This window comes from Laedolimicola ammoniilytica (genome assembly GCF_025567165.1).
Classification (GTDB): Bacteria; Bacillota; Clostridia; order Lachnospirales; family Lachnospiraceae; genus Laedolimicola; species Laedolimicola ammoniilytica.
Map to the genome: position 1 here is coordinate 1 of NZ_JAOQKC010000010.1, position 57,671 is coordinate 57,671.

The following is a 57,671-nucleotide window of genomic DNA, read 5'->3' on the forward strand; positions in this document are numbered from 1 at the left end:
ATATATTCCAAAACTTTACTGTCTTTCTTCGAAAGGTTCTTCCTTCTCCAGGCATCATTGCTTGAAATTCTTTTCCAAACAACCAATTTAAAAAGAACTGCAATTCCTTAGATTCATTATTTATTTTATGTGTCGACGATGTTTTGCAGCTCTTACAAAGCCAACGTTGCGAACCTGCTTTTGTCTTTCCTGATTTAACACATTTTTTACCACAAATAGGACAATTTACTTGATTCATTTAACCTTCCCTCCATGATTCTAATTTTAAGGAAGATTAAATGCCTGCAAACCCTTTATTTTCAAGAGCTCACAGTACTTTCTATCAACACGTTTTGTCCACCCTCAAAGTTGTTCAGAAAAAGATTAAACCGCCTTCAGCCCTTTATTTATTGGGGCTAAAGACGGTTTTTATCAACACGTTTTGTCCTATAAGTCGCCATTTTAGAGCCACTAAGCCATTTACCATCAAATTTGGGTAGATGGCTTTTTCATTTGTTCGTTATTCCTTTTTGATGTATAAAAAAACACAACCCTTGATTTCTCAAGGGTTGTGGAAAGATTCACTCTTTATTTGGCTCTACAATTAGAGATTACTCGACGATTGTAGCAACACGTCCAGATCCTACTGTACGGCCACCCTCGCGGTGCTTTTGAGAAGGAATCTATTTGCTTTGGATTGATTTTGCTTGCTTTATTGATTCGTATTATCTAGGTTTTCATGTAATATCTGTGGTTTTTGAAATTTTTAGAACCATATTAGAACCAACCTATATATTATATCTCCCCTCACCAAAAAATTTTCTTATTATTTCACAATATATTCAACTTTCTAACATTGCGATAGTATCGCCATCAAGAGATAGGGAACCTAATATTAAAATATATAGTAAAAATGTCTCCTCTCTTACTATATTAATCTTTTCTCTATCCTTTAAAACATCTTTATGAAAATATCCATTTCGATTTTTTATTCTCCACATCGATAACTGTTTTTTCAAATATCGCATTACAAAATGTGTGCTCGTCCCTAATATCTCATCAAACAAATCATCATTTTCATAATTCGCAATAAAAAACTCTAAAGATCCCAATGTCGTGTCAATTTCTTGTGTATTATTACTTTCAATTGTCATACCACGAATTTGACGTCCTTGGCCAACATAAAAAACTATTTTCCACAACAATTGTTCAATAGATTTCAAATATCCTGTAATTATAAAAGTATTATCCAATTCCGGTAACGAAAAATACTTTTTTACCAACCATTCCGAAGTAAGAAATGCAGTAGCAAAGTTACTATTTCCTAGCAATACTCTATATCGTTTCTGTTCCAAAAAGAGATTTTTAATTTTTTCCCAATTAACCCTATTCAAATCTTGAAATTTATTGCTAATTACACGATCATATTCAAAATTAAGAAATTCTTGCTCTAGCTCATTCTTCAATATCTTCAAGTTATGCGAATTAAGAATTTCTGTCACTTGATATCCCACAGCCTGATGCATTTCATCTTTATATGATATCATGGCTTTCTTAAATAATTCAAACTCAATATTTCCAAATTGCTCTAAGAGAAATTCTTCGAATATTTTAACATTAAGTCTATCTGTATTGTATTTTTCATGTGCTGTACGTTCATACCTTGCAATTATATTTCTACTCTGATAATTATCTTTTATTAAATATATAAGATACACTGGGCAAGAACACCTTTGAACATTATATATAAACTTATGATAAGAATCTGCATTCATCACACTTGGAGATGTTTTTAATTCAACATAACTCATTTCTCCTTTAACAGACATTTTTAAATCAAATGGCTCGTCTGCGCTTGTTCTTTTTACATCTATCTCATACTTTTTACACAGATCATATATTAACTTTTCAACATGCTGAATTGCAATTAAATTAAATTCATCCAGTATCTTTTGATACAATTTATCATTCAAATCCTTCACTTCAAAAATAGACTCTATTGATGGTTTTGAATTTCGTATAACCAAAATGTCTCTTCTTTTTTCCATTTCAGCCAATAATTCTTTTTTAAATCTTTGATACATATTTTCCCCTATTTTGCCGTTATGGCATTCCTCGTTCAGCTCTTAATTCAATTACTCTGTCGCGTAACTCCTCCAAACTTGTCTCCAGACAACAATATTCATCCCCATATTCTATTAAAGAAACATTATATGTATCTTTCCAATGTTTAATAAGCTGCGGCTTATTTCCCGATTTATCTATCATATAATGTGGGCATGCTGAATTAGCCGTGTTATGTAAAAATTGCAAAAGCAAATTTATATCTGGATCATTTAAACTATATCCAATAAAAACAACTGTATGTGTTAAAAATAATGCCGTCATTAAATGATAAAATTCCGGATATTTTTCTTGAGCCTGGTAATATTGTTTTGCTGTAAATATTAATTTTTCAGTGTCATCAATATTCCCATGCGCTTTTATGATAAGATTTTCGGGAGCTTTTATACTTCCTATTATCGAACGTGTATTTGTATAATCAAATGTTACGTATTCGGGTTCATGACACAATCCCTCATATAGCCTATCAAAATTCGTTGTTATAACAATTTTACTGTCTAATTCTTTAATCAAACTATGCACCTTCGAAGGTTTGTAATTTCCCCTCAAATACTGCTTTTTCAGATAATTACTATATTCCCCAGAATCACATCTATCAGCAATGGCTTGTAGCGCCAATAAATAATTCTGCTTTTTTAACATTTCATCAACAAAATCGATATCATCTTCTGTAGGATTTTTCATTTTTGTTTTAATATTATTTAAAAAATTTTCCCATGTATCTGGTGATTCACCTTTATCATTTTTAGCCGTTGCCGATACACCTGCGCCCAAAAAAATCAAACATCTTCTGTATGCAAGTTCCTCTATCAAGTTATCTGGCCATATATTACTCATTTTTTATTCCTCTGTATTTTTTATAAAATTTTCTGCAATTGTATCTAAATACTTTTTATAATTTTCAACACTACTTGTTTGATTCCCTCGTACACCGTCTGCATATAACAATTTAAAAATAGGAGTATTCGATGTCTGTGACAAAGGAATTATGCTATAAACATACGGAACATCTCCTAGTTTTAAATCATCACTTAAAATTCCTTTTTTCACAAATTTTCCAAGTGCCTTTTCTATCTCTGCATGAAAAGCTTTGATAACATTTTCATATGCCTGTGTTGGGCGTTCTCCAGACTTAAATTTTCTCTTTGAATACTGTTGAATTGAATATCCAATATAACGTGTACTTTTATTTACATCTGTATTTATTAAATATCTTTCAAAAAACTTTTTACTCTCCTCCTCTCCAAATTTTCCAATAAATGTTTTAATTGCACCTTCATATAATTTCATCCATCTATCAATCCAATCCCCAATATTTGATATTCCTAATAAACTAAAAATATCCGAAGCCATCGGGGTTAAAAAATAATCTGAATTAAGTAATGCACTTCTATTTAACGCTCCCAAAGATGGACCTACATCTATTAATATGTAGTCAAACCCCATATTTTCTTTTTTTAATTGATTAAGCCAGTTTAATTTTCTAATTGCTCCTTTATCCCCTGATAAGGTTTCTGACCAACTTTTGCTCATGGTATCATCAATGATTGACAATTTAGGATGACCTGGTATTAATGAAATACCAAATTTATTTTGTTCTTCTTTAACTGGAATCGGAATATTATTAAAATTAGCATCTCCCTCTTCCATGTCTCTAAAATAATCATATATTGTTTTCCTAGTATTTTCATTTGTTGGATCATAAAATTCTAACCATATCTCTTCTGGCAGAATTGCCTGAGTAGAGTTAGATTGAGGATCCAAATCTACAACTAATACTTTTTTGTCTTTATAAAAAGATAAATAACTTGCCAAATTAATAATCGTCGTTGTTTTACCAACGCCGCCTTTATTATTAAAAAATGTTATTACTTTCATTCCTTCACCTCCGGAAGCCAAAATCCATTTTTTTTTCGCAATTTTATACTTTTTTTTGTAAATAAAACATTTTTATCCCTTCTTATTCTCTCTAAAATTTCTTCATCTTTATCAGGAGCTGTTAATCTATTCTTTATTACTCCACAATCTCCTAATTCTATACCAATCCAATTTCTATTCATTAATTCTGCAACTGCAAACGTTGTTCCACTCCCACCAAATGGATCTAAGATCAAGTCTCCTTCATTGCTACTAAAAGAAATTACTCTATCTAACAATTTTACAGAAAGCTCGTTATATATTCTATTTTTTCCTTTCCTGACAGGGAAAATATCATACCATACATCCGAAATATTAACTCCCAGTGGATTCATCTTATCTTTGTATCCACCATAATCTTTGTATTCACCGCCACAATGTCTGCATGTTTGAATTGGTAATCTTTGTTTATTAAAAATCCTAGGTTTTTTCCCTTTTGTAAAATACAGCAATCCATAATGTGATGGTGTATATTTATCCTTTATTGGAAAACTATTTTTCATATCAATAGCTATCCAATTCTGAAAGCAAAGTTTTGAGCTTAAATATTCCGCATAATAAATACACCACTTTGGAATATTATATATATATATCGCACCGCCTGGTTTCAATACTCTTACACATTCATCTAACCATTTCTTGCTCCACTCCATATATTGACTAACAGACAAATTATCACTTCTTCCATTTGCATACTCCTTTTTCAAATTAAATGGGGGGTCTGCAAAAATCAAATCGACTGTCTCACTCTTAATTCCCGGTAATATTTCTAAACAATCTGCATGATATAATTTTCCTTTTTGTGTTTTAAACTCCTCTTTTAATTTTTTTACTTTTTCTTCTTTCTTTTCTTTTTCTAATAAACTCGCTATTACAGATACTTTTTCATAATAACTTTCTTCATACTCTGAGGGTGCGGACAAAATTCTGGACTACTATAGGGCTTTGAAAGGAGCCTTTTTATGTATTCAAAAGAACAAAAGGATATTGCACTACGGATATATCATCAAACAGAGTCTGTAACTGAAACTATTAGGATTCTAGGGTATCCAACACGTAGAAATCTGTACACATGGATTGCTGAGGAAAATACCCCACCCAAAACAAGGAAAGAATACCCTGTAATTGATAATCCTCCTGATCATCCTCGCAATCCTCCATTAGAAGTAAAATTAGATGCAATTCACCGTTGCTATGAGCTCGGAGAAAATATAAAATATGTTTCAGAAGACATTGGGTATAGTAGAGCCAGTATTTATCAATGGCGAAAACGTTATTTAAAAGAAGGTACATTAGGTCTTATGAATCACAAAAACATTACTCCGGGAACATTAGTAGAAGGTTCTGTTTCAAGTACAGATATTTCTTCTGATGAAATAAATCAGTTGAAGGCTCAAATGCAAGATATGCAATTAGAAATAGACATTCTTAAAGAAACGATAAATGTATTAAAAAAAGACCCAGACATCGATCAGAGTGCTCTCAGCAACAGAGAGAAGGCGGTGATAATCGATGTCTTGAAAAATAGATACTCACTGCCATTATTATTACAGAAATTACAATTATCAAAAAGCAGTTATTATTATCAGGAACAATCCCTACAAAAAGAAGATAAATATACACTTTTACGTGTTAGAGTCATTGAATTATTTACAGAGAATAAAGGTCGATATGGTTACAGACGAATTCACGCCCTACTTAAGCGTGAAAATATAATTGTCTCAGAAAAAGTTATTCGTAGGATTATGAAAGAAGAACAACTTGTAGTAAAAATCAAACGAACTCGTAAATATAATTCCTATCAAGGTGAAATATCTCCAGCAGTAGATAATCTAATTAACAGAAATTTTTCTGCATCTAAACCTAACGAAAAGTGGTTAACAGATATAACCGAGTTTGCAATTCCGGCAGGAAAGGTTTATTTATCGCCTATAGTAGATTGTTTTGATGGCTTACTTGTCAATTGGAATATAAGCACTTCTCCAGATGCATTACTTGTCAATTCTATGCTTGACGATGCAGCTAAATTACTATCTGTAGGAGAAAAACCAATCATACATTCAGACAGAGGCGTACACTACCGCTGGCCAGGCTGGATTGACAGGATGGAGAAAAATGGTTTCATACGATCAATGTCAAAGAAAGGCTGTTCACCTGATAATTCTGCCTGTGAGGGCGTATTTGGAAGAATTAAAAATGAGATGTTCTATAATGCAGATTGGTCTGGGGTAAACATCTCAGAATTTATTGGTATTTTAAATGATTATCTTTATTGGTATAATGAAAAAAGAATAAAAAAATCATTAGGATATTTGAGTCCTATAGAGTACAGACATAGACTTGGATTGGTCACTTAGATAGTCCAAGAAAATGTCCGCACCCTCGCCTCCTCTTATTTTTAAGTCCATTCATCTTCATCAAAATCCAATGATACATATCGATCTCCAATGAGATCTACCTGTAATTCACGTTCAAAACGCTCCTTCCCCAATTCTTTATGCATAAAGTCTACTTCATTTATTAAATCAATAGATACAGTCTTGTTACATAAATCAGCGACATATCCCTGTATTGCGTCACTGTCAAAAGGAAGAGGAGTTATCGTGCCGATGTGTTCTAAGAGTTTATTTCCATAATCCTGATTTCGCAAATAAATCAGGAGTTCTTTTATTGCTCGCTTTTCCTTTTTCATTATTTTTTGGTAAGAACATCTTTCATCGTCCCAAACAAATATTCTTTCAGCGGCAGAGTCAGGCCTTAATTCGTATGCGAAAATGCCTTTGGAAGGAGCAATATCTTTTATAACGTTATAGTATTTTTGACATAGGCGGCCAATAGTCTTACCTAGAAAATCTTTTATATCATCAGTATTAATTAAAACCGGATGCCCGGGATTATAAGTTTCGGGTACATCGGGGCAATATTTTTTGATATAGTTTGTAAGCAGTTTTTCATCATTATAATTATATGCAAAAAAATCAAAACGACCATAACGCTCTACAGTATAGAATTCAGCTAATACAGCTAACAGGGCGTTTTGCGCTGAAGAGAACGATATTTCAATATGATTACTTATTTGGTTGTGCAGCTTTTTGTGGCTGTGGATTTTTATATTTTCCAGAAAATCCTGGATTTTATCCAGCTCTACATCATTTAGTACAACTAGCAGAATTTTTTGCAGGCGTTCAATGCCGACAGATAAATGATATAAAATAAAGAAAATATCCGAGACCTCTTCATAGGTATCAATTTTATTTATTTTTTCCAGGGCGGCATAGACGAATTCACCGGCTACATCCAGTTCCTTGGCCATGACAATACTTTCTCGCATTTGCTTGGTATTCATAAACGTAATTCCTCCGTATATATTTTTGAGATATCCTAGTTTAGGTTTTGCTATTATTTAATAGTATACTTGATAGAAATGGTTTTGAATAGATCTATAACGAAAAAACATAGAATAAAATAGACGAAATAGATTGACGAAAAGCGAAAGAATTGATAGAATAAAGAAGAAATAAAACAAAACGGCGAGGAGAAGAACAAAATGGGGAAGAAGACAGATACGAGCAGCAGGTTGAGAGCTGCAATTGAGGAAATAATGAAAGATGAAAAAAAACGGAAAATATCAGATATACAGGATGAATTGAGTAAACGTGGTTTTATATTAGGGGAAGACTATAATACAAACCATATTTCGGGAGTGTTGCGTACACTCAGAGAAGCTGGATGTCTGGAAAATCCGGATCGGGGCGTTTATCAAAAAAAAAATGCGGATGTGAAAGAAAAGTATGAAGAAAAAAGCACAGACACGCCGAAGAGACAGGAAGAATCCGAGGCTCACATAAAAGAAGTGAGCAAAATAGAGGAAGAGTTTATCTGCTCTATCCGGCAGGGAATTCAGTATTTAAATGCGGAAACAGAACACATTAATTATTCTGAGCTTGCTGCAAAAGATGGAAAAAGGCTGATACACCTTATAGAAGTGAAAGAAGAAATAGAAAAAATACTGAAAAGCGTATATGAGTAGACAGGGAGTAAAGAAGTATGAAGGGATATCGGTTTTTCTTGAATCGTAACAATGCGACAGATGGGTTCCATGAGTCCGTCAGCGGGCGTTATTATGTAGATAAATCAAAGATTATAACGTTTATAAATTCAAAAATTTCCACGAAAGAAAAATGGATATGTGTGACACATCCCAGACGTTTTGGTAAAAGTATGGTAGTTGAGATGCTGGCCTCCTATTATACAAAAGGCTGCAAGGCAGAAGAACTTTTTCGGGGATTAAAAGTAAAGGAGGATCCCTCTTTTTATCAGCACTTAAATAAGCATAATGTGATATATATGAATTTCAGCGGGTATTTTGAAAATACCATTGGATCCGACGGAGGAATTGAAAAGCTCAGTAAGAATCTTCTGCATGATTTGAAAGAAGAATATCCGGGTCTGTTGGACGAAAAAATGGAGCTTCCATTGGCTTTGGATATGGTGCAGCAGGTTACAGGTTCCAAATTCATCTTCCTGATTGACGAATGGGATACTATTTTCCGGTTTCAGAAAAATGAGAAGGCAAAACAGGAGCAGTTTCTGGGATTTCTGAAACTTTTATTTAAGGATCGAACCTATGTGGAGCTGGTATATATGACGGGAATTTTGCCCATAAAAAAGTATAATACAGGTTCTGCGCTGAATATGTTCCGGGAGTACACAATGCTGGAACCGAAGCAGATGGATCCATATTTTGGATTTAGTAAAGAGGAAGTAAAAGAGCTATGTCAGACTGCATCTGAGGATATGTTTGAAGAACTTACGGAATGGTACGATGGCTATTGTGGTCTGGGAGGAGTAGAAAAATATAATCCGCGTTCCGTGATAGAAGCATTAGAATCAGGAATATGCAGTGATTACTGGGCAAATACGGGTGGTTTTTCCGAGCTGGAAGATTATATTACCATGGATTTTGACGGCTTGGGGCAGGCCGTCACAAGACTTCTCGGAGGGGAAGAAATCCCGGTAAATGTTCTTGGCTTTTCCAATGATTTGGACAGCTTTCGTGATAAGGATGAAGTGATTACAGCTCTGATACATTTGGGGTATCTGACAATTCGAAATGGGAAAGCAAGAATTCCAAATCGGGAAATGCAGGAAGAGTTTGGCAATACGATAAAAAAGCTTTCCTGGGGCGAGGTATCCCGGTTACTGAATCAATCAAAACGCCTTTTAGAGGCAACACAGCAGATGGATGCGGAAACGGTAGCACAGATTCTGGAGGGAGTTCATGATGGGATGCATGAATTTAAAGAGTATAACAACGAACATACCTTGAAATGTGTGATACATCTTGCGTATTATGCTGCAATTGACGAATATGAGCTGAAATTTGAAGAAAATGCAGGAAAGGGTATTGCAGATTGTATTATGATTCCAAGAAAGCAGTCAAATCCTGGAATTATTTTAGAGTTAAAATATGATGGAAATGTAGACGAAGCATTGACGCAGATAAAGACGAAAAATTATATCACCGGAATCCCGGACAGAGTAAAACAAGTGATTTTAGTAGGAATCAACTATGATAAGAAAACGAAGAGACATGAATGTAAGATGGAGCGTATAAAAAGATAATACAGTAGAAAATATCCATGAACAGAGGGCGAGGCCCGCGAATTCGCGGCCTCGCCCTCACTTTATCATGACTGCGCCCAGGACAAATTACCCGAACCTAAATATCAATTCTATGACTCCCGGCCAGCTGCAGATTCTCCTCAGCCTCGGCTTCCAGAAGATCGAAATCATGCAGAATATCCGCATTTTTCTCAAAGGCATGAGCTACGTCTTTTTCGCCCTCCAGGGTGTAGAGAACCCAGTCGGCAAAATGACCGGTCTTCATGACGAGCTCCTGGTGCTCGGACAGCTTGGCCTGCATCTGTGAGACCAGGGCGGTCAGAACCGGACGGGTCAGATGATGATAGTCCCGATACATCTGCGCGATGGAATAGATGAAATTGCGCATCAGATTATAGTGCTCCAACCGTTTGGGATTGGATACGGTTTCGGGAAGCTCCTGGTAAAGCTTAAAGAATTCATCTAAATTCGTATCCTTTTCTGCTCGTATCATGCGGCGGATTCTGGGTAAGTGGTAGAAGTATCCGTCTTTATCGTGTTCCAGAAGGGAATAGCCCTTGCTGTTTAAAACATTTATCACACGCATAAAGCAGTAGCTGATATTTTCGTGCATATAAGCATCCCGAAATGGTTGGTCAGCAGGGGTAAGCTGAAAGACAGCTGTAAAATCTTCCAGCTTTTCGGCCAAATCAGTTCCGGTTCTTACTACAGCGGAGGAGAGCTCATTGACGGAAAGAGTATCCGTCAGGGTGGGTCTGGCGTTCGGTGCAGTGTTCTGCATATCCCATGCGATCCACTTGGTCAGCTGTTCCTGATAAATCAGATATTTCTGGTGAATCTCCAGAATATCGTGGGTCATTCGAACATAGCGGAGAAAAAGCCCGGAGTCTTCCGTGGAAATCTGAGCGATGTGGGCGGGATTCAGTTCATCAGCAAACTCGGAAAAGGGAACGCGTAGGGTGAGCGCCCGGTTCGTCGCGGTCTCCTGGCTCAGTTCAAAGTCCACAAGAATGGCGATTCCTCCATTTTCAAAATCAGATTCCCATGCGCTTTTTTGCTTATTCCAGCGAAATTCTCCGGCGGCGATATATTGCGCCGTGGGGTGAAAATAGTATCCGAAAAGCTGGAGATCCGGCAGATCTGCGCCGTCGTTGTACCAGATGTCGGTCTCCTGCGTAAATTTTTTGCGCAAACCGGGATGCGGCATTTTGGCGGCAGGCAGGTGACGGACAGATTTTCCACTAAGGGCGTCGCTGAGTAGCTCAATGGTCAGATAATCGGTCTCATCGGCCTGTTCGGGCAGCTGAAATTTGATGTGAAAATGATTTTCAATCCGGGCAATGCGCTCCATCTGCTCCAGCCAGAAATCGGTCTCCTGGCAGAGCTCTTTCCAGGATTTCTGATTAGAGTGGACGGAAAAATGCAGGTTGTATGCTTCGTTCCCGGTCACCTTGACAAAGGCCTTCCGGGCACTGAGATATTCCTTTATCCGTCGGAACCGGTAAAGACGCTCGTCCACATCCTGATAACAGCTCAGCCGGTAACAGAAAGAGATTTCCGGTAAAGCGGATCGGGATTCTGTCAGGGTAATCTGAAATCCGTCGGCGCGGATATGGAGGCAGCTTCCATAAGGAAAAGAAAGCCGCAGTATCTGCACCGGACAGAAGGGAGTGATGCTGCCGTCCAGATAGAGAAATCCCGAATATTCTTCCCGGGCGTCGAATTGCTCCTTCCAGCTTTGATAGGTGCCTTCGGACATCTGGTAGAGCTGTTCAGGAAGACAGGCGGCGGACCTGGGGACGGGAAAGGCTTCCGTGGAAGTAGCAGGCGTCTGTCCGGCCGCATTTACAATCTGGTTGATCTTATAGCCGGACGTCTGCAGTGCAAACGGATAGACGCTCTTATCTGCTCCGCTGGGGTAGATGTAGGGATAGGGAGCCCAGCCGTCCGGGGAGTTCCAGAGGTACACGCGGATAGCGCCGGTACAGCTGGAAGGGTCGTATTCGCCCAGGATGATGCTGCTCTTGGTGCCTTCGTCTTCGTGAAGCAGGTTGCCGCATTGGAATTCGAAAAAATAATCCCGTTGTTGCCGCAGCAGATCCGAATGTTCGTGTCCGGCAAACCAGAGCTGGACATTGTAGTCCCGCATGAGGCTGAGGAGCATTTGCTGCTCCGCCCGGGACAGGTAATCGAAGGAGTAATGGGTCAGCAAAATCGTAGGCTTTTGCTGATTGAGCTGCTCCAGCAGGTTCAGAAAAAGCTCAGAACCGATGATCAGATCGCGCTCCCGACCGTGCATATAGGAGAGCGTGGTGTCAATGTGGAGCAGGTTAAAGTCGTCGGTCTCGATGCAGAAATGGGGATGAACCGGGTCGCGGTAACAGGCCAGACGGGGATCGTTTTTGGGGTATAATTGTTCCATAAGGGCGGTGAAATCCTGCTTTCCGTCCGAGATACGGGTCAGAGCTTCCGGTGAAATCGTTCCCGCCTTAGGATGATAGGACTCCATCATTTCCTCGATGGCGGCCTCGCGTGTTCCTGCTTTCCGATCGATGTCGTGATTTCCCGGAACGATATAAAGATGGTTTATATCGGTGCCGACAGCGTCGCAGAGAGCGGCCAGAAAGGAAAGGGTATCCTCCGCGAAATCACCGGATGGCGCATAGCGCAGATCGCCGGTAAAGAAGATGTAATCGCAGAGAATATGATTTTCCCGCAGATATTCCGGCAGCTTTTTGCGCATGAGCCGGGTGTCTACGTCCTGTTTGTTCAGATGGATATCGGACAAATGCAGCCATTTGATCTTTTTCATAAGTAGTCCCCCTTCATTAATCGTCGGAAGAATCCTTATGGGTTTCGTCGATGGCGGTGGACAGGACAGCGCCCCACTGATTGCGGAGCTGTTCCAACAGAGCTTCATTTTCACGTTCGAACATGGTTTCCGCCTTGGCGTAGGCGAAAAGCATCATAAGAAGGGCGTCCCAGGTCTTGCGACTGGAGCCGGAATCGTCCGTGATACGGGCGGTTCGGAGGGGCTTCATGATCGCGTCATAAAAAGGATGATTTACATTCAGCTTGATAATGACGGAACCCGGAGTGTGAACGGTTTCAAAGAAGAAGGATTTCGGATAAGAAACCAGCTCGACCGAGTAGGGTTTGCTGCGCAGTTCTTCCTTTTTCTTTTCCTGAGCAGCTTTTTGCTCCTGGGGATCAGGCCGCTTGGTAGACAGGGCCTCCTGGACGGTCAGATTCAGTTTGTTGTCCGCTTCTTCCGGCGTCACCTGTGTGGTGCCGGGCCCCTGCGGCAGATTGTGGGAGATTTCAGCCATGGTATTTTCCGCGGCAGCGAAATCGCTTTGTTCTTCGTCGGCAGCGGCTTCATTTTTGGAGAAAAACTCCCGGATAATTTTCCGGGCGCCCGGTATATATTTCATCAATTCATTTCGAATCTGCTCTTTCAGGCTTTCGATGGGCTCTGCGCCACGTTTGATATAGCGGACCTGAAAATAGCTGTCCAGTTCAGGCGGGAAAGAGATTTCGCAACCCCAGAAACGGTCAATATCAAGGGATTTGGCTTCGCCCTTTTTTCCGGTGATATAGGGGACATGTCCATACAGGACCTCGCGATCAGCCCGGAGAATAGATATGCCTTCGTTTTCGTGGATTTTTCGTTTTCGAGCTTCCTGAGAACCTCCATCGCCTCGGATTTTTCGCCACTCCTCGGGAAGCAGAGTCAGGTGGATGATGACGTCTGCCGTCTTTCCGGGCTGATTTTCGATTTCCTTGGGAATGCGGATGGTTCCCCAATCGGTAGCTTTCGGCTCCATGGGAAGCCCTTTTTCCCGGTTCTCTGCGTCAAATTTCGTCGGACCCGCGATGTAGAGCGGATCATGAAGATAAATCGGCTCCGTCTGAAAGCCGGGCTCCCCGTCCATACGGAGATGCATGAACAGTTTCAAGCCCCGTTCAATAAATTTGCGGTAGGTCCGTCCCAGATAATGGGCCAGTCCCTCCAGATCGCCGTCGATACGGTCGCAGTTTTTCAGAAGGACGATGGTTCCGGCCTGGCCTTTCAGAAGAGCGGCGTACTCTTCCGCAGGTGTTTTGGGAACGGGAACCGGCAGCTTCTTCAGCTTGCGGGCGTTGACCTCGTCCAGGTCGATGTAAGAATAGAGAAAATCCTCTTCCGGATTCATGCGGGAATAGACTTCTACACGCCGGGCCAGGGAGATACTGCCCAGGGTCATGCCCACGCCGAAGCGTCCGATTCCCGGCCGTTCCCGGTTGGCGGGACGGATGGATTCGCCCAGAGCCAGGCATTTGCTGATGGTGGTGAAATCCATGCCACAGCCGTTATCGGCCACGGCGATCTCGGTAATTCTGGTTTTGGGCCGTCCTTTCCCTTTTTGTTTGCTTCTGGTAATGCAGAGATCGATGCGGGCAGCGCCGGCTTCCACAGAGTTGTCGACGATTTCGCCCATTCCGTTTTCCGGGGAATACTCGTTATAGCGCAAGGACTCATAGAGCTTGTCCACGCGGATTAAGGGCATCTGTTCTTTTAAAGTCATAAATTGACCCTCCTTAAAATGATTTACCGAGTCCCATAAAAAAAGCGCCATGCAGTTTTGCAAGGCGCAACAGAACATCATTGTCGGATAAAGTCATATAAAAACAGACCGCCCCTTCACGGGCCGGAATAAAATAACATTCATATGGAAAACTTTATCATCGATCATCCTGCATTTCTGTCCCCACGATACGATGCCGCAGAGCTCTTACAAAACTCGATTACTTATTAATTAGCATAATCTTCCATAGATGTCAAGTGTTTCCGCAATGCGGGGCCTTCTGCTACTTGTAGCGTCCATAAAAACTTGTTATAATAAAAAAAGATTTTTGTATTGTAACGAAGGGAGTATTCCAATGAACTGGTTGAAGGAGCATGAGGCGGATTCCTGGATTTTGAAAGGCGCGATCGTCTTTTTCCTGTTGTTTCCGGCGTTTTACAGCCCTTATACGGATGTGTACCAGAGCGCCTATTACGCGGGCTTTTCCTGGGCATACTTTATGATGGCGCTATATATGGCGATACAGGTATGGAAGAAGAAGGAGAAGATCTGGCCGCTTTCGGGCGCGGCGCTGGTTTATTTTGCCGGACTGCTGGTGTATAATCTATTGTCACTGTATTTTAATCACAAGTATCTGCACTGGTACTGGGAGCAGGTAAATAATACCGTAGCCTTTGTGCTGTTTGCGGTGCTCGCCATCTTTCAGGTGCGGCCGGATGAGGGAAAGCAGGATAATGTCCGGTTCCTGCTTCATTGTATCGTGATATCGAATGCGGTCAGCCTGGTTTATTATCTGATGGGCTACACCAAGTTTATGGTCTGCAACAATCAGTTTATTTTCTTTGAACTGCCAGGGGATTTCTATGAATCCCGCCATTACTGGATTTACAGCCATAAAAGCGAATATGCGCTGATGCTGGTGGCCTTTATCGCCCTGTTTATCGCGTATCGGAAGAAGTTCCGGAGCACAGTGACCTTTGCGCTCAGCACGGCGCTGCTGCTTGTCTGCCTGTATTTGACCCATTCCTGGACGGGAATTGCGGGCGTGTTCCTGATTATTATTGGAAGCGTGCTGGATCAGGTGGACTGGAAGCATTTTAAGATGAAAAAATGGTATTATCCTGCAGCAGGAGGATTTTTGGTTGTGGCCGGAGCAACGGCCTATAAGCTTATGGCGGAGCGCAACATTATGAACCTGGGTAACCGGGTTCCCATCTGGAAATCTGTATGGCAGATCATTCTGAAGCATCCGGAGGGCTGGGGTCTGCGCTTTGGCGAGTCGGTCATTTCCGTGGACGAGCTGGGCGGTTTCCTGGTAAATAATGCCCACAATGTATTTTTTAACCAGATGCTCCGGTTTTCCATCCCGGTGGGTATCGTATTTACCCTGTTGTTCCTGGGGATCGTCATTTATACCCTGGTAAAAGGCAGGAGCTTCCTGCTGGCGGGCACCTGGGCAGCGCTGCTGGTTTTGCTGGATATGGACTATGCGCTGATGAGTTCCCAGATGGCGCTTCTGTTTCTGGTGGTATGGTTGATTACCATTTACAAAGCCCCTATTTTTAATAGGAAATAAGGCTTCGGCGCTGTGATTTTAAATGTTAAAAAAACATAAAAAAATTGACTTGCGCCCCCGAAAATAGTAATATCAGAAGTGTGTATACAAAGAAAAACGGAAACGACGAGGCAGGAGAGAACGCGGAAATGAAAGAGATGAAATGGTGGATGGATATCGTGAAAAATCTGACCATGCTGACCCAGTTCAGCTTCACTCTGGTGACGCCGCTTCTGATGTGTCTGGGTATTTGCTGGCTGCTGTGCGCGAAGGCGGGACTTGGCGGCTGGATTTATATCCCGGGATTTTTCTTTGGCATGGGAGGCTCCGGAATGGTGGCCTGGAAACTGTATGTATCCGTGACCGGCAGACAGAAAAAGGAGGAGACGAAAAAGCATATCTCCTTCAACCGGCACGAGTAGAAAAGGTGGAATGTATGAGCAAGCTTTTGGACAATATGCAGCCTGCGATTAAAGAGGAGACGAAGCATGTGGCGATTTATACGGCCACAGGCGTGGCGCTCATGTGGCTGGTATTTCTGGTACTTCACTTCACAATGCCGGAAAAGGTGCCGTTTAATTACACGGTGATTCTCGGCGGACTCGGCGGCGGAGCTGTCGCCGTGCTGAATTTCCTGTGGATGGGTCTCATGGTGCAGAAGGCGGCCGCGAAGGCAGGCGACCAGGACGCGGTGAAGACCCTGGTAAAAGGAAGCTATTCCCAGAGAATGTTGTTTCAGATGCTCTGGGTGATCATAGCGATTATCGCCCCCTGCTTTCACTATGCGGCGGGTATTCTTCCGCTTCTGTTCCCGGGAACGGGAATCAAGATCATGGGAATTTTGAAGAAATAGGAACTGTTGGAATATGTGAAGTTAGGAGGTGAAGATGCATGGAAGTGGATATTTCAGGTGCGCGAGTCTTTTTCACGATACCGACGAATATTCCGATACTGGGCGATCTTCAGATTAGTGAAACCCTGGTGGTGAGCTGGATTGTCATGGCGCTGATCACAGGCCTTTGTATCTGGCTGACCCACGACCTGAAGGTGGAGAAGATCTCCAAGCGTCAGGCGGTGGCCGAGATGTTGGTGGAAATGGCCAATAAATTTGTCATTGGAAATGCAGGCGAGAAGTTCCGGAAGCTGATTCCTTTTGTGGCGGCTCTGTTTGCCACAAGCGTGGTTTCGAACCTTATCAGCTTAATCGGTCTTCGGAGTCCGACCGCGGATCTTTCGACCGAGGCTGCCTGGGCGATTGTGGTATTTATTATGATCACAGCCCAGAAGATTAAGACCAGTGGATTCGGCGGTTATCTGAAGGGATTTACCACTCCGATTGCCGTTATGACGCCGTTCAACGTATTGTCTGAGCTGGCTACGCCTATCAGTCTGGCCTGCCGTCATTTCGGTAATATCCTTTCGGGCGTAGTTATCAACGCACTGATTTACGGAGCCCTGGCTCTGGCCAGCAGCAAGCTGCTGGGACTGCTTCCGGGTGTGCTCGGAGGCGTGCTGTCGCAGATCCCGATCCTGTCGGTAGGCCTTCCGGCGATTACGTCGGTCTACTTCGACTGGTTCTCTGGCGTAATGCAGGCATTTATTTTCTGTATGCTGACGGTGATGTATATCGCCAACGCGGCAGAGGAATAAGCTTAGTTAAACTATTAAAAAACTAAAAACCATTTTAGGAGGAAATCAATATGGAATTTCAGTTACTTGCAAAAGGTATCGCATTAGCAGGATGTGCAATTGGAGCAGGACTGGCGCTGATCGCCGGTATCGGACCTGGTATTGGAGAGGGTAATGCCGTATCCAAGGCCTGCGAGGCTATCGGACGTCAGCCGGAGTGCAAGGGCGATGTTACATCTACCATGCTGCTTGGCTGCGCTATCGCAGAGACCACCGGTATCTACGGTTTCGTAACCGGTCTGCTTCTGATCTTCGTTGCGCCGGGTATGTTCATGAACTTCCTGGGATAATCCGCGTTACGTTGCCGGATCATTAGAAAATCAGGAGGTTACAGATATGGATGTACAGGAATTAGTTGGTCTTGTGCCGTGGACGTTTGTCGCGCAGATTTGTAACCTGTTTATTCAGGTATATCTGATCAAGCGATTTCTGTTTAAGCCTGTAAATGAGATGCTCGAAAAAAGAAAGGCTCTGGCGGACGCCCAGATTCGTGAAGCCGAGAAGGCCAAGGCGGACGCGGACGCGATTAAGACGGAGTACGAGCAGAACATGAAGGAAGCGAAGGAGAAGGCAAATGAGATCCTTACCACCGCCCAGAGAACGGCGGCGCTTCAGAGCGAAGAGGTGCTGAAGGAGGCTGCTTCGCAGGCGGCTGCCCTGAAGTCCAAGGCAGAGAGCGACATCGCCCAGGAGAAGAGAAAAGCGGTCAATGAAATCAAGGATGAAATTGGCGGCATGGCCGTGGAGATTGCCGGAAAGGTAATCGAGCGGGAGATTAGTGAAGAGGATCACACGAAACTCATTGACGAATTTATCGCGAATGTAGGTGAGGCATCATGACACAGTACGCCAGATTGTATGGCGGCAGTCTCTATGACCTCGCTGCCGAAGAAAATCTTACGGACGCCATCGGGGAGCAGATGAAGGAGATCCGGGTGATCTTCCGGGAAAATCCCGATTATGTGAAGCTGCTTTGCGAGCCCTCAGTTCCGAAGACGGAACGGACCAAGCTCATTGAGGACGCTTTTGGCGGACAGGCAGAGCGTTATCTGGTGAATTTTATGAAGCTGCTGTGTGAGCGGAATCTCCTCGGAGAGTTCGCGGGCTGCTGTGAAGAATTTATACGGCGCTATCACGCGGATCACGGAATCGCCGAGGCGGTAGTGACCAGCGCAGTGGCTTTAAGCGACGCGCAGCTGTCGGCCCTGAAGGCGAAGCTGGAAAAAATCAGTGGAAAAACCGTGGAGCTGGTACAGAAGCTGGATGCTTCTGTGGTGGCAGGCTTACGTGTGGAACTGGAAGGAAAGCAGCTTGACGGAACGGTTCAGGCCAGAATGTCAGGAATTTCCAAAAAACTGAACGAAGTAATCGTGTAACTGAAAAAATAACTGTTTAAAGGATGGAATGGAAACATGCAATTAAAACCAGAAGAAATCTCCAAAGTCATCCGCAGCCAGATCAAATATTATGACAATGCCATTCAGCAGAACGAGACCGGTACGGTCCTGATGGTCGGCGACGGTATTGCCAGAGCCAGCGGCCTTGTCAACTGTATGGCAGGCGAACTGCTGGAGTTTGAGGACGGCAGCTTTGGTATGGCCCAGAACCTGGAAGAGAACAGCGTGTCCATCGTATTGTTTGGTTCCGATGAGAACATCAGCGAGGGACAGACTGTAAAACGTACCGGCAAGGTCGTATCCGTTCCGGTCGGAGAAGCGATGATTGGACGTGTCGTAAACGCCCTGGGACAGCCGATCGACGGCGCAGGCCCTATCGTTACGGATACTTTCCGGCCGATCGAGAGTCCGGCTCCCGGTATCTGCGAGAGAAAGAGCGTATCCGAGCCGCTGCAGACCGGTATTAAGGCCATTGACTCCATGGTTCCCATCGGACGTGGACAGCGTGAGCTGATCATCGGTGACCGTCAGACCGGTAAGACTGCCATTGCGGTAGACACCATTATTAACCAGAAGGGACAGGACGTAATCTGTATCTATGTAGCCATCGGTCAGAAGCGTTCCACCGTAGCCAATCTGGTAGAGACTTTGACGAAGAACGGCGCCATGGATTACACCATGGTCGTAGCTGCGACTGCATCCGAGGCAAGCCCGCTGCAGTATATCGCGCCCTATTCCGGCTGTGCCATGGGCGAGTACTTTATGAATCAGGGAAAGCATGTGCTGATTATCTATGATGATTTGACCAAGCACGCGGTAGCTTACCGTGCACTCTCCCTGCTGATTCGCCGTCCGCCCGGCCGTGAGGCTTATCCGGGTGACGTATTCTATCTGCATTCCAGACTTCTGGAGCGTGCGGCGAAGCTGGACGATGAGCATGGCGGCGGTTCCATGACGGCGCTGCCCATCATCGAGACTCAGGCAGGCGACGTATCTGCCTACATCCCGACCAACGTCATCTCCATCACAGACGGACAGATCTTCCTGGAGACTGAGCTGTTCCACTCCGGCGTTATGCCGGCGGTAAACCCGGGTATCTCCGTATCCCGAGTAGGTGGTAACGCACAGATCAAGGCTATGAAGAAGGTAGCCGGTACCCTGAAGCTTCTGTATTCCCAGTACCGCGAGCTGCAGAGCTTCGCCCAGTTCGGTTCCGATCTGGATGCCGATACCAAGGCCCGTCTGGAGCAGGGAGCACGTATCGTGGAAGTCCTGAAGCAGAACCAGAACGCGCCGGTAGCGGTAGAGAAGCAGGTAGCGATTCTCTATGCGGTTACTAAGGGCATCCTGACAAAGATTGCCACAGAGGACGTAAAGGCATACGAGGCAGGTCTCTATACCTATCTCGACACCGACGCCACAGGCGCTGCGGCTATGCAGGAGATCCGCTCCACAGGCAAGCTGGAAGCTGATACCGAGCAGAAGCTGAAAGAGGCCCTGGATGCGTATACCGAGCAGTTTCTGAATACAAAGCCTGAAAAATAAGTGATAGAGGAGGAAGCATATGGCTGCAAATATGAAAGCGGTGAAGCTGCGTATCCGAAGTGTGCAGAGCACCATGCAGATCACCAAGGCGATGGAACTTGTAGCATCCTCCAAACTGCGTAAAGCAAAGGAACGTGCAGAAATCTGCCGTCCTTATTTCCGGGAGCTTCATGAGACCCTGCAGGACATCGCGGATGGCAATACGGATTTGACCTCTGTGTATGTAAAACCGGCGGTGTCTGAAAAATACTGCTATGTGGTCATGGCAGGAGACCGCGGCCTGGCCGGCGGCTACAATTCCAATATGTTCAAGGCTGTGGAAGCGGCCATGGAAGGAAAGGATTGTGTGGTACTGCCCATCGGCAAGAAAGCGGTGGAGCATTTCCGGAGAAAGGGAATTCCCTGCATCACTGAGAAGTATGCGGAGATCGAGGACGTCTCGGTGGCCAACTGCTTCGAGATGGCCAATATGCTCTGCGGGGAATTCAAAAACAAGGAATTCGGTCATATCGAGCTTTGTTATACGAAGTTCGTGTCCATGCTGTCACAGCAGCCGGATAGGATTTCCATGCTGCCGCTGTCGGATCTGGCCAGAACTGAGGAGAAGAAGGAGCCGGTACGGAACCTGATTCTCTACGAGCCCAGCGCGGAGGAGGTCTTTGACGCCATCGTGCCGGAGTATCTGGCAGGTCTTATCTATGGCGGCGTCTGCGAGTCCCAGGCCAGTGAGCTGGCGGCCCGGAGAATGGCCATGGAGGCCGCTACCGGCAATGCGGAAGAGATGATCGAAAACCTGAACCTGTTTTATAACAGAGCCCGTCAGGCCAGCATAACGCAGGAAATCACAGAGATTGTTGGAGGTGCGGAAGGCATCTGATGAGGTGCGGGCGAAAGCCTGCAACCTGAACTAGGAATCAAAATAAGGAGATTCAGGAATGAGTGAAAAACACATTGGTGAAGTAGTGCAGATTACCGGACCTGTTCTGGACATTCGGTTCGCCCATGACGAGCTGCCTGCACTGCTGAACGCCATTGAAATCGATAACAACGGCACGAAGCTGACCGTTGAGGTGGCACAGCAGATCGGTGACAATACGGTCCGCTGTATCGCCATGAACTCCACTGACGGTCTTGTCAGAGGAGCGAAGGCCCTGGATACCGGAAAGCCCATCGAGGTTCCGGTAGGCGAGGAGTGCCTTGGCCGTGTATTCAACCTTCTGGGCGACCCGGTAGACAATCAGCCGGCTCCGGAAGCGAAGGAGCACTGGTCCATCCACCGTCCGGCTCCGTCTTATGAGGAGCAGGTTCCGGCTACCGAGATTCTGGAGACCGGTATCAAGGTCGTAGACCTGATCTGCCCCTACGCAAAGGGCGGTAAAATTGGTTTGTTCGGCGGTGCGGGAGTAGGTAAGACCGTCCTGATTATGGAGCTGATCCACAACGTGGCGACAGCTCACGGCGGTATTTCCGTATTCACCGGCGTAGGGGAGCGTACCCGTGAGGGTAACGACCTTTATAACGAAATGAAGGAAAGCGGCGTTATTGACAAGACCGCCCTGGTCTATGGTCAGATGAACGAGCCCCCCGGAGCCCGTATGCGTGTCGGCCTTTCCGGACTGACCATGGCAGAGTACTTCCGTGATGTGAAGAATCAGGACGTACTTCTGTTCATCGATAATATCTTCCGTTTTACTCAGGCAGGTTCCGAGGTATCCGCGCTGCTTGGACGTATGCCGTCCGCAGTAGGTTATCAGCCCACACTGGCTACAGAGATGGGTGCGCTGCAGGAGCGTATCACTTCCACCAGAAAGGGTTCTATCACTTCTGTGCAGGCCGTATATGTGCCGGCGGACGACCTGACTGACCCGGCTCCGGCTACCACCTTTACCCATCTGGATGCCACCACGGTACTTTCCCGTGAGATTAGTGCCCAGGGTATCTATCCGGCCGTTGACCCGCTGGATTCCACCAGCCGGATTCTGTCCCCGGAGATCGTAGGCAAGGAGCACTACGAGGTGGCCCGTGCGGTACAGCAGGTGCTGCAGCGTTATAAGGAGCTGCAGGATATCATCGCCATCATGGGTATGGACGAGCTGTCCGAGGAGGATAAGCTGACTGTAAACCGTGCCCGTAAGGTACAGCGTTTCCTGTCCCAGAGCTTCTCTGTGGCTGAGCAGTTTACCGGTATGCCGGGAAGCTATGTTCCGCTGAAGGAGACTCTGCGCGGATTCCGCATGATTCTGGACGGCGAATGTGATCAGATACCGGAGAGCTGCTTCCTGATGGCAGGAACCATCGACGAGGTATTTGAGAGAGCGAAGAATCAGTAAAGGGGGATGTCTATGAAGACTTTTCCGTTACGAATCGGAACGCCGGACGGACTGCTTTTCGAAGGAGAGGCAGAGCGGATCGTCTGCAGAACCATTACCGGTGATCTGGCGATTCTGGCCGGACACAGTAATTTCTGCACCGCCCTCGGTATGGGACACGCCCATGTGGCGCTTCCGGACGGGACCACCCGGGAAGCGGCCTGCATCGGCGGTATGCTGTCCATGATGAACGGTACCTGCCGCGTCATGGCCACCACCTGGGAATGGAAAGAGGACATCGACGAGGAGCGTGCAGTGAAGGCTAAGGAGCGCGCTGAGAAGCTGCTGGAGGACAAGAGCCTCAGTGAGCGCGACTACCGCATGGCGGAAGCGCGCCTGAAGAGAGCTTTGCTCCGTCTGGATGTAAAGGGATAATCGGATAGATTAGATACAAGAAAACCGGATCTTCGGTGTCCGCCTGGAGCGGACGCACGAAGACCCGGTTTTTTTCATATACTACTACAAAAAGGATTTTCCCATGAAATATGATGACGAACTGCAATCCGGTTTCGGAGTGTATCAGGCATATCCGTTTTACCCTTTTCTGCCGTGGGAAGATGAGAAGACGCGCGATCAGAGGCGTTTTCGGGAACTGTATCCGATGCTTGCAAGATGCATTCAGCCGCTGGTAGAGAAGGCCTGCGATATGCAGGAATACGAGGGCAGCTTCATGTTCGACGAGTATCCGGATCAGCTGATGATAAGACGCGTAAGCCGCAGCATCTACGACCAGCTGGATAAGAGCGCCTACCAGGACGATCTGATGATGCAGGAGATCAACGGGCGCAACTGGCTGGAGGATTTCGTGACGGTGATGCTGTTGAATGAGATGTATAGCCGGAGATGCCGCAGGCGGGATCGCAGGTGCGGAGGAATATTTTAGAAACGCCGGTCAGAGAGAGCGCGGAAGCGACAAAAGGAGGAGTCTGGAAAGTGTTTTCGTGAATACTACTTTCCGGGCTCCTCTTTATATGGAAGATAACAATCCTCAATCTGCAAAATGCTTCTTTGCCGCCTCAATGGCCTGAGCCAGCCCGTCGTGATCCACGTCCGCGGTCACATAATCCGCCCGGGCCTGCACGTTGGGCATGGCGTTACCCATGGCTACGCCGAAGCCTGCAGCTTCGATGAGTTCCACATCGTTCATGCTGTCGCCGATGGCTGCGCAATTCTCAAAGGTGGTATGATAGTGATCGAGAATGCGCTGCGCACCCTTGACCTTACCGTTTTCCCGTGGGATGATATCAGCGCCGCCCAGATTATCGCCCATGTATAGCAGCTTGATTTCCGGAAAATGAGCCTGCAGATCAGCAATGGCTTCCGGTGTATCGGACAGAAACATGGAGGGAACCCGCTGGTGGTAAAGGGCGCGGAAAGCTTCGCCGCTTTCGGGCATCAGACGACGCTGTTTATTGGATGCCATTTCCCGGAAGCGGGGCAGGTTGGAAGTTACCCATTTTCCGTTGTAACCAGACATCAGGCAGTAATTTTTCTCCACAACATAATCAAGAATACGAGTCTGCAGCTCCGGATCGAAGAATTTCTCATGAATCAGTTTCCCTTCTATCTCAATGATGGCGCCGTTGGAGCTGACGAGACAGTCCGGTGCGAAGCGCCCATGGAACTCTTCCGGCAGAGAATCGCTTCGGAAGGCGCGCCCGCTGGCCAGCGCAATCTTGTAGCCGTCCTCGTGGAGCCTTATCAGGGCTTCCAGAGAGCTTTCCGGGATGGACCAGGTTTGATGGCTGAAAATTGTGTTATCATAATCAATAAAAAATACAGGCTTCATCATAATCTCCTCAAAATGTAAAACAATGTATCGCGCCAAAGCTGCTGAAAGAAATGCAGTGTCACAAAAGACATTATAGCGTATTTGGAAACAGAAAGGAAGAACTCAGTTGGAAAATAGTATAAGTGACAGACAGTTTTCCTTTTAAAATGGGCTTTTTTCGTGAAATATACGGTATTTACAAATGGAAAGTTTGTGGTATACTAAACTAAGGCTTGCAGCAAGCAGAGCTTGCAAAGATGCGCACTCGGCGCAGTGGTAGATGGTTGCTGAAGCAACCGCGCCTCGGCGCGAGAATGTGCCAATGGCACATTCTTTCTTGTGTATAAAGAAGTATGATTTCAGGAAAGCTAGAAAAGGGGCAGGTAAGCGTCCCCCGGATAATAAAGCATAGAACATAAAACCAGGCCGCGTGAAGCGGCGACAGTAAGAAATCAGAGAAACGGGAGTTATTATGGATCAGTATGTGATTAAAGGCGGCAACCCCCTGGTCGGTGAGGTAGAGATTGGCGGCGCGAAGAACGCGGCCCTTGCGATTCTCGCGGCAGCGATTATGACAGATGAAACAGTTTTGATAGAGAACCTTCCGGATGTGCGGGACATCAATGTCCTGCTGGAAGCCATGCAGCAGATTGGTGCGCAGACTGACCGTATCGATCGCCATACGGTGAAGATTAACGGATCCCACATCGGGGATTACAGTGTAGACTACGAATATATTAAGAAGATTCGCGCTTCCTATTATCTGCTGGGCGCACTGCTCGGCAAGTATAAGAAGGCGGAAGTACCCCTTCCGGGCGGCTGCAATATCGGCAGCAGACCCATCGACCAGCATCTGAAGGGCTTCCGGGCCATGGGCGCTGACGTGAAGATTGAGTATGGTTCCATTATGGCGGAGGCAAAGCATCTGCGCGGCAGCCATATTTACCTGGACGTGGTCTCCGTAGGAGCGACCATCAATATCATGATGGCGGCTTCCATGGCGGAGGGCAATACCGTCATTGAAAATGCGGCCAAGGAGCCCCATGTGGTAGATGTGGCGAACTTCCTGAACAGCATGGGCGCGAACATTAAGGGCGCAGGTACTGACGTGATCCGAATCAAGGGCGTGGAGAAGCTTCACAGCACCGAGTATTCGATTATCCCGGATCAGATCGAAGCCGGAACCTTCATGTTCGCGGCAGCGGCGACCCGGGGCGACGTGACGGTCAAGAACGTCATTCCGAAGCATCTGGAGGCCACCACTTCCAAGCTTCTGGAGATCGGCTGTGAGATCGAGGAGCTGGATGACGCAGTCCGCGTGGTATGCTCTAAGGGACTTCGTAGCACCAATGTCAAGACCCTGCCTTATCCGGGATTTCCGACGGATATGCAGCCTCAGATCACCGCGACCCTGGCACTGGCCAAGGGCAGCAGCATTGTGACCGAGAGCATTTTCGAAAACCGGTTTAAATATGTAGACGAGCTGGCCCGCATGGGAGCCAATATCAAGGTGGAGGGCAATACGGCTATTATCGACGGCGTGGAGCGCTATACAGGCGCACGAGTGTCCAGTCCGGATCTCCGTGCAGGGGCGGCGCTGGTTATCGCAGGTCTGGCGGCGGACGGTATCACCATCGTGGACGACATTCATTATATCGAGCGCGGATACGAACGCTTCGATGAAAAGCTCCGTTCTCTGGGAGCAGAGATGGAGAAGGTCGGCGACGAGAGGGAAATCCAGAAATTTCGCCTGAGAGTGGGTTGACAAAACACTCGAAGAGGTGTAATGTATAGCATAAGATAAACAAATTGAATATTGTATTACTTTTCTCTTATTCAGAGTGATGGAGATACAAAGGATCTGTGAAGTCACGGCAACCCCGCGGATGCGGAAGGTGCCAACCTGAGCGAGTTGAATCGAACAATAAGAGGATTTGGTTATCGTGATATAAACAGGTCCGCTTGAACATCAGCGGGCCTTAACTTTTGCAAAAAAACAAATCAGAAGAAGAAAGGAAGAGACCATGGAAAAATTATTATTTACCTCAGAATCCGTAACAGAAGGCCATCCGGACAAAATCTGCGACCAGATTTCCGATGCTATCCTTGACGCTCTGCTGGAGCAGGATCCCATGAGCCGCGTAGCATGTGAGACTGCTACCACCACAGGCCTGGTGCTTGTCATGGGTGAGATTACCACCAAGGCTTATGTAGATATTCAGAAAATCGTTCGTGACACTGTTCGCGAGATCGGCTACGACCGCGGAAAATACGGCTTCGACGCAGACAACTGCGCGGTTATCACCGCCATCGACGAGCAGTCCACCGATATCGCCATGGGAGTAAATAAGGCTTTGGAAGCAAAGGAGCACCTGATGAGCGAGGATGAGATCGAGGCCATCGGCGCAGGCGACCAGGGTATGATGTTCGGCTATGCGGTCAATGAGACTCCGGAGTTGATGCCTTATCCGATTTCCCTGGCCCACAAGCTGACCAGACAGCTGACCAAGGTTCGTAAGGACGGCACTCTGACCTACCTTCGTCCGGACGGAAAGTCCCAGGTAACCGTAGAGTATGACGAGAACGGCAAGCCCGTCCGCCTGGACGCTGTGGTTCTGTCTACCCAGCACGGTGAGGAAGTAACTCAGGAGCAGATTCATGAGGATATTAAGAAGTATGTCTTTGATCCGATCCTTCCGGCAGAGATGGTAGACGAGAATACCAAGTTCTTCATCAATCCCACCGGACGCTTTGTTATCGGCGGACCTCACGGAGACAGCGGACTGACCGGTCGTAAGATCATCGTAGACACCTACGGTGGAATGGCGCGTCATGGCGGCGGAGCTTTCTCCGGCAAGGACTGCACCAAGGTAGACCGTTCTGCGGCTTATGCAGCCCGTTACGTGGCAAAGAACATCGTAGCGGCAGGTCTGGCTGACCGTTGTGAGATTCAGCTGTCCTATGCCATCGGCGTAGCGCGCCCGACTTCTATCAATGTGGACACCTTCGGAACTGGCAAGGTATCTGATTCCAAGCTGGTAGAGATTATCCGCGAGAACTTCGATCTGCGCCCGGCTGGAATTATCCGTATGCTGGATCTGCGCAGACCGATCTACAAGCAGACTGCAGCTTACGGCCACTTTGGCCGCACCGACCTGGATCTGCCCTGGGAGAAGACAGACAAGGTCGAGGATCTGAAAAAATATCTGTAAGAAAGACTGTGTAAAAGGACAGAGCTTCAACATGAAGCCCTGTCCCTTTTTAATGGAATAGGAAATTCCGATAGAATTCCCTATTCCATTAAAGCAAGCAGAGCTTGCAAAGATGCGCACTCGGCGCAGTGGTAGATGGTTGCTGAAGCAACCGCGCCTCGGCGCGAGAATGTGCCAATGGCACATTCTTTTTTATCATTCCAGTATAGGAAATCCTGACGGATTTTTCCTTTACAAATTTTTAAGAAAATCCCCACTGCATTTTTCTTGACGGGACAGGTCTGGCTGGCCTATAATAAGATTCAGTTTTCGACCGACTGGTCGGTCGGATTTTGCCGAATATAGAGGAGGACATTTGATGAAGAAAAAAAGCGTACTGGCGCTGGGTCTGGTACTGGCCATGAGTGTGTCCATGGTGGGTTGCGGCAGCAGTAAGAAGACAGAGACGGAAAAGGTAAATGTGGAAGTACAGACGCCCCAGAGCGGCGAAGTGACTTTGGATACAGATTATATCGGAACCGTGTCTCCGGAGCAGCAGGTCTATGTGGTGCCGCTGGTGTCCGGAACGGTGACCCAGGTGAATTATGCCGTGGGCGATACGGTGAAGGAGGGCGACGTGCTGTTCAGGATCGACGACGAGGCGGCGCAGCTTCAGATGGACAATGCCAGGGCGGCCTACAGCCAGGCCCAGGCCGGGGTCAACGCGGCGACCGGCGGAGCCAGACACCTGCAAAATTATCAGACAGAGCAAGGTATCGACAGTATGGAGGACAGCCTGGATCAGGTGCGGGACAGCATTAAGAATATGGAAAGCCAGATAGATACGCTGGGCACCCAGGAAACACAGCTCAGCCAGGCTGTGACAGCGGCTCAGGCCAATGTGGCGGCGAAAAATCAGGCGCTGGCCCAGGAGCAGCTGAAGCTGGAGAGTCTGCAGAAGGCTGCAGAGGCAGGCAATGCGTCCTCTGCGGGCAGTACAACGGAAGCGGGTACAGGCAGTACCGGTACGGCAGAGTCAGGTGGAACAGCAGCCGGCGAGACCGGAGCAGCGTCCGGCACTGCAGGAAGCGGTACGGCCTCTGGCACTGCGGAAGCAGCAGGAACCACAGGCAGCACAGGAGCCACAGCCAGCGATCTGGCTATCCAGGAGCAGAAAACGAAGGTGGCTACCGCGCAGCTGGAGCTGACCCAGGCTCAGGAAGCACTTTCCCAGGCCCAGTCCGGACTCTCAGCGGCGAAGTCCGGCAAATCCCAGCTGGAGAGTGCCCTGGACACTACCAAGACCCAGAAAGATACGCTGAAGGATAATCTGAATACTACAAAAGAGACCTATGAGATCACCAAAAATGAGGTCTATCCCCAGACTGACGCCACCTACGCGGCTCAGCTGGCCCAGGCAAATGTGGGACTGGAGTCCGCCCAGTATCAGATGGATATGTACACCGTCAAGGCTCCGATTTCCGGGCAGATCGAATCCATTTCCGTGGAGAAGGACACCATGGCCTCTGCCGGAAACCCGGCTTACGTCATTTCCAATAAGGATTCCATGACCGTCACCTTCAATGTGGCGGAGAAGGCCAAAAATGAGCTGAAGGTGGGCGACGCTGTCGAGGTAGAGCGTGGCGGCGAGACCTTTGCCGGAACCATCACGGAGGTGGGAACCATGGCGGGGCCGCAGACCCGTCTTTTCCAGGTAAAGGCTTCTGTCATCGGCGCGGGCGATAAGCTGCCCAGCGGCGTATCCGTGAAGGTACACGCCACCACCCAGCGGGAGCAGAGCGGCCTGGTCATTCCCTATGACGCAGTCTACTTCTCCGCAGGTGACGCGTATGTGTACTGCGTAGAGAATGGCAAGCTGGTGAAGACCCCGATTACCGTAGGTCTGATGAATGATAACGAAGTGTCCGTGGAGGACGGACTGAATGCGGAAAGCCAGGTTGTAACTACCTGGTCCTCCAAGCTGCGCGATGGCGCGGAAGTCTTGATCAATGGCGCAAATGGCGCAGCAGATGACAGCCAGAAAGAAGCAGTGAGTGAAAATGCTGGCAGTGAGAGCGCAGGCAGCAGTGACACAGAGGCGGAGGACGCAGAATAAATGAATCTTACAAAATTTTCCTTAAAAAGACCGGTCACAACCCTTCTGGTTGTCCTGGCGCTGGCGGTATTCGGTATCTCGTCCCTTCTGGGCCTGAGACTGGAGCTGATGCCGGATATGGATATGCCGGTGATGATGGTTATGACCATTTATCCGGGAGCGGATCCGGAATCCGTAGAGGAGTTGGTAAGCTCTGAGATAGAAGGCAAGGTGGGAGCCTTAAGCGGTGTGGATTCCGTTACCACCTATTCCCAGGAGAACAGTTCCATGGTTCTCCTGCAGTATGATTACAGTGTGGATACCAACGACGCGTATCTGGATCTGCGAGCGGCGCTGGATTCAGTGGAGCGTTCTCTGCCGGATGACTGCCAGAGCCCCATTGTTATGAAAATGGATATCAATTCCATGCCCAGTATGATGTATTCCTTAAGCACCACCGACGGCAGCGACGTTCTCTCCCTGGCCAATGACGAGATTGTGCCGGAGCTGAAGGCGGTAAGCTCGGTGGCCAGCGTAGAGGTCAGCGGCGGACGGGAGAATTATATTCAGGTGAAGCTGGACGAGGAGGCCATGAATCAGTATGGACTGACCATGAGCAGCATTGCCCAGTTTATTGCGACCACAGATTTTACAGTCCCCATCGGCTCCCTGGAGCAGGGTACGCAGTCCATCAGCGCCATCAGTACGGCGGATGTGACCACGGTAGAGGATCTGCGGGAGATTCCGTTGTTTACCGCTACCGGCAGTATGATTCACCTGTCAGACGTGGCTGACGTGGAGTGGTCCCAGAAGGATCCGGACAGCATCAGCCGTTATAACGGCGAGGAGACCCTGACGGTCAGCGTTACTAAGAACCAGAGTGCAAGTACCCTGGGAGTGGTGCGGGACGTCAGAAAGACCATGGAGCGGCTGCAGAAGGAACATCCGGGCCTGGTGGCGACAGCCTCCTACGACGCGTCAGATATGATTCTTCTGGCTGTAAAATCAGTAGGAAGCACGCTGCTCATGGGCGTCATCCTGTCTATGCTGGTGTTATTCATCTTCTTCGGCGACTGGAAGGCCAGCTTGATTGTAGGAAGCGCCATGCCCATCTCCCTGCTGGTGACGGTGATTGTCATGGCCGTGGCAGGCTTTTCACTGAATATCATTACGTTGGGCGCGCTGGTGATTGCCATCGGTATGATGGTAGACAGCTCCAGCGTCGTGCTGGAGAGCTGTTTCCGGGCGAAGGATAAAAAGCCGGGCTTTCGGGAGGCTGCGGAAATCGGTACCAGAGGCGTGGCAGGCTCTATCGTGGCTTCTACGATTACCACAGTCGTGGTATACCTGCCCTTGTGTATCCAGACCGGACTGACCGGACAGATCTTCGGACAGCTGGGCTATACGATTATCATCGCCATGCTGGCGTCCCTGATTTCCGCACTGACTCTGGTTCCTCTGTTCTTCTGTATCTTTAAGCCGCAGGAGAAAAAGGAACTGAAGCTGAACGGATTTCTGGATAAGGGTAAGGAAAAATATGACAGGATGGAGCGGAAGCTCTTGCATAAGAAGAAGCTGAGCGTTTTGGTGGCGGTGGTGCTGTTAGTTATGTCCTTCGGCCTGGTGGCGCTGATGAAGGTGGAGCTGATGCCGGCCATGGACGAGGGAACCATTTCCGTGGCAGCTGCCTTCCGTAGCGGTACCAAAGCAGAAGAAGTAGATAAAAAAATGCAGGAGCTCGAGGCTATGGTGGCGGCCCATGAGGACGTGGACAGCTATACCCTGACTTCCTCCAAGGGATCTGGAACCATTTCCGTTAATCTGAAGGAGGATCGGAAGATGTCCAGCCAGGAGGTGGCAGATGAGTGGCTGGAGGAAACCAGGGATATGACTGGCGTACAGTTGGATATCACCGTCAGCAGCCAGATGTCTACCATGATGGCGACCAGCAGTGGCGGAAGCGTGACGCTGGCCTCTACAGATCTGGACGATTTGAAAGAGGCGGCATCCCTGATTGAGGAAAAGGCCTGGAATATTCCGGGCGTGTTGAACGTGTCCTCGGATGCCGGTGAAGGCTCTACCCAGATCCGGGTGGTAATTGATCCGTTGGACGCTATGGCCCACGGTATGACGCCCGTACAGGCGGCAGGGGGGCTCTACAGTATGATCAGCGGAACCGAGGCCATGACCATTACGTCAAATGGAGAGGAGTACAGTGTCATGCTGGAGTACCCGGAGGGAACCTATACAAAGGCCAGCTCCCTTTTGGACGCATCCGTTGGCGGCGTGCCCCTGTCGGAAATGGCGACCCTGCAATATACTGATTCCCAGCAGACCGTCATGAAACAGGACGGAAAATACACCACCACCATTACCGCCTCTTGTGTCTCAGAGGATACGGACACGGTGGACGCGGCGCTGGATAAGCTGGTGGCAGATACAAAGCTTCCGGATTCTGTGGAGCAGACTCAGGACACCATGGACGAGATGATGACAGAGACCTTTACGGCCATCGGTAAGGCGATTGCGGCGGCAGTGTTCCTGGTATTCCTGGTTATGGCCATGCAGTTTGAATCTCCGAAGTATTCTCTGATGGTCATGCTGAGCATTCCCTTCAGCCTGATTGGTTCCTTCGGACTTCTCTTTTTGTCCGGACAGTCGCTGACCATGATTTCCATGATGGGTATCATGATGCTGGTGGGTATCGTGGTAAATAACGGTATCCTGTATGTGGACGGCGTCCATGCCCTGATGAATGAGGAAGGATTGGGACTGGAGGACGCGCTGATTGAAAGCGGAAAGACGAGACTCCGGCCGATTCTGATTACTACGCTGACTACCGTTATTTCCATGATTCCCATGTCTCTGGGACTGGGAACCGGAACGGAAATGATGCAGAGCATGGGTATCATTATCATCGGCGGCCTGACTGCCTCTACGATTTTGATTCTTTTGTTAATGCCGGTATTCTATCTGATGGCTTACGGAAATAAAAAAGAAAAGGGGCCGAAAAAACCGCGGAAATGGAGGCTTAAAAAGCATGGAACTGCAGAAACCGAAGTCAATGCCTGAGCTGAAGCCCAAGGTAAAGGCCCTCTACGATGCAGTACTGGAGCTTCTGAATGAAAATGCGGATGTCAATACCCTGACCGTGTCGGATATTACAAAGCGTGCCGGTATCGGTAAGGGAACGGCCTACGATTATTTCAGCTGTAAAGAAGAAATCATTGCGGGAGCCATTATCTATGACGCCCAGACCCAGGGCGTGGAGAACTGGGAAAGACTGGAAAATATTCCGGGCTTTGAAGAAAAGATCTGCTATTGCTTTCATTGGGTGGCAGAGTGTGTGCAGGAGCAGCGGGCATTTGCCAGATTTCTGTTCCTGTCGGCCCATCCGGGAGCGGCTAAGGACGATATTATGAAGAAGCTGCAGAGCATGCTTGCGGAAAGCAGGCAGTGCGGCGATATGGGTCCTATGATGATTCTGGGAAATCTGTGTGACTGCGGCATGCGGGAATGCTATATCCGGAAAGAGCTCCCGAAGCAGGCGGCGGTGTATATGCTGCTTGGCAGCCTGACCTCCCTGGTGATGTATCTGGGAGAAAAAAAACAGACCGGGGATTTCTGTCCGGAGGAGATGGGAACCTATCTGTGTGAGGGCTTTTTAAAAGCAGTAAGGTAAGAAATAAGGAATAAAAAACGGACTGTGACTTTACCGTCACAGTCTGTTTTGCTATAATAGAACCGGTGGTTTTAGAAAAAACGCATGGAAAATGCAGCAGGAGGTATGAGGTATGCTTTTGGAAAAACTGGAGCAGGAGGGTATCAAGAAGGAACTGGAAGCCCTCGGATACAACTGTGAGGAGATCTTCGGCGGCCTGAAGGAGGAGACGGACCGGCTGTACGCATCCTATTCCTGGCAGAAGATTCCCTGTACGGTAGAAGGAATCCGGGAGTATGTGATTCACGCGGTTCCGCCGAAGGAGCTTCGGGAGAAAGACTATCCCTGGGAGGAGTGGTTTATCCAGTTCGATGAACCGGTACACCACGTATTGTTTATGCACGATCAGGAGATCTGCAATGCGGAAGTGCCGATTCCGGAGGGAGATACACAGCATCCGGCGGAGATTTGCGGAAGAACCTGGTACTATTATGACGATAAGAACAGCTATCCGCATTTTGCAGGGAAGTCGGAGCCGAGATAATCCCTGATTAGAAAAACTGAATAGAGATGCCCGGAAGTTTCCCAAAGGAATTTTCCGGGCATTTTTCTTTCTTAAGAAATTCAGAAGATTCTTAAAAAAACCGGTATTATCTTGAATCCATTGGAATATAATGCTAGAGTATGATCTAGTATCCCGTCCGCTGTGGAGGGGAAATGACTGGAAACGAATGACAGGATACAGCAGCGAAAGAGGAGATTTTATGAAAAAGGGTAATGGAGGAATTCGTACGGTATTTACAGCGGGCGTTCTGCTTGTGCTGGTTATAGTGGCTGCGTGGACGCTGAAGCACAGAAAGGCGGACGAGCCTGCGGATGCAGAGATTAAGATAGAAACGCCGGTTTCAGAGGAAGAGGCGCCGGTGGAAGAAACAGCTCCGGCGGCGGAGCCGACGGTGGATCCGGCCGCAGAGCAGGCAGCTAAGGACGAAGCAGCCCGTCAGGAGCAGGAAAAGAGTACCTTCGTGACGGACTATGAGAGCGAACCGCTTCTGAATACCACTTCTATTAAATATCTGAGCCTGGAGGTGGGAGGAACCGACGATGAGATCCGCCTCAACTGGATGTCCCCCAGTGGAAGTGCCGGACAGGTAAGCTGGTATACCGTGCAGGACGGGACATTTCAGATGGTGACGGCCCAGTGCAGCGCTTCCCAGACTATGCCTGGATATTATGTAAACAAAGCGACGGTGACCGGACTGCAGCCGGGAATGACCTATGCGTATAAGGTAGGAAATGACGCCGGAGGCTGGTCCCCGGAATACAAATATACCGTCCCGGAAGGGGATACCACCCATGGTTTTACGTTCCTGGTGGCCTCCGACGCGGAGATTGGCCAGGATGAGAAGAATGATGTGCAGGTGTCCATCAACGACTGGGACAAGGTGGTGACCCGGCTTACCGATTATGTGCCGGAGGCGCAGTTCCTGGTTCATACAGGTGATCAGGTGTCCAGGTTTGGAGACGCGGGGGAGTATAGCGGATTTTTGGATCATCTGGGACTTTATAAGATTCCGCTGGCACCGGTGACCGGTAATCATGACGTAGCGAATGAGCAGATGGCCGAGGAGCTGGGCTATGGCGGCGGGCCATTCTTCTATGAACATTTCAATGTGCCGAACCGCTCGGAGGAGTACGGCATGAGCGAATACGACAAGGATGGCGATTACTATTTCATCCGTGGAAATGCGCTCTTTATCGTGCTGAACAGTGTGACGGCCCAGGCGACTGATACTCACGAGGCATATGTGCCGAAGGTGATTGCGGAACATCCGGATACCAAATGGCGGATTCTCATCCAGCATTATCCGGCCTACAGCAGCGTGGCAAGATATCAGGAACAGATGGACAGCTGGATGCGCTATTCTCTGGGCTATATCTGTGAAGACAATGATATTGATCTGGTGCTGACCGGCCACGATTCGGTATATTCCAGATCCGCATTCACGAATCGGCGTTGTGAGAATTACGAGGGCTATGATTACGCGTCTGGCGGTATGGCAGTGAATCCGGAGGGAACCATGTATGTGGTCTGCGGAACCTCCAGCGGAAGCCTGTATCAGGCGGCGACGCCCAACGATCAGCTGGTCTTTCAGGGACAGCCGGAGGAGCCCATGGCTCTGCGGATCGATCTGACGGATACCGACCTTCATCTGCGGGCTTATACCGTAGACAACTGGACCGTCTACGATGAGTATACAATTCGCAAAGAATAGCGCAGAAACCTTGACAATCCGCGGAAAGACTGCTATATTTACCTACAGTTAGACTGGAAAGAATAACGACATAATTCAAAGGCAGAGAAAAAGAGGAGTACGCGGGACATACGTCAAAAGAGAGGACAGCTCATAGGCTGAGAGGCTGTCGTGGAAGGGTCGCCTGCGGAAGGTAGCTTTGGAGCCGGAATGGTGAAACGGGAGCACAGAGTAGCCATTCACGCCTGACCAGCGTTAAAGGGTGAGAGATATGAGGCGGATTTTCGCTTCATAAGTAAGGTGGTACCGCGCACAAGCGCCCTTTCAGGATAAGAGAGGGCGCTTATTTTTTTTCGACTGGTTCAAGAAGCGAAAGAAAAATGAAGGAGGAACAGAATGAAAGAGTTGGCAAAGACCTATGATCCCAAAGCAATGGAGGATCGTATTTACGGAGAGTGGCTGGAGAAAAAGTATTTCCATGCAGAGGTGGATCGGAGTAAAAAACCGTTCACGATTGTCATGCCGCCTCCCAATATCACAGGAAAGCTGCACATGGGACACGCGCTGGACAATACCCTGCAGGATATCCTGATCCGTTACAAGAGAATGCAGGGCTACAATGCGCTGTGGATTCCGGGAACCGACCATGCTTCCATTTCCACAGAGGTTAAGGTCATCAACCAGCTGAAGTCGGAAGGCATCGATAAGAACGAGCTGGGCCGTGAGGGCTTCTTAAAGAGAACCTGGGAGTGGCGGGAAGAGTATGGCCGTACCATCGTAGATCAGCTGAAGAAGATTGGCTCCTCCTGCGACTGGGACAGAGAGCGCTTCACCATGGACGAGGGCTGCTCCAAGGCCGTACAGGAGGTATTCCTGCGCCTGCATAAGAAGGGCTATATCTACAAGGGCTCCCGTATCATCAACTGGTGTCCGGTCTGCAAGACCTCTATCTCTGACGCGGAGGTAGAGCATGAGGAGCAGGCAGGTCATTTCTGGCATATCAATTATCCAATCAAGGGCAGCGATAAGTTCGTCGAGATCGCTACCACCAGACCGGAGACATTGCTTGGCGACAGTGCCCTGGCTGTGAATCCGGACGACGAGCGCTATAAAGATATCGTAGGTAAGACCGTGATCCTGCCGCTGGTAGGCCGCGAGATTCCGGTCATCGCCGACGCATACGTAGATAAGGAGTTCGGTACCGGCGTGGTTAAGATTACCCCGGCGCACGACCCCAACGATTTCGAGGTAGGAAAGCGTCATAACCTGCCGGAGATCAATATTCTGAACGACGACGCAACCATCAATGAGAACGGCGGCAAGTACGCAGGCATGGATCGCTACGAGGCCCGCAAGGTCATGGTAGAGGAACTGAAGGAGCAGGGTCTGCTGGTGAAGGTGGTAGACCATGTCCATAACGTAGGAACCCACGACCGCTGCGGCACCACTGTTGAGCCCATGATCAAGCAGCAGTGGTTCGTAAAGATGGAGGAAATGGCAAAGCCAGCTATCGAGGCCATCAAGAACGGCGATCTGACTTTCGTGCCGGAGCGCTTCGACAAGACGTATCTGCACTGGCTGGAGAATATCCGCGACTGGTGTATTTCCCGTCAGCTCTGGTGGGGACACCGGATTCCGGCTTATTATTGCGACGACTGCGGCGAGATCGTGGTAGACCGGGAGATGCCGAAGGTGTGTCCGAAGTGCGGCGGAACCCATTTCACACAGGATCCGGATACCCTGGATACCTGGTTCTCCTCTGCGCTGTGGCCCTTCTCTACCCTGGGCTGGCCGGAGAACACAGAGGATCTGGACTACTTCTACCCCACCGATGTGCTGGTAACCGGATACGATATCATCTTCTTCTGGGTCATCCGTATGGTATTCTCAGGCTATGAGCAGACCGGAAAGTGTCCGTTCCATCATGTACTGATTCACGGACTGGTGCGGGATTCCCTGGGACGGAAGATGAGTAAGTCTCTGGGAAATGGTATCGACCCGCTGGAGATCATCGATCAGTATGGCGCAGACGCCCTGCGTTTCACCCTGGTTACCGGCAACGCGCCCGGCAACGACATGCGTTTCTATATGGAGCGTGTGGAGGCCAGCCGTAACTTTGCCAACAAGATCTGGAACGCTTCCCGTTTTATCATGATGAACGTGACTGCTCTGAAGGAAAATGAGCACGAGCAGAGCGAGTATTCATTTTCAACGGAGCAGTCAGCGACGGACCGCAGGTCTGGAGCTTGCGTAAAAGAAATGGATCTCACACAGCTCACCGGCGCGGACAAGTGGATTCTGTCCAAGGTCAACACCCTGGCACAGGATGTGACGGCGAACATGGACAAGTTTGAGCTGGGTATCGCCGTTCAGAAGCTCTACGACTTCATCTGGGAGGAGTTCTGCGACTGGTACATCGAGATGGTGAAGCCCCGTCTCTATAATGAAGAGGATCAGACCAAGGCGGCGGCTCTGTGGACTCTGAAGACTGTTCTGACCAACGCCCTGAAGCTTCTGCATCCGTACATGCCGTTCATCACCGAGGAGATTTACCGCAACCTGACCGGAGAGGAGTCCATCATGATTTCCGCATGGCCGGAGTTTAAGGAGGAGTGGAGCTTCCAGAAGGAAGAGGCTGAGGTAGAGCTGATCAAAGAGGCCGTTCGTTCCATCCGTAACGTGCGTTCTTCCATGAACGTACCGCCCAGCAAGAAGGCTCACGTGATCGTAGTATCCGAGAAGCCGCAGGTGCGGGAGGTATTTGAGGGCAGCAAGGCCTTCTTCGGTACCTTAAGCTATGCGAGCCAGGTGACGGTTCAGGAGGATAAGAGCGGTATCGGTGAGGATGCGGTTTCCGCGCTGATTCCGGACGCAGCCGTTTATATGCCCTTTGCGGAGCTGGTAGATCTGGAAAAAGAGATTGAGCGTTTGAAGAAAGAGGAGGAGCGTCTGACGAAGGAGCTGGCCCGTGTGAACGGTATGCTCAGCAATGAGAAGTTCATCAGCAAGGCACCCCAGAGCAAGATTGACGAGGAGAAAGAGAAGCTGGAGAAGTACACCCAGATGATGAATCAGGTGAAGGAACATCTCGCAGCGCTTGTGAAATAAGATAGAGAGGAATTTATGAAAAAGTTTTTACAAAAAGGAAAGGCCTGCGGCGTAGCGGTGAAGCGATTCATCGGGCGCTGTGGCGCTTTTCTGAGAAAGTGGAGTGAGGGGTGCAGCAGTCGTATGGAGAAGCCGGTGGCAATCGCGAACCGGTTTTCCCTGGTGCTTCATGCGGTCATGTCTGCAGGAATCTATTTCATTATGGAAGCCATGTCCCGCCATTCGGTGGTGGAGGCCTGGAACTTCCTGATTGGAAGTCCGAAGGTATTTGCCTATAATACCTTTATGATTTTCATGACCTTTATGCTGGTGTATCTGTTCCGGAGACGTATTTTTGTGCGTCTTCTGATTACGGCCTTCTGGATCTACCTGGGCTATATGAACGGAACGATCCTGAGCAGCCGCGTCACGCCGTTTACCGGACAGGATCTGCATCTGATTACCGACGCGCTGGACGTGGTAGGTCTGTATATGTCGCCGATAAAGCTGATTACCCAGGTGGGCGGCGTGCTGCTGGCTATCGCCGCGTTGGTGCTTTTGTGGAGATATGCGCCGAAGTACCAGAAAAAGATTAAGTGGCCCTTAAGCATTGCAGGCGTGGTGATTGTGCCGATTCTGTTTGCGGGAACCACGAAGCTCTGCCTGGAACAGCGCGTGTTGTCCACTTATTTTGGAAATATTGCCTTCGCTTACCAGGACTATGGCCTGCCCTACTGCTTCTTCTGCAGCCTGCTGGCTACTGGTATGAGCGAGCCTTATGACTATTCCCAGGAGACCATCGACAAGATCGTGGAGGATGACAAGCAGGTGGCTCTCAGTGAGGACAATGATACAGAGAAGCCTAATATCCTGATGCTGCAGCTGGAAACCTTTTTCGATCCGACTACCGTAGAATGGCTGGAATTTTCCGAGGATCCCATTCCGAATTTCCACCGTCTGATGGAGGAGTATTCTTCAGGCGCGTACAAGGTACCGTCTGTGGGAGCCGGAACGGCCAATACAGAGTTCGAATCCATCACCGGCATGAACCTGCGGTATTTCGGACCGGGCGAGTATCCGTATAAGACTATTTTGAAGAAGACTACCTGTGAGAGCGTGGCTTACGACCTGCGGAGCATCGGCTACGCGACCCACGCTATTCACAATAACAAGGCGACTTTCTACAGCCGTGCGGATGTCTTCAAGAACCTGGGCTTCGACACCTATACGTCCAAGGAGTATATGGACGTCACCAACACCACAGCCAACGGCTGGCTGAAGGATGAGATTCTGGTGGACCAGATCCTGGACAACCTGAAATCCACGGCCCGTCAGGACTTTATCTACACCATTTCCGTGCAGGGACACGGAGAATATCCCACGGAGAAAGTGCTGGAGGATCCGGCTATTAAGGTTACCGGCGCCGCCACCGAAGAGAAGAATAATCAGTGGGAATATTATGTAAATCAGCTCCATGAGATGGATCAGTTCGTGGCAGATCTGATTGACGCCCTGGACAATTTCGGCGAGAAATATGTGCTTGTGATGTACGGCGATCATCTGCCGACCCTGGGACTGACCGTAGAGGACGTGAGCAACCGCTACCTCTTTGATACCAGCTATGTGATTGTAGATAATATGGGGCTGGAGAAGGTGGATCAGACTCTTTGCTCTTACCAGATCGCCGCTGAGGTGCTGGACAAGGTGAATATCCATACCGGAACCATGATGCAGTACCACCAGAACCGCCGCAAGTCCAAATGGTACTTACAGGACATGGAGCTTCTGCAGTACGATCTGCTCTATGGTAAGAAATATGCCTACGGCGACGACGGCACCACGCCCTTTGAAACCATCGATATGAAGATGGGAATCCATCAGCCGGAGATCACGAGGGTGATTTCCCTGCCCGATGAAAATAAGGTGTATGTATTTGGCAGCAACTTTACGACGGCAAGTAAGATCTACATCAATGACGAGTGGCAGAATACAAAATTTATCAGCAATCATGTATTGCAGGTAAAGAAGGCGAAGCTGACCGAGGACGCACTGGTGTCCGTGAAGCAGCTGGCGCCGGGCAAGGCAAAACGAGTCTTAAGTGAAGGCAATACTATGATGTATGTGCCTCCGGTGGCGGAAGAAGAAACCGGGGAGACGGACGGGACCGGTGAAAGTACCGACACGGAAGAAACCGGCGAGACCACCGATACGACAGAGGCAACCAATGAGACCGGCACTGCGCCGGCAGACAGCGAAGCAGAAGGGACGGGAACTGCAAAATGATGACCTATCAGGAAGCTGTAGATTATATTGAGGAAACACCGAAATTTACGAAGAAAAATTCACTGGATCACACACGGGCCTTTTTAAAAAGGCTCGGGAGTCCGGAAAGTCGTATGAAGATTCTGCACGTGGCGGGAACCAACGGAAAGGGCTCCGTGTGTTCTTTCCTGGCCTCCATGCTCCACGCGGCGGGAAAGCGGACTGGTCTGTTCACATCTCCTCATCTGGTGGATATCAATGAGCGCTTCGTCATCGACGAGGAGCAGGTATCCGACGAGGCCTTCCTTAAGGCCTTTCATAAGGTGATGGACTGCGTAGGCGTCATGAAGGAGGAGGGTTATCCCCATCCCACGTATTTTGAGCTGCTGTTCCTGATTGGAATGGTGATTTTCAAGGAGGCAGGCGTGGAATACCTGGTGCTGGAGACAGGCCTGGGCGGACGCCTGGATGCGACCAACTCCGTAGCTCATCCGGTGGTGACCGTGCTGACATCCATCAGCCTCGACCATACCGAGTATCTGGGCCATACCGTAGCGGCCATCGCGGGCGAGAAGGCAGGCATTATCAAAGAAGGTGTTCCGGTGATCTACGACGCGTCCTGTAAGGAATCTGAGGAGGTCATTCTGGCTAAGGCGCATGAGATGCACGCCCCGGCCTACGGTATCCGTCCCGACATGTATAAGATTTTGGGAGAGACCGAGAAAAGCATTGATTTTTCCATAGATTGTGGGTATTATGAAAGTATCAGTCTGTCCATATCCAGCGTGGCGGAATATCAGATGAAGAACGCCACAGAGGCCGTGACCGCCATCCGCGTGATGGATCGGGAAAAGGGCGAATTTACCGACGAGATGATCCGGAAAGGTATCTCCGGGATGCGCTGGCAGGGCAGAATGGAGACCGTGCTGCCGGGCGTCATCATCGACGGCGGCCACAATGAAGCGGGCGTGGAGGAGTTTGTAAAGACCGCGAAGCGTCTGGAGAAGGACTACCCTGTGACACTCCTGTTTGCGGCTGTGGGAGACAAGGATTACCGCCATATGATCGAGACCATTTGCAGGGAACTGCGTCTGGAACGCGTCATCGTGACAGAGGTGGGCGGCTACCGCAGCGTGGATGTGAAGGAGCCGAAGGGGCTGTTTGAGCAGTTCGGACAGAAAGAGATAAAGGCGATTCCCGATGTGAAGGAAGCGTTTGAAGAGGCACTGAGAGAAAAGGGAGACGGCATCCTGTTTTGCGTAGGATCCCTGTATCTGGTAGGGAGCATAAAGAAAATATTACGGGACAAGGAGGACGGCAAATGATTGATTTTGAAGAAGAACTGAAGAAATTTCACCCGAGCCTGGAAGTGGAGCAGGTGGAGGACAATGTATACAAGAACAAGCCCAAGGACATGTCGGACCTGCTTGACGAGATGCTGAAAGAGATGAAGGGCGGCCGCCGCCAGTAACCGGAACCGCAGATATCATAGGAGGAATTTATGCGCTGTATTAAATGTGGAGCGACACTTACGGATCCGGAATACTGCAGCTCCTGCGGAACGGAGATTCATGTATACGATAAAATCATAAGGCTGTCCAATACCTGGTATAATTTGGGATTGGAGAAGGCGAAGGCGCGGAATCTGTCCGGAGCCATGGAGGATCTGCGCTACAGCCTGGAACTGAATAAGCACAATATACCTGCGAGAAATCTGTTGGGTCTGGTCTACTATGAGGTGGGCGAGGTGGTATCCGCCCTGACCGAGTGGATCATCAGCAAGAACCTGGAGCCGGAGAAGAATATCGCCGACGAGTATATCAATGCGATTCAGGCGAATCCGGCCAGACTGGAGACCATCAACCAGACCATTAAGAAATACAACCAGTCTCTGCTGTACTGTCAGCAGGGCAGTGAGGATCTGGCCATCATCCAGCTGAAAAAGGTACTGTCCCTGAACCCGAATCTGGTGAAGGCGCACCAGCTGCTGGCGCTCCTGTACATCCGAACTGAGGAGTATGAGCGGGCAGGCAGAGAGCTGAAGCGGGCTCTGGCCATCGACAAGACCGACAATATCTCCCTGCATTATCAGGCGGAGTTGGAGACTCTGGCGGGCAAGGCCGTGAGCCGCGGACAAAAGCCTGAAGGGCAGAAGGACAATAAGGGAAATAAGAGCAAGGATCCGGATATTATCTCCTATACCAGCGGCAATGAGACCATCATCATGCCGGCGACTTACAAGGAAAACACCGGCGTCAATGTGGTGCTGAATATCTTCATCGGCCTGGTGGTCGGTGTGGCGCTGATGTGGTTCCTGGCGGTTCCGGCCAAGGTGCGTTCCGTGCGGAGCGAGACGGCGGCCCAGATCCGGGAATACAGCGATCAGATCACGGCGAAGCAGACCGAGATTAGCAGCCTGCAGAGCCAGCTGGACGCGCTGAACGGCACGGGAGAGGACGGCGCGGAGGATACAGCTGAGACCCCTGGCGGCAGCTATGAGCAGCTGATCGACGCCTATACCAGTTTCCAGGCGGGCGATACAGACACCGCCACATCCATACTGGACAATGTGAATGCAGACGATCTGTCGGACAACGCCAGGGCGATCTACAATCAGATGTATGGAAGTCTCCATGCGGATGATGTGAAGAACCTGTATGACGCTGGTTCCGCGGCCTACGACGCGAAAAACTACGAGGAGGCTGTAACCAATCTGGCCCAGGTCGTAAGCATGGATGAAAAATACGACAACGGCTATGCCGTGTACTATCTGGCACGGTCCTACGAGGCCCTGCAGCAGAACGACCAGGCGGTCGTGATGTTCCAGAAGTTCCTGGACAATTTCCCGGGAACCTCCCGGGCGAAGTACTGCACCAGCGCCATCGCGCGGCTGGGCGGACAGGTGCAGACCCAGCCCCAGACTCCTGCGGCGGATACGACGACGCAGCAGGATCAGGGAACACAGGATCAGGCGGCCCAGGACGCGGCAGTGCAGCAGTAGCGATACGCAGAACATAGATAACGGGCAGAAATACCCCAGATAAACCCTGAAGTGAGGGACATGGGAATTGACAGAAATGTCAGTTCCTGTGTCCTTTTTTGTGGAATAGGAAATTCCGATAGAATTCCCTATTCCATAAAAGCAAGCAGAGCTTGCAAAGATGCGCACTCGGCGCAGTGGTAGATGGTTGCTGAAGCAACCGCGCCTCGGCGCGAGAATGTGCCAATGGCACATTCTTTCTTGCTCTATAGGAAATACCGTGTCACATTAAAGTGTGAAAGCCATGATTCCTATAGAGCAAAAAGCCCCTCCGGGGGATCGCACTGCGGCGGAATGGAATCATGTCGCTTATGCGACCCGCCGCAGGCGGAGAATCCTGCTTCGCAGGATTCTTTCTTATTACGCAGGCCGGGCAGGGGAGGCCTTATTTCCACAGAAAGGAGTAAAAATATGGGAAAAGAAAGAATGAAACTGGAAAAGCAGACCCTGTATATCCGGCTCCCCATGGAGCTGGACCATCACAGCGCCGATGCCATCTGCCGGAGGGCCGACGAGCTGGTGCAGGCAAAGGATGTGCGGGAAATCGTCTTTGATTTCTCGGAGACGGAATTCTGCGACAGCTCCGGCATTGGGATGCTGATGGGCCGCTACAAGACGATGCAGGCCCTGGGCGGAACCGTGCGGGCCGTCCGGGTGCGGGAGCGGGTAGCGCGGATTCTGATGCTGTCCGGGGTCATGAAGCTGATTCCGGTGGAACGGATGCAGGGAGGTGTAAAGGCATGACAAATCGAATGAAGGTAGAGTTTGACAGTATCTCCGCCAATGAGGCCTTTGCCCGGGTGACCGTGGCGGCCTTTCTGACCCAGTTGAACCCCAGCGTGGAGGAAGTGGCCGATGTGAAGACGGCGGTCTCCGAGGCCGTGACCAACGCCATCATCCACGGCTATCAGGGAGAGGTACATACGATTACCATTGAAGGGGAATTGGAAGGAGATTTATTGACTCTGCGGGTGCGGGATGCGGGTGTGGGTATCGCGGATATCGGTCAGGCCATGGAGCCCTTATATACCTCCAGGCCGGAGCTGGAGCGATCCGGGATGGGCTTCCTCTTTATGGAGGCCTTTATGGACGAGGTGCAGGTAGAATCGGAGCCGGGGAAAGGCACCTGTGTGACCTTGAAAAAGCGAATCGGCAGGGACTAGCGATGGAGCGCACCGCCGAACTGATTCGCAGGTCACAGGACGGAGATAAAGAGGCGAGAGACACACTGATTCAGGAAAATATGGGACTGGTCCACCATGTGGTCCGCCGTTTCCTGGGAAGGGGAGCGGAGGCCGAGGATCTGACCCAGATCGGAGCTATAGGACTGATGAAGGCCATTGAGCGTTTTGATTTGAGCTATGAGGTGCGGTTCTCTACCTATGCGGTACCCATGATAGCCGGGGAAATCAGGCGGTTTCTCCGGGACGACAGTATGCTGAAGGTGAGCCGTTCCCTAAAGGAGCTGGCTGTGAAGGCCGCAAAGCTTAGGGAGAAGCTTTTCATGGAGCAGGGCGAGGAGCCGGGAATTCCGGAGCTGGCGCGGCAGCTGGGGGTGGAGCCGGAGGAGCTGGTGTTGGCCTGTGATAGCTGCAGCGAGGTGGAATCCCTGCACAAAATCATTTACCAGGGGGACGGGGAGGGCGTAAGCCTCATGGAGCGTGTGGAGGAGAAGAGGGACGAGCAGGAGGCGCTGCTGACCGGTATGCTGGTGCGGGAGCTTCTGGATACACTGGAGCCGAAGGAACGTCGGCTGATCCTGCTCCGGTTCTTCTATGATAAGACTCAGGCCCAGGTGGCCGGGGAGCTTGGGATGACCCAGGTGCAGGTGTCGCGGCTGGAGAAAAAGATTCTTTTGACCCTGAAAAAGCGGGTCGGATAGGGAAAAAAGCGAAAAATCGCGAAAATCTGTAAAAAAACCTTGAAATGTGGAGTTTGAAAGGCTATAATGTCCCCAGAAACAATGGAGTTTCAGGAAGGCAAAAGTGTACCTTCCTGAAGCTCCTTTTTTACGCGAGCAACGAGTCAAGGTCCGTGCTTGCACGAGACCTTGACGGTGCTAAGCGCCAGTGGCGCTTGTTCAGCACTGACCGAAGTGGAACGTAGATGCCGCGATAACGAGTAAAATTCGCGAAGCGTATTTTATCTCGTTTCCATTTGAAGGAGGAGAATATTATGAAAAACAGATTATTTGCATTGACCACAGCCGCTGTACTGGCTGTATCCCTGACCGCCTGCGGTTCCAAGGCAGAGGAGCCTGCGGCAGCAGACACCAAGACAGAAGCTGCAGAGGACACGGCTTCCGCAGATACCACAGGAGATAAGAAAGTCCTGAAAGTAGCCATGGAGTGCGGATATGCGCCGTACAACTGGACACAGCCGGACGATTCCAACGGAGCCGTTCCCATCAACGACAGCTCCGATTACGCTTATGGTTATGATGTTATGATGGCGAAGAAGATTGCGGATGAGCTGGGCTATGAGCTGCAGATTGTAAAGCTTGACTGGGATTCTCTGGTACCGGCGGTACAGTCCGGAACCGTAGATTGCGTCATCGCAGGCCAGTCCATCACATCGGAACGTCTGGAAATGGTAGATTTTTCCAACCCATATTACTATGCATCCGTAGTCAGCCTGGTAAAGCAGGACGGACCGCTGGCTGACGCCAAGGGTATCTCCGATTTTGAGGGCGCGACCTGTACTTCCCAGCTGGGAACCATCTGGTATGACGTATGCCTGCCCCAGATCAAGGACGCCAATATTCAGCCTGCACAGGAGTCTGCGCCGGCTATGTTGGTGGCTCTGGAGAGCGGACGTACAGACCTGGTTGTAACCGATATGCCGACCGCAAAGGCAGCCTGCGTAGCTTACCCGGATTTGAAGCTTCTGGACTTCACAGATACAGACGATGATTTCGCGGTTTCTGACGAGGAAATCAACATCGGAATCTCTGTACAGAAGGGCAATACCGAGCTTCTGGACGGCATTAACAGCGTACTGGCTACCATGACGGTAGATGACTTCAACAGCATGATGGATGAGGCAATTTCTGTACAACCGCTGTCTGAGTAAAAATATGGAAAAATTGAAAGAGCGTAGATACGCCCTTTCGCGAAATTTACAGAGAAAAGTTTGGCGTAACTGTGAGCGTATGAAACAGTTACATTTTTAGGAAAATAAAAGGGAGCTGTGAACATAAGATGTCCATATCAAATATGAATTTCCTGGAGAGAATCCTATATCTGCTCCAGCGCTACGGCGTTTCGTATCTGAAGGGAGCCGGAACGACGCTGGCAATCGCGCTGGTATCCACAGCCATTGGCTGTCTGATTGGCTTTGTGGTGGGCGTAGTACAGACCATTCCGGTGGATAAGAAGCGTGACAGCGCCGCGAAGCGGGGACTTCTGCGGGTAGTGAAAATGATTCTGAAGGCCTACGTGGAGCTGTTCCGCGGTACGCCTATGATTGTACAGGCAGTCTTTATCTATTACGGTCTGTCACAGATGTTTCAGATTCAGCTGGGAATGTGGTCCGCCGCGTTCCTGGTGGTATCCATTAACACAGGAGCCTATATGGCGGAATCGGTCCGGGGCGGAATTATTTCCGTGGATCCCGGTCAGATGGAGGGCGCCAAGGCCATCGGCATGACCCATGTGCAGGCCATGAAAAATGTCATCCTGCCCCAGGCCATCCGGAATATTATGCCGCAGATCGGCAACAACCTGATCATCAACATCAAGGATACGTCGGTGCTGTCTGTCATCAGTATCGTGGATCTGTTCTTTGTACATAAGAGCGTGGCGGGTGCGCTGTATACCTATTTTGAGTCAGCGACCATCGTAATGGCCATTTATCTGACCATGACGCTGGTGACCTCGAGGCTCTTACTTCTGGTGGAGAAGAAGATGGACGGCGACGCCAATTATGAGCTGGTGGATACCATGGATATCGGCAACCAGCTTCGTACCATCCGGGAAAATGACGGGGAAGGGAGACGCGGATAATGAGTGAGAAAGAACTGATTCTGCAGGTTTCCCATCTGCAGAAGAGCTTTGGAAATCATGCGGTTTTGAATGATATTGATTTTGAGGTATGTAAAGGGGATGTGGTGTCCATTATCGGCGCTTCCGGTTCCGGTAAGTCTACCATGCTCCGCTGCATCAATCTTCTGGAAGAACCGGGCGGAGGTGCGATTCTGTTTCACGGACAGGATATCACGGATCCGAAGGTCAATGTGCCGGCTTATCGTGCCAAGGTGGGTATGGTGTTCCAGAATTTCAATCTGTTTAATAATATGACGGTGCTGGAGAACTGTATCGTCGGCCAGGTGAAGGTGGCGAAGAAGAAGCCGGAGGAGGCCCGGGAGAGTGCGATCCGGTATCTCCGACAGGTAGGTATGGAGCCTTTTCTGAATGCCAAGCCCCGGCAGCTGTCGGGCGGTCAGAAGCAGCGTGTGGCCATCGCCCGGGCCCTGGCTATGGAGCCGGAAGTGCTGCTCTTTGACGAGCCGACTTCCGCGTTGGATCCCCAGATGGTGGGCGAGGTCTTAAGCGTCATGGAGGATCTGGCGAAGCAGGGGCTGACCATGCTGGTGGTGACCCATGAGATGGCTTTCGCGCGGGATGTGTCCACCCATGTGATTTACATGTCCGAGGGCGTTATCGAGGAAGAGGGCACGCCGGAGCAGATCTTCGGGGCGCCGAAGAGCGATAAGACGAAGGAGTTCCTGGCGCGGTTCCGAAATACGAGTATCTAATTTCAGAAAAAGTGTGCGTTGAAAAACGCATACTTTTTTTATTTGGGAGCACACTAATTTTCAGAAACGGAGTTTGAAAAGGAGGTGGCTTCCATGAATCATACGAAGTATCGGGTGTGGCTGTGGATGATGCTGCTGGTGCTGGTGACGGCGGGTGTGGCCTGGTATCTGCTGGCACAGGATAAGGAGGAGCCGATGACGGACGGAACGCTGGTGTATCGGACGGTGCAGGAGGAGCTGGCGTGAGCAGCTGGAAGCAGGTGCTGATGGCGGCGGTGGGCCTAAGTGCCGGGATTGGCGTGGCGGGAGGGGTCTTTGCGCTGATTATCGCATTGGGAATCGTGTCGGAGTTCGCGGATCAGACCCGCACGGCCCGTCATATCTTCTGGTACGAGGACGCGGTCTCCGCAGGGGCCATTCTGGGAAATGCGATTAGTGTGTATCAGATAGTACTGCCGCTGGGGCAGGTGGGGGCAGGAGTCTTTGGCCTGTTTTCCGGCGTCTTTGTGGGGACCTGGGCCATGGCGCTGACGGAGATCGTGAATATCGTGCCGATTTTTACCAGGCGGATGGATCTGCGCAGAGGGCTTGGGCTGATGATCGCGTCCATGGCGGCGGGACGGACGGTTGGGTCGTTTCTGTACTATTATTTCCGATTTTAGGAGGAAAATACAATGAAAGAATTCCGTCGGCAGCAGCCGGACGAGCAGGGAAAGCAGCAATATAACCAGTATGTAAAGGACGTGACGCCCACCCATGAGCTTGGCAGTCAGATGGCGAAGGCCTTTATGACGGGCGGGATTATCTGCTGTATGGGGCAGTGGATTATCAATTATGCGTTGAGCGCAGGTCTCGACGAGGAGGCCGCCGGAAGCTGGTGCTCTTTGATTCTGGTGCTGATAAGCGCCGTCCTGACCGGCTTCAATCTTTTTCCCTCTATCGCCAAATGGGGCGGCGCAGGCGCGCTGGTTCCGATTACCGGCTTCGCCAACAGCGTGGCGGCCCCGGCCATCGAGTACCAGAAGGAAGGCCAGGTTTTCGGCATCGGCTGCAAGATTTTTACCATCGCCGGGCCGGTGATTCTGTATGGCATTTTTACCAGTTGGGTACTGGGACTGGGATACTGGGTCCTGAAGATACTGGGAATAATATAGAATACCTATTGACAAAGTAGGTTAATAAAGGTATGATAGCAAAAAGTAGAGTAGATGTTCAGCAATTTTGCAGCTACAAAGTGACAACCAATGATGAAAGGCAGGAATCTTCTAATGAATTACGGCATTTACAGTATCTTACCGTCTCTGGCAGCCATCGTTCTGGCGCTGGTGACGAAAAATGTATTTATCGCGCTCTTTATCGCGCTGATTCTGGGCAATTTTATTCTGAATCCTAACCTGGTCAGCGTACTGGTGGGCACGAAAGATATGATGGTGGACGTATTTTCCAGCCACTCCAGCACCTCCATTATCTTCATTCTGCTGATGCTGGGCGGACTCTTCTATCTGATAGAGAAGGCGGGCGGCTTAAAGGGCTTTACCCACTTTATGATTGCCAGGCGCAGCGTAGTCAAGTCACGGGTGGGCGCAGAGCTGTTCACCTGGCTCATTGGCGTGCTGATGTTCCTGGACGGCACCATGAGCGTTATGATTACGGGAGCCATCGCAAGACCATTTACCAAAGCCTTCAAAATCTCTCCGGAGAAGACGGCGTGGATCGTGCATTCCACGGCGACGCCCATGTCCATTCTGATTCCGATTGCGGCTTACGGTCCGTATATCGCCAGCTTCATCGAGGCACAGGGTATCGCGGATCCCACTTCTGTAATGGTGCGCAGTATTGGCTTCAATTTCTACTGCATCATGGCTGTCGTGGGCGTGGCGGTATTTACCCTGTTACATATCGAGTACGGCCCCATGAAGAAGGTGGAAGAAGCCTATAAGAACGAAAATGACGCGGACGAGAGCGTTCTTGCAGGCGAAGTGGAGCATCCGGGTACCGGCAAGGCTCGCTATCTGGTAGTTCCGCTGGCAATTATGATTGGTTTTGCGCTGGTGTATTTCTTCACGGCTGGCGACAGTGAGACAGGACTGATCCTGGGCATCTTCTTCGGAAGCCTGTACCTGATGCTGGATCTGGCTATCCAAAAAGTCATGAAGTTCGGCGAGACGCTGGACATCTTTTTTCAGGGATGCGGAAGCATGACCGGTATCGTAGCTATCATGGTATTTGCCTATGCCCTCAGTAACCTTTTAGGAGAACTTGGAACCGCAGAGTTCCTGTCCGGCGTGCTGGTACAGCTCATTTCCCCGACGGTATTTACGGCGCTTGCGTTTATCGTGACCTGCCTCTTATCCTTCTCCACCGGAACCAGCGCGGGAAGCATCGCGATTATGATGCCGGTGCTGCTGCCCATGGCCCTGTCCCTGAATGTGTCCATTCCGCTGATTACGGGAGCCATCGCAGGCGGCGCGGTGTTCGGAGACCACACTTCCCCGATTTCTGATACCACGGTAATGACCTGCTCCTCCTGCGACTGCGACGTGGTGTCCCATGTGAAAACCCAGCTGCCTTACGCGCTGACCTTCGCGGCTATCGCGGTGGTGATTTATCTGGTGCTGGGTTTTGTGATGTAATATATGGAAGCCCCGCAGGATATATAGTATAATCAAATTCATACAGATTGTTGTATATATGGAGCTGTAGGAAAGAGATGCAAATATGAGCAGAAAAATCTATGATTTTGACGAGCCCATTTCCCGCGTCGGACAGAACAGCGCGAAATGGGGCGAAGAATATATCGGAAGTGGCAGAGACATGCTGCTTCCGTTTTGGGTGGCAGACACGGATTTCCGGGCGCCCGACGAGGTAAATGAGGCTCTTCGGGCCTGCGTGGATCACGGCATTTACGGTTATGTGCGCCCTTCGGCGTCGTGTCTTCAGGCTGCGGCTTCCTGGCAGCAGCGCCGTCACGGTTTTCAGGCGAAGCCGGAGTGGATTACCGTGACGCCGGGCATCGACTGCGCCATGGCGACGGCGGTGCAGGCCTTTACAGAGCCGGGGGACAAGATTCTCATCAATACGCCGATTTACGACCCGTTTTTCGAGGTCATTGAGAAAAATGACAGGGTGACTGTGGACAGTCCCATGGTGCTTACGAATGGCCGGTACGAGTTTGACTGGGCGGATTTTGAGGCGAAGATCCGGGGCTGCCGGATGTGGATGTTCTGCAATCCCCAGAACCCGGAGGGGCGCTGCTTTACAGAGGAAGAGCTTCGAAAAGCTGGGGAAATCTGTGGAAAATACGGAGTATGGATGCTGTCTGACGAGATCCACGGGGATATTGTGTACGACGGTAGAAAGCATATTCCGCTGGCGTCCCTGTCGGAGGAGTTCTGCGGGCGGACGATTACCTGCACCTCGCCCAGCAAGACTTTCAGCGTGGCAGGCACGGCAGCCTCTGTGATCTTCATAGAAAATGAGCCATTGCGGAATCGGTTCCGTGCGGCACTTTCTAAAAACTCGCCGGGCGTGAGCTGCTTAAGCCTGGTGGCCATGGAGGCAGCTTATACCTGTGGAGATGATTATGCGGATCAGCTGGTGGCTTATCTGCAGGGTAACCGGGATTATATTCTGGATTACCTGAGAAAATACCTGCCTCAGATCAAACCCATTTTCCCGGAGGCCATGTTCCTGGTGTGGCTGGATTGCAGTGGGCTGGGACTGGATGCTGCGGAGCTTCCGGACTTTTTCAAAAAGGCAGGCGTACGGCTGTCTATGGGAGACGCCTACCGGGAGCGGAGCGGCCAATTCGTGCGGCTGAATTTCGGCTGTACCAGGGAGACGCTCACGGCAGGCCTTGCACGTATCCGGAAAGCGGTAGAAGAACTTGTGAAGGACAACTAGATGGAACGGAAACGAACGATATGTGATATCTGCTGCCCGTCCTTTCACTGCGGCATCGATGCTTATGTGAAGGACGGGCAGCTTGTGAAAATAGAAGGAACGGCGGAGCATCCCCAGAACCACGGGCTTCTCTGTGCCAAGGGGCTGGCGGCCAGACAGTATGTGTACCGGAAGGATCGGATCCGCACGCCTCTTTTGCGCGTGGGGGAGCGGGGCGGCGGGGAGTTCCGGCCCATCAGCTGGGAGGAGGCTTACGAGCGGATCGCAGAGCGCCTGCTGGCTATTCGAGAGGAGAGCGGACCTGAAGCAGTGGCCTTTTTCTCGGGCTATACGAAATGGTACCGCCCCTGGCTCCACCGTCTGGCCAATCAGTTTGGCACACCTAACTATATGACAGAGTCCGGCAGCTGTATGTTCTCCACCTTTCTCCAGTGGCTGACCGTGACCGGCAATGTGATGTCGTCGCCGGATGTGGATCATGCAGGGGTCTTCCTGGGCTGGGCCTATAATCCCTATTATTCCCGGAATCTGGCGGCAGCCGGAGTGGAGGCGGCGAAGAAGAGAGGCATGAAGGTGATTATCGTAGATTCCCGGATTACGCCTGCATCCATTAGGCTTTCGGATCTGCATCTGCGTCCCCATCCCGGCACAGACGGAGCGCTGGCGCTGGGGCTGGCCCATGAACTGATTGAAAATGGCTGGTATGACCGGGAATATGTGTCGAAATATGTCTACGGCTTCGCGGAGTACGCGGCCTATGTGAAGGAGTTTACGCCGGAGCGGGTGGAAAGGCTGACGGGCGTATCGGCGGAGCAGGTGAGGTCAGCCGCGGAGCTGATCGGAGGCCATCTGCCCCTTGCCATCAATGAGAGCGCCGCGCCCATCGCCCATCATCGGAACGGATTTCAGAATTACCGGGCCATTATGGCGCTGTCGGCCATCACCGGATCCTTTGACCGGACGGGCGGGCAGATTCCGATACAGTTTAGCTATAATTATCAGGCAGCGGGCTTCGCCACCCGGGAGAAGGAGTTCGTCGGGAAGGTGAAGACGAGGCTAGGCTTCTCGCCGGTGGGCGGGGAAAAATACCCGCTTTGGCATGCGCTGATTGACGAGGCACAGTTTACGGATTTGGCAAGGCAGATCCGGGAGAAAAAGCCCTATCCCCTTCGGGCGGTGGTGGGGTTCGGGTTGAATCATCGGATCGCGCCGGGCAGTGATCGGCTGGCGGAAGCCTTAAAGACGCTGGATTTTCTGGTGGATGTGGATCTGTTCCTGACGGATACGGCGAAGCTTTGCGACATCGTACTGCCGGCCTGTACCTCCTTTGAGCGGAGCGAGCTGAAGGCCTGGAGCGGCGGATATCTGACGGTGACCCAGCCGGTTATCGAGCCGCTGTATCAGTCAAAACCGGATATCCGGATTATCTGCGATCTGGCCCGGAAAATGGGGCTTGCCGACGAGCTTCTGACTGCGGGGCCGGAAGCGTGTATCCGGTATCTGATTTCTGATTTGCCGGTGTCCTACGAGGAGCTTCGGGCGGCGGAGTTTCCGGTAAAGGTGCCGGGGGCGGGAAACTGTAAGCCAGGGAAGATGCTGGCAGAGGGCTTTCCGACGGCCAGCGGAAAATTCGAACTCTATTCCCTGGAGATAGCGAAGATCAGGGAACAGTACCCGGACTGCAGTCTGGACTGCCTTCCGGTATATCGGGAGCCGATTTGTGCGGCAGAGCAGGAGAAATATCCCTTTACCCTGTGCTCCGGCCCGCGGATTCCGGGGGCGCTGCACTCCAGGCTGCACGACGTTCCCTGGGCCCGGTCGCTCCGGCCAGATGCAACGGCGGATCTGAATCCGGCGGACGCGGAGGCTCTTTCTGTGCAGCAGGGGGATGAGATCGAAGTGTATACAGCCTTTGGCTGCATCAGCCTGAAGACGAACCTGACCTATATGGCGGATCCGGGCACAGTCTATATCTACCACGGGTACCCGGAAGCGGATGTGAATACACTGCTGGATCCGGAGAACGTGGATCCTTATTCCGGCTTCCCGGCCTTTCGCAGCAGCCGGGCGGGCATACGAAAGAAGGTGCGGTAAATGAGCGCGAAAACCATCCGGTTCGATCAGAGCAAATGCACGGCCTGCTGTGCCTGCGCCATGGCCTGCATGGATGAGAAAGATACGGACGTGGAGCAGGGGGAGCGGGCGATCAGGCAGGTGTATACGGAAGAAAGGTGCCGGGACGGGCAGGTGAGCTTCCGGTTTCATTCGGATTCCTGCCTCCATTGCCGGGTGCCGGCCTGCGCAGCTGCCTGTACGGCGGGCTGCCTCTATAAAGACGCGGAGAGCGGCCTGGTACTCTACGATACCGCCGCCTGCGACGGCTGCGGCCAGTGCCTGAACGCCTGCCGTATGGGGGCCATTTCCCTGAACCGTCACGGCAAAATCCAGAAATGCGACGGCTGCATCAAGCGCCAGCGCGCCGGCAAAATCCCGGCCTGCGTGCGGGTGTGTCCGACGGGGGCGCTGTATCTGGGAGAATAAAAAGAGCGTTGTTCAGTCATTATTTTATGGCGGGGCAGCGCTTTTCTATATGCGTTAGAGAATGATATACATGGTAGAAAAAAGGAAACGTCGTACACTTTCAGTTGGAAATAGGATTGCGGTTTACCCGTATAAGATTTACGAATTTGTTCAGAATAAAAGGAAGAATACGATATACGGAGGCGTCCCCATGAGCGAAATCCTGTACCTGAAACCCGAAAAAAACGTCCGCACCTACAACCGCGTCCTGACCCTGGGAGAGGCTGTGGAAATGCAGTGCGCGGATCCGGCAATCGTAAACCGCCTGAAGACCGAAAAGCTCTACGCCTTCCAGGATGTAAAGCCGGGCAGACGCTCCTGCGCAGGCCGCACAGTCATTTCGATCCTGGACGTGGTCGAGAGAATTCAGGCTGTCTACCCGAGCCTGGAGATCCAGAATCTGGGAGAAATGGATTTCGTAGCCGAATATTCCACCAAACCAGAGGAGAACCGGTTCTGGACCTTCCTGAAAGTGAGCCTGGTCTGCATCCTATGCTTCTTCGGATCTGCATTTTCCATCATGGCCTTCAACAACGACGTCTCCACCGTTGATCTGTTCCGTCAGTTCTACACCCTCCTGACCGGCCAGCCTTCCGATGGATACACCATCCTGGAATTCACCTATTCCCTGGGGCTCGCCGTCGGCATCCTGGCCTTTTTCAACCACCTGGGCGGCCGCCGACTCACCAAAGAGCCGACCCCCATCGAGGTAGAAATGCGCCTCTACGAGGACGACGTGGACACCACCCTCATTAAAACGGCGGCGAGGAATGGGAAGCATAAGAAAAAGTAAGTGTAGATAGAGGAAAAACAGTCCGGAGACCTAAAACTCAGGACTATTTTTCTGCCCTCCCGCATAAAATAACCGTGTTCGGAGAAAATAATTTCCAAATAGAAAATGGATAAAAGGAACACGGAGGTGCAAAAATACATGGACACAATTGTAGGGAAACAGAGCATCTGCTTTCAGCGGCCGCCGCAGATCGTGAGCGCGGCCAGTGTGGTGGGAAAGAAGGAGAGCGAGGGGCCGTTGGGAGCCCTGTTTGATGAGATAGAGTCGGATCCGATGGTGGGACAGACTACCTGGGAGGAGGCGGAGAGCGCGCTGCAGAAAAGGGCAGCGCAGTTGGCCATGCAGAAAACGGCGGAGCTTCCGGGGCCGGGCGTGCCGCCGGTGCGGTATCTTTTTTCCGGGGATCTGTTGGGACAGCTCATCGCCACGTCCTTCGGGGTGATGGATTTGAAGCTGCCTTTGTTTGGCCTGTACGGGGCCTGTTCGACCATAGGCGAGGCACTGATGCTGGGAGCCATGACCGTTCAGGGCGGGTATTCCGAGGCGGTGCTGGCCCTGACATCCAGCCATTTCGGCAGCGCCGAGAAGCAGTTCCGCTTTCCGCTGGGCTATGGAGGCCAGCGTCCCAAGTCGGCCACCTGGACCGTGACCGGCAGCGGGGCTTTCGTATTGTCCGGCAGCGGCGGACATGCGAAAATCACCGGAGCCACGCCGGGAAAGGTCATCGATTACGGGGTGAAGGATTCCATGAATATGGGAGCCTGCATGGCTCCTGCGGCCTGCGATACCATCTGTACGCATCTGGAAGACTTTGGAAGAAATCCGGAGGATTACGACGCCATTGTGACTGGAGACCTGGGCGTAGTGGGACAGAAGATTCTGATCGATCTGGCCAGCGAACGCGGCTACGATATTTCCGCCCGGCATCAGGACTGCGGGATTCTGATCTTCGATCCGGAGAAGCAGGACACCCACTCCGGCGGCAGTGGCTGCGCCTGCTCCGCGGTGACGCTGGCGGCGTATCTGCTGCCGAAGATCGAGAGCGGGGAGTGGAAGCGGATGCTCTTTGTACCCACCGGAGCATTGTTATCTACGGTAAGCTTTCATGAAGGCCAAAGTGTGCCGGGCATCGCTCACGCGGTGGTGATAGAACATTGCTGATAAGAAGGGAGAAAAGCCATGGACTACGTAAAAGCATTCCTCATCGGCGGCCTCATCTGCGCTCTGGTCCAGATCCTCATGGAAAAGACGAAAATGATGCCGGGCCGCATTATGGTACTATTGGTCTGCACCGGCGCGGTACTGGGCGCTGTCGGTGCCTATGAACCCTTCCGGAAATTCGCGGGCGCAGGAGCCTCTGTCCCGTTGCTTGGCTTCGGTAACGTTCTCTGGAAAGGCGTCAAAGAGGCCGTGGACGCAGACGGCTTCTTAGGTATTTTCAAAGGCGGCTTCCAGGCCAGCGCCGTAGGCATCAGCGCGGCCCTGGTGTTCGGCTACCTGGCCAGCCTG

52 protein-coding genes, 1 riboswitch and 1 other annotated feature (1 of these 54 running past the window's edge) are annotated in these 57,671 nt (G+C 50.1%); of the genes, 43 read left to right on the top strand and 9 right to left on the bottom strand.

The genetic code is table 11. The features are described from left to right. The 5 genes from OCV63_RS08660 to OCV63_RS08680 all read right to left on the bottom strand — a co-directional run. A partial coding sequence (locus OCV63_RS08660; RefSeq protein WP_416862024.1) for a transposase-like zinc-binding domain-containing protein occupies positions 1–238 on the bottom strand: 238 nt, incomplete at its 3' end. Between the two features lie 583 nt (positions 239–821). Continuing rightward, positions 822–2,063 (bottom strand): hypothetical protein, encoded by a 1,242-nt coding sequence (locus OCV63_RS08665; RefSeq protein ID WP_158363446.1) that lies wholly within the window; start codon positions 2,061–2,063, stop codon positions 822–824. Between the two features lie 19 nt (positions 2,064–2,082). Further along, complete coding sequence (locus OCV63_RS08670) at positions 2,083–2,940, bottom strand: SIR2 family protein (RefSeq protein ID WP_158363447.1); 858 nt, start codon at positions 2,938–2,940, stop codon at positions 2,083–2,085. Positions 2,941–2,943: 3 nt separating this feature from the next. Next, positions 2,944–3,981: a ParA family protein gene (locus OCV63_RS08675; RefSeq protein ID WP_158363448.1), complete on the bottom strand. Its 1,038-nt coding sequence runs from the start codon at positions 3,979–3,981 to the stop codon at positions 2,944–2,946. Continuing rightward, positions 3,978–4,943 carry a DNA-methyltransferase gene (locus OCV63_RS08680; protein ID WP_262670738.1) on the bottom strand — a complete coding sequence of 322 codons (966 nt, stop codon included), beginning with the start codon at positions 4,941–4,943 and terminating at the stop codon, positions 3,978–3,980. The genes OCV63_RS08675 and OCV63_RS08680 overlap by 4 nt, the downstream gene beginning before the upstream one ends. 39 nt (positions 4,944–4,982) lie before the next feature. Here OCV63_RS08680 and OCV63_RS08685 point away from each other — a divergent pair, with 39 nt between their 5' ends. Next, positions 4,983–6,377: an IS3 family transposase gene (locus tag OCV63_RS08685; protein ID WP_158363450.1), complete on the top strand. Its 1,395-nt coding sequence runs from the start codon at positions 4,983–4,985 to the stop codon at positions 6,375–6,377. A gap of 41 nt (positions 6,378–6,418) precedes the next feature. On the opposite strand, the gene OCV63_RS08690 is transcribed toward OCV63_RS08685, so the two are convergent. Then, entirely contained in the window at positions 6,419–7,366 is a 948-nt protein-coding gene (locus OCV63_RS08690; protein ID WP_158363451.1) for a hypothetical protein, read from the bottom strand. A 201-nt stretch (positions 7,367–7,567) separates the two neighbouring features. On the opposite strand from OCV63_RS08690, the gene OCV63_RS08695 reads away from it, so the two are divergent. Both OCV63_RS08695 and OCV63_RS08700 read left to right on the top strand, forming a co-directional pair. Then, the gene (locus tag OCV63_RS08695; protein WP_158363452.1) at positions 7,568–8,050 is read left to right on the top strand and encodes a hypothetical protein; all 483 of its coding nucleotides are present in this window, start codon (positions 7,568–7,570) and stop codon (positions 8,048–8,050) included. A 17-nt stretch (positions 8,051–8,067) separates the two neighbouring features. Continuing rightward, positions 8,068–9,645, top strand: coding sequence for an AAA family ATPase (locus OCV63_RS08700; protein WP_158363453.1), 1,578 nt, complete (start codon positions 8,068–8,070; stop codon positions 9,643–9,645). A 97-nt stretch (positions 9,646–9,742) separates the two neighbouring features. On the opposite strand, the gene OCV63_RS08705 is transcribed toward OCV63_RS08700, so the two are convergent. Both OCV63_RS08705 and OCV63_RS08710 read right to left on the bottom strand, forming a co-directional pair. After that, on the bottom strand, positions 9,743–12,457 hold the full coding sequence (locus OCV63_RS08705; protein ID WP_262670740.1) for a metallophosphoesterase family protein: 2,715 nt from the start codon (positions 12,455–12,457) through the stop codon (positions 9,743–9,745). 16 nt (positions 12,458–12,473) lie between these two features. After that, a complete protein-coding gene (locus OCV63_RS08710; protein ID WP_262670741.1) occupies positions 12,474–14,213 on the bottom strand; it encodes an ATP-binding protein in 1,740 nt (579 codons plus the stop codon). A gap of 355 nt (positions 14,214–14,568) precedes the next feature. Between OCV63_RS08710 and OCV63_RS08715 the strand changes: the two genes are divergently transcribed. The 12 genes from OCV63_RS08715 to OCV63_RS08770 all read left to right on the top strand — a co-directional run bounded on the left by OCV63_RS08715 (position 14,569) and on the right by OCV63_RS08770 (position 23,651). After that, positions 14,569–15,789 carry an O-antigen ligase family protein gene (locus OCV63_RS08715; protein ID WP_158363456.1) on the top strand — a complete coding sequence of 407 codons (1,221 nt, stop codon included), beginning with the start codon at positions 14,569–14,571 and terminating at the stop codon, positions 15,787–15,789. A gap of 128 nt (positions 15,790–15,917) precedes the next feature. Next, on the top strand, positions 15,918–16,190 hold the full coding sequence (locus OCV63_RS08720) for an AtpZ/AtpI family protein (RefSeq protein WP_262670742.1): 273 nt from the start codon (positions 15,918–15,920) through the stop codon (positions 16,188–16,190). 14 nt (positions 16,191–16,204) lie between these two features. Continuing rightward, complete coding sequence (locus tag OCV63_RS08725; protein ID WP_158363457.1) at positions 16,205–16,621, top strand: ATP synthase subunit I; 417 nt, start codon at positions 16,205–16,207, stop codon at positions 16,619–16,621. 38 nt (positions 16,622–16,659) lie between these two features. Then, on the top strand, positions 16,660–17,418 hold the full coding sequence (locus OCV63_RS08730) for a F0F1 ATP synthase subunit A (RefSeq protein WP_158363458.1): 759 nt from the start codon (positions 16,660–16,662) through the stop codon (positions 17,416–17,418). Positions 17,419–17,468: 50 nt separating this feature from the next. Continuing rightward, a complete protein-coding gene (gene atpE, locus OCV63_RS08735) occupies positions 17,469–17,747 on the top strand; it encodes an ATP synthase F0 subunit C (protein ID WP_158363459.1) in 279 nt (92 codons plus the stop codon). A gap of 46 nt (positions 17,748–17,793) precedes the next feature. Then, complete coding sequence (gene atpF / locus OCV63_RS08740; protein ID WP_158363460.1) at positions 17,794–18,297, top strand: F0F1 ATP synthase subunit B; 504 nt, start codon at positions 17,794–17,796, stop codon at positions 18,295–18,297. After that, positions 18,294–18,833 (top strand): ATP synthase F1 subunit delta, encoded by a 540-nt coding sequence (atpH, locus tag OCV63_RS08745; RefSeq protein WP_158363461.1) that lies wholly within the window; start codon positions 18,294–18,296, stop codon positions 18,831–18,833. Before atpF ends, atpH begins: the two co-directional genes overlap by 4 nt. Positions 18,834–18,869: 36 nt before the next feature. Further along, on the top strand, positions 18,870–20,399 hold the full coding sequence (gene atpA / locus OCV63_RS08750; RefSeq protein ID WP_158363462.1) for a F0F1 ATP synthase subunit alpha: 1,530 nt from the start codon (positions 18,870–18,872) through the stop codon (positions 20,397–20,399). A gap of 19 nt (positions 20,400–20,418) precedes the next feature. Continuing rightward, positions 20,419–21,276 carry an ATP synthase F1 subunit gamma gene (atpG, locus tag OCV63_RS08755; RefSeq protein ID WP_158363463.1) on the top strand — a complete coding sequence of 286 codons (858 nt, stop codon included), beginning with the start codon at positions 20,419–20,421 and terminating at the stop codon, positions 21,274–21,276. A 58-nt stretch (positions 21,277–21,334) separates the two neighbouring features. Then, on the top strand, positions 21,335–22,729 hold the full coding sequence (atpD, locus tag OCV63_RS08760; RefSeq protein WP_158363464.1) for a F0F1 ATP synthase subunit beta: 1,395 nt from the start codon (positions 21,335–21,337) through the stop codon (positions 22,727–22,729). 12 nt (positions 22,730–22,741) lie between these two features. Then, on the top strand, positions 22,742–23,143 hold the full coding sequence (gene atpC / locus OCV63_RS08765; protein WP_158363465.1) for an ATP synthase F1 subunit epsilon: 402 nt from the start codon (positions 22,742–22,744) through the stop codon (positions 23,141–23,143). A 103-nt stretch (positions 23,144–23,246) separates the two neighbouring features. Then, the gene (locus OCV63_RS08770; RefSeq protein ID WP_158363466.1) at positions 23,247–23,651 is read left to right on the top strand and encodes a hypothetical protein; all 405 of its coding nucleotides are present in this window, start codon (positions 23,247–23,249) and stop codon (positions 23,649–23,651) included. A gap of 105 nt (positions 23,652–23,756) precedes the next feature. On the opposite strand, the gene OCV63_RS08775 is transcribed toward OCV63_RS08770, so the two are convergent. After that, complete coding sequence (locus OCV63_RS08775; protein WP_262670744.1) at positions 23,757–24,557, bottom strand: Cof-type HAD-IIB family hydrolase; 801 nt, start codon at positions 24,555–24,557, stop codon at positions 23,757–23,759. A gap of 454 nt (positions 24,558–25,011) precedes the next feature. Between OCV63_RS08775 and OCV63_RS08780 the strand changes: the two genes are divergently transcribed. The 28 genes from OCV63_RS08780 to OCV63_RS08915 form a co-directional block, all read left to right on the top strand. Then, entirely contained in the window at positions 25,012–26,304 is a 1,293-nt protein-coding gene (locus OCV63_RS08780) for a UDP-N-acetylglucosamine 1-carboxyvinyltransferase (RefSeq protein WP_158363468.1), read from the top strand. A gap of 64 nt (positions 26,305–26,368) precedes the next feature. Further along, positions 26,369–26,470, top strand: a riboswitch (SAM riboswitch). A gap of 93 nt (positions 26,471–26,563) precedes the next feature. After that, complete coding sequence (gene metK / locus OCV63_RS08785) at positions 26,564–27,751, top strand: methionine adenosyltransferase (protein WP_158363469.1); 1,188 nt, start codon at positions 26,564–26,566, stop codon at positions 27,749–27,751. 358 nt (positions 27,752–28,109) lie between these two features. Beyond that, the gene (locus tag OCV63_RS08790; RefSeq protein WP_158363470.1) at positions 28,110–29,846 is read left to right on the top strand and encodes an efflux RND transporter periplasmic adaptor subunit; all 1,737 of its coding nucleotides are present in this window, start codon (positions 28,110–28,112) and stop codon (positions 29,844–29,846) included. Next, a complete protein-coding gene (locus OCV63_RS08795; protein ID WP_158363471.1) occupies positions 29,847–32,897 on the top strand; it encodes an efflux RND transporter permease subunit in 3,051 nt (1,016 codons plus the stop codon). Continuing rightward, positions 32,866–33,507, top strand: coding sequence for a TetR/AcrR family transcriptional regulator (locus OCV63_RS08800; RefSeq protein ID WP_262670746.1), 642 nt, complete (start codon positions 32,866–32,868; stop codon positions 33,505–33,507). The genes OCV63_RS08795 and OCV63_RS08800 overlap by 32 nt, the downstream gene beginning before the upstream one ends. Positions 33,508–33,619: 112 nt before the next feature. Continuing rightward, the gene (locus OCV63_RS08805) at positions 33,620–34,030 is read left to right on the top strand and encodes a hypothetical protein (protein ID WP_158363472.1); all 411 of its coding nucleotides are present in this window, start codon (positions 33,620–33,622) and stop codon (positions 34,028–34,030) included. 220 nt (positions 34,031–34,250) lie between these two features. Next, positions 34,251–35,762 (top strand): purple acid phosphatase family protein, encoded by a 1,512-nt coding sequence (locus OCV63_RS08810; RefSeq protein ID WP_262670747.1) that lies wholly within the window; start codon positions 34,251–34,253, stop codon positions 35,760–35,762. 75 nt (positions 35,763–35,837) lie between these two features. Next, positions 35,838–36,068, top strand: a binding site (T-box leader). 69 nt (positions 36,069–36,137) lie between these two features. Next, on the top strand, positions 36,138–38,849 hold the full coding sequence (locus OCV63_RS08815) for a valine--tRNA ligase (protein WP_158363474.1): 2,712 nt from the start codon (positions 36,138–36,140) through the stop codon (positions 38,847–38,849). Positions 38,850–38,864: 15 nt separating this feature from the next. Beyond that, the gene (locus OCV63_RS08820; protein WP_262670748.1) at positions 38,865–41,111 is read left to right on the top strand and encodes an LTA synthase family protein; all 2,247 of its coding nucleotides are present in this window, start codon (positions 38,865–38,867) and stop codon (positions 41,109–41,111) included. Further along, on the top strand, positions 41,111–42,415 hold the full coding sequence (locus OCV63_RS08825) for a bifunctional folylpolyglutamate synthase/dihydrofolate synthase (protein WP_262670760.1): 1,305 nt from the start codon (positions 41,111–41,113) through the stop codon (positions 42,413–42,415). Before OCV63_RS08820 ends, OCV63_RS08825 begins: the two co-directional genes overlap by 1 nt. Continuing rightward, a complete protein-coding gene (locus tag OCV63_RS08830) occupies positions 42,412–42,561 on the top strand; it encodes a hypothetical protein (protein WP_262670749.1) in 150 nt (49 codons plus the stop codon). The genes OCV63_RS08825 and OCV63_RS08830 overlap by 4 nt, the downstream gene beginning before the upstream one ends. Positions 42,562–42,591: 30 nt before the next feature. Further along, positions 42,592–44,091, top strand: coding sequence for a tetratricopeptide repeat protein (locus OCV63_RS08835; RefSeq protein WP_158363476.1), 1,500 nt, complete (start codon positions 42,592–42,594; stop codon positions 44,089–44,091). A gap of 450 nt (positions 44,092–44,541) precedes the next feature. After that, positions 44,542–44,874: an anti-sigma factor antagonist gene (locus tag OCV63_RS08840; RefSeq protein WP_262670750.1), complete on the top strand. Its 333-nt coding sequence runs from the start codon at positions 44,542–44,544 to the stop codon at positions 44,872–44,874. Next, the gene (spoIIAB, locus tag OCV63_RS08845; protein ID WP_158363478.1) at positions 44,871–45,293 is read left to right on the top strand and encodes an anti-sigma F factor; all 423 of its coding nucleotides are present in this window, start codon (positions 44,871–44,873) and stop codon (positions 45,291–45,293) included. Before OCV63_RS08840 ends, spoIIAB begins: the two co-directional genes overlap by 4 nt. 2 nt (positions 45,294–45,295) lie before the next feature. Next, complete coding sequence (locus OCV63_RS08850) at positions 45,296–46,012, top strand: SigB/SigF/SigG family RNA polymerase sigma factor (RefSeq protein WP_158363479.1); 717 nt, start codon at positions 45,296–45,298, stop codon at positions 46,010–46,012. A gap of 293 nt (positions 46,013–46,305) precedes the next feature. Continuing rightward, the gene (locus OCV63_RS08855) at positions 46,306–47,202 is read left to right on the top strand and encodes a transporter substrate-binding domain-containing protein (RefSeq protein ID WP_158363480.1); all 897 of its coding nucleotides are present in this window, start codon (positions 46,306–46,308) and stop codon (positions 47,200–47,202) included. Between the two features lie 128 nt (positions 47,203–47,330). After that, entirely contained in the window at positions 47,331–48,134 is an 804-nt protein-coding gene (locus OCV63_RS08860; RefSeq protein WP_158363481.1) for an amino acid ABC transporter permease, read from the top strand. Further along, positions 48,134–48,886, top strand: a complete 753-nt coding sequence (locus tag OCV63_RS08865; protein WP_158363482.1) for an amino acid ABC transporter ATP-binding protein — start codon at positions 48,134–48,136, stop codon at positions 48,884–48,886. The genes OCV63_RS08860 and OCV63_RS08865 overlap by 1 nt, the downstream gene beginning before the upstream one ends. 93 nt (positions 48,887–48,979) lie before the next feature. After that, on the top strand, positions 48,980–49,132 hold the full coding sequence (locus OCV63_RS08870; protein WP_262670751.1) for a hypothetical protein: 153 nt from the start codon (positions 48,980–48,982) through the stop codon (positions 49,130–49,132). After that, positions 49,129–49,548, top strand: a complete 420-nt coding sequence (locus tag OCV63_RS08875; protein WP_262670752.1) for a stage V sporulation protein AB — start codon at positions 49,129–49,131, stop codon at positions 49,546–49,548. Before OCV63_RS08870 ends, OCV63_RS08875 begins: the two co-directional genes overlap by 4 nt. 12 nt (positions 49,549–49,560) lie before the next feature. Further along, entirely contained in the window at positions 49,561–50,040 is a 480-nt protein-coding gene (locus OCV63_RS08880; protein ID WP_158363483.1) for a SpoVA/SpoVAEb family sporulation membrane protein, read from the top strand. Between the two features lie 114 nt (positions 50,041–50,154). Beyond that, a complete protein-coding gene (locus OCV63_RS08885; RefSeq protein ID WP_262670753.1) occupies positions 50,155–51,519 on the top strand; it encodes a Na+/H+ antiporter NhaC family protein in 1,365 nt (454 codons plus the stop codon). A gap of 85 nt (positions 51,520–51,604) precedes the next feature. After that, a complete protein-coding gene (locus OCV63_RS08890) occupies positions 51,605–52,789 on the top strand; it encodes a MalY/PatB family protein (protein ID WP_158363485.1) in 1,185 nt (394 codons plus the stop codon). Beyond that, on the top strand, positions 52,790–54,883 hold the full coding sequence (locus tag OCV63_RS08895; RefSeq protein ID WP_158363486.1) for a molybdopterin-containing oxidoreductase family protein: 2,094 nt from the start codon (positions 52,790–52,792) through the stop codon (positions 54,881–54,883). Beyond that, the gene (locus OCV63_RS08900; protein WP_262670754.1) at positions 54,884–55,330 is read left to right on the top strand and encodes a 4Fe-4S dicluster domain-containing protein; all 447 of its coding nucleotides are present in this window, start codon (positions 54,884–54,886) and stop codon (positions 55,328–55,330) included. A 190-nt stretch (positions 55,331–55,520) separates the two neighbouring features. Continuing rightward, complete coding sequence (locus tag OCV63_RS08905; protein WP_158363487.1) at positions 55,521–56,162, top strand: stage V sporulation protein AA; 642 nt, start codon at positions 55,521–55,523, stop codon at positions 56,160–56,162. Positions 56,163–56,300: 138 nt separating this feature from the next. Next, positions 56,301–57,323: a stage V sporulation protein AD gene (locus OCV63_RS08910; protein WP_158363488.1), complete on the top strand. Its 1,023-nt coding sequence runs from the start codon at positions 56,301–56,303 to the stop codon at positions 57,321–57,323. Between the two features lie 18 nt (positions 57,324–57,341). Then, on the top strand, positions 57,342–57,671 hold the 5' portion of the coding sequence (locus tag OCV63_RS08915; protein WP_158363489.1) for a SpoVA/SpoVAEb family sporulation membrane protein. 27 nt of this gene lie beyond the right edge of the window; the window shows 330 of its 357 coding nt (coding positions 1–330); the start codon lies at positions 57,342–57,344; its stop codon lies beyond the right edge, outside the window.

Bases quoted from the DNA above. Each gene is read 5' to 3' on its own strand.
- OCV63_RS08790 (WP_158363470.1), top strand. From the start codon at position 28,110: ATGAAGAAAAAAAGCGTACTGGCGCTGGGTCTGGTACTGGCCATGAGT.
- OCV63_RS08730 (WP_158363458.1), top strand. From the start codon at position 16,660: ATGGAAGTGGATATTTCAGGTGCGCGAGTCTTTTTCACGATACCGACG.
- OCV63_RS08705 (WP_262670740.1), bottom strand. From the start codon at position 12,457: ATGAAAAAGATCAAATGGCTGCATTTGTCCGATATCCATCTGAACAAA.
- OCV63_RS08905 (WP_158363487.1), top strand. From the start codon at position 55,521: ATGAGCGAAATCCTGTACCTGAAACCCGAAAAAAACGTCCGCACCTAC.
- OCV63_RS08725 (WP_158363457.1), top strand. From the start codon at position 16,205: ATGAGCAAGCTTTTGGACAATATGCAGCCTGCGATTAAAGAGGAGACG.
- atpF (WP_158363460.1), top strand. From the start codon at position 17,794: ATGGATGTACAGGAATTAGTTGGTCTTGTGCCGTGGACGTTTGTCGCG.
- OCV63_RS08775 (WP_262670744.1), bottom strand. From the start codon at position 24,557: ATGAAGCCTGTATTTTTTATTGATTATGATAACACAATTTTCAGCCAT.
- OCV63_RS08720 (WP_262670742.1), top strand. From the start codon at position 15,918: ATGAAAGAGATGAAATGGTGGATGGATATCGTGAAAAATCTGACCATG.
- OCV63_RS08895 (WP_158363486.1), top strand. From the start codon at position 52,790: ATGGAACGGAAACGAACGATATGTGATATCTGCTGCCCGTCCTTTCAC.
- OCV63_RS08890 (WP_158363485.1), top strand. From the start codon at position 51,605: ATGAGCAGAAAAATCTATGATTTTGACGAGCCCATTTCCCGCGTCGGA.
- OCV63_RS08795 (WP_158363471.1), top strand. From the start codon at position 29,847: ATGAATCTTACAAAATTTTCCTTAAAAAGACCGGTCACAACCCTTCTG.
- OCV63_RS08665 (WP_158363446.1), bottom strand. From the start codon at position 2,063: ATGTATCAAAGATTTAAAAAAGAATTATTGGCTGAAATGGAAAAAAGA.
- OCV63_RS08715 (WP_158363456.1), top strand. From the start codon at position 14,569: ATGAACTGGTTGAAGGAGCATGAGGCGGATTCCTGGATTTTGAAAGGC.
- metK (WP_158363469.1), top strand. From the start codon at position 26,564: ATGGAAAAATTATTATTTACCTCAGAATCCGTAACAGAAGGCCATCCG.
- atpA (WP_158363462.1), top strand. From the start codon at position 18,870: ATGCAATTAAAACCAGAAGAAATCTCCAAAGTCATCCGCAGCCAGATC.
- OCV63_RS08815 (WP_158363474.1), top strand. From the start codon at position 36,138: ATGAAAGAGTTGGCAAAGACCTATGATCCCAAAGCAATGGAGGATCGT.
- OCV63_RS08810 (WP_262670747.1), top strand. From the start codon at position 34,251: ATGAAAAAGGGTAATGGAGGAATTCGTACGGTATTTACAGCGGGCGTT.
- OCV63_RS08860 (WP_158363481.1), top strand. From the start codon at position 47,331: ATGTCCATATCAAATATGAATTTCCTGGAGAGAATCCTATATCTGCTC.
- OCV63_RS08685 (WP_158363450.1), top strand. From the start codon at position 4,983: ATGTATTCAAAAGAACAAAAGGATATTGCACTACGGATATATCATCAA.
- OCV63_RS08710 (WP_262670741.1), bottom strand. From the start codon at position 14,213: ATGACTTTAAAAGAACAGATGCCCTTAATCCGCGTGGACAAGCTCTAT.
- OCV63_RS08830 (WP_262670749.1), top strand. From the start codon at position 42,412: ATGATTGATTTTGAAGAAGAACTGAAGAAATTTCACCCGAGCCTGGAA.
- OCV63_RS08855 (WP_158363480.1), top strand. From the start codon at position 46,306: ATGAAAAACAGATTATTTGCATTGACCACAGCCGCTGTACTGGCTGTA.
- OCV63_RS08700 (WP_158363453.1), top strand. From the start codon at position 8,068: ATGAAGGGATATCGGTTTTTCTTGAATCGTAACAATGCGACAGATGGG.
- OCV63_RS08695 (WP_158363452.1), top strand. From the start codon at position 7,568: ATGGGGAAGAAGACAGATACGAGCAGCAGGTTGAGAGCTGCAATTGAG.
- OCV63_RS08770 (WP_158363466.1), top strand. From the start codon at position 23,247: ATGAAATATGATGACGAACTGCAATCCGGTTTCGGAGTGTATCAGGCA.
- OCV63_RS08880 (WP_158363483.1), top strand. From the start codon at position 49,561: ATGAAAGAATTCCGTCGGCAGCAGCCGGACGAGCAGGGAAAGCAGCAA.
- OCV63_RS08900 (WP_262670754.1), top strand. From the start codon at position 54,884: ATGAGCGCGAAAACCATCCGGTTCGATCAGAGCAAATGCACGGCCTGC.
- OCV63_RS08670 (WP_158363447.1), bottom strand. From the start codon at position 2,940: ATGAGTAATATATGGCCAGATAACTTGATAGAGGAACTTGCATACAGA.
- atpD (WP_158363464.1), top strand. From the start codon at position 21,335: ATGAGTGAAAAACACATTGGTGAAGTAGTGCAGATTACCGGACCTGTT.
- OCV63_RS08805 (WP_158363472.1), top strand. From the start codon at position 33,620: ATGCTTTTGGAAAAACTGGAGCAGGAGGGTATCAAGAAGGAACTGGAA.
- OCV63_RS08690 (WP_158363451.1), bottom strand. From the start codon at position 7,366: ATGAATACCAAGCAAATGCGAGAAAGTATTGTCATGGCCAAGGAACTG.
- OCV63_RS08780 (WP_158363468.1), top strand. From the start codon at position 25,012: ATGGATCAGTATGTGATTAAAGGCGGCAACCCCCTGGTCGGTGAGGTA.
- OCV63_RS08910 (WP_158363488.1), top strand. From the start codon at position 56,301: ATGGACACAATTGTAGGGAAACAGAGCATCTGCTTTCAGCGGCCGCCG.
- OCV63_RS08850 (WP_158363479.1), top strand. From the start codon at position 45,296: ATGGAGCGCACCGCCGAACTGATTCGCAGGTCACAGGACGGAGATAAA.
- atpC (WP_158363465.1), top strand. From the start codon at position 22,742: ATGAAGACTTTTCCGTTACGAATCGGAACGCCGGACGGACTGCTTTTC.
- OCV63_RS08865 (WP_158363482.1), top strand. From the start codon at position 48,134: ATGAGTGAGAAAGAACTGATTCTGCAGGTTTCCCATCTGCAGAAGAGC.
- OCV63_RS08825 (WP_262670760.1), top strand. From the start codon at position 41,111: ATGACCTATCAGGAAGCTGTAGATTATATTGAGGAAACACCGAAATTT.
- OCV63_RS08820 (WP_262670748.1), top strand. From the start codon at position 38,865: ATGAAAAAGTTTTTACAAAAAGGAAAGGCCTGCGGCGTAGCGGTGAAG.
- spoIIAB (WP_158363478.1), top strand. From the start codon at position 44,871: ATGACAAATCGAATGAAGGTAGAGTTTGACAGTATCTCCGCCAATGAG.
- OCV63_RS08885 (WP_262670753.1), top strand. From the start codon at position 50,155: ATGAATTACGGCATTTACAGTATCTTACCGTCTCTGGCAGCCATCGTT.
- atpG (WP_158363463.1), top strand. From the start codon at position 20,419: ATGGCTGCAAATATGAAAGCGGTGAAGCTGCGTATCCGAAGTGTGCAG.
- OCV63_RS08870 (WP_262670751.1), top strand. From the start codon at position 48,980: ATGAATCATACGAAGTATCGGGTGTGGCTGTGGATGATGCTGCTGGTG.
- OCV63_RS08675 (WP_158363448.1), bottom strand. From the start codon at position 3,981: ATGAAAGTAATAACATTTTTTAATAATAAAGGCGGCGTTGGTAAAACA.
- OCV63_RS08800 (WP_262670746.1), top strand. From the start codon at position 32,866: ATGGAACTGCAGAAACCGAAGTCAATGCCTGAGCTGAAGCCCAAGGTA.
- OCV63_RS08835 (WP_158363476.1), top strand. From the start codon at position 42,592: ATGCGCTGTATTAAATGTGGAGCGACACTTACGGATCCGGAATACTGC.
- OCV63_RS08840 (WP_262670750.1), top strand. From the start codon at position 44,542: ATGGGAAAAGAAAGAATGAAACTGGAAAAGCAGACCCTGTATATCCGG.
- atpH (WP_158363461.1), top strand. From the start codon at position 18,294: ATGACACAGTACGCCAGATTGTATGGCGGCAGTCTCTATGACCTCGCT.
- atpE (WP_158363459.1), top strand. From the start codon at position 17,469: ATGGAATTTCAGTTACTTGCAAAAGGTATCGCATTAGCAGGATGTGCA.